Raw genomic sequence first — 45,242 nt, 5'->3', positions numbered from 1 at the left:
GAGGCCCCCTTTTCCTTTGTCGCGGTGGGGGGGCTTTGCTCTTCGTGTCCTCCGGTGGGGCAATTTAACTGGTACCGGGTGGTTCCCTGGGTTGGGGGGGGGTTTTTGGGTTCCCACCCAAAACCCCCACCCACGACCACCGCGCCCCACTACGCACCGCTCCCTTCCCTCACACAGGAGGAAACATGCTGCAGGGAGCGCTGGCAGGCTTGGCCTCCGGCGGACTGTACGCGGTGTTGGCGGTGTGCCTGACGCTGATGTCGCGCCTGGTGCGGGTGGTGAACTTCGCCCAGTCGGCCACCGGGATGTTCGGCTGCTACGTGGCGGTGTTCCTGTCCGTCCACGCGGGACTGCCGACGTGGCCGGCCACGGTGGCGGGAATCCTGCTCGGCGGGTTGCTGAGCGCGCTGCTCGGCTGGATCGTGTCCACCTGGCTCGCCGAGGCGGACACCGGCACCCGATCGGCGGTCACCGTGGCGGTGCTGCTCCTGCTGATCTCGTTGTCGTTCATCCTGTTCGGCAACAAGCCACAGCCGTTCCACCCGATCCTGGACGGTCCGGCGGTCACCGTCGGCGGCGTGGTGATCAGCCAGGTCACCGTGGTGACGGTCGCGCTGGCCGTCCTCGTGGCGGTGGCCAGCCGGATCGTGCTGAGCCGGACCCCGGCGGGGGTCCAGCTCAGGGCGCTGTCCGAACGCCCGACCACGGCGGAGCTGCTGGGCATCCCGGCGAAACGGCTCAGTGTCGCGGTATGGGCGGTCACCGGGGTGGTCAGCACGCTGGTGATCTCGATCGTGGCGCCGTCGCAGTCCAACGACGCGACGTCGCTGGCGATGCTCGTGGTCCCCGCGGCCGCGGCCGCCCTGCTCGGCGGATTCCGCCGTCTCGACCTCGCGGTCGCGGGCGGGCTGGGCCTCGGCCTGATCCAGGGCGCGGCCGCGCAGGTCGACGGCCTTTCGGTGGTGCGGTACTTCCTGCCGTTCGCGGTCATCGTCGCGCTGCTGCTCTGGTCACAGCGCAAGGAGGTGTGGGATGCGGCTCGCTGAACGCGGGATTCCGTTCGCGGTCGCCATCGTGGCGATCGCCGTGGGGTACGGCCTGAGCGTCGGGCTCGACGGGTACTTCGTCTACCTCGGCATGAGCGCCGTCGTCGCCGGGATCTCCCTGCTCGGGCTCGGCGTGGTCACCGGCAGCGCGGGCATGATCTCCCTGTGCCAGCTGACCTTCGGTGCCGTCGGCGCCTGGACGGTGTCGGCGCTGAACGAGGCGCAGGCTCCGGGCGGGTTCCTCACCTGGCTGGTGCTCGGCGGTCTCGCCGCCGGGGTGGTCGGGGTGCTCGTCGGGCTGCCGGCGCTGCGGCTGCGTGGAATCAACCTCGCCGTCGTGACGCTGGGGCTCGCCGCGGCGGCCGACCTCGCGCTGGTCCAGCTCCAGTTCCCCGGCGTCTCCGGCGGGATCTCGGTCGAACGGCCGGACGCCTTCTCCGACGACCGGGCCTACTTCCAGTTCGCCGTCGTGGTACTGGTGCTCTGCTGCCTCGCCGTGTACTTCCTGCGCCGCGGGCGCTGGGGCAGCGCCTGGCAGGCGGTGGCGTTCTCCGAACGCGGCACGGCCGCCGCCGGGACGAGCGTGCGGACGTCGAAGCTGACCGCGTTCGCGGTGAGCGCCACCCTCGGCGGGATCAGCGGCGGCCTGCTCACCGGGCAGGTCGGGCTCGCCTTCCCGGCCAGTTTCACCGCGATCCAGTCGCTGGCGCTGTACGTGCTGGCGATCATGTCGGGCGCGCACCTGATCGACATGGCCGTGTTCGGCGCGGTGCTGTGGGTCGGAGTTCCTGAACTGCTGAAACGCTGGGGAATCCCGCAGGACTGGGGTTTCGTGGTGTTCGGCGTGCTCGGGGTCCAGGCGCTGGCCGGCGGCGGGAACCTGGGCACCACGGTGCGCCAGGTGTGGTATCGGCGCGCCAGGAAGGAACCGGCGAAACTCGATCTCGCCGCCGGGACGAGCACGGTGGAACCGGTCTCACCTGGTCCACCGGTGCTCACCGTACGCGGGCTGAGCGTGAACTTCGGCCACGTGGCCGCACTATCCTCAGTGGACATATCGGTCCCGGAACACGGGGTACTCGGCGTCATCGGGCCGAACGGTGCGGGGAAGTCGACGCTGGTCGACGCGATCAGCGGCTTCCTGCCGAACGCCGAGGGCCAGGTGGAACTCGGCGGCAGCCCGCTGACCGGGTCGCCGTCGAACCGGGCCCGCGCCGGGTTGCGCCGGACGTTCCAGCAGGATCGCGTCCCGCCGGGGCTGACGGTCGGGGCGTACCTCAAGTTCCTCGCCAGGCGGCGGCTCACCGCCGACGAAATCGGCGATGCGCTGGACTTCTTCGGCTGCCCGGCCGCCCGCACTCCGCTGTCGCAAGTGGACGTCGGCGCGCGCAGGCTGGTCGAGGTCGTCGGGCATCTGCTGGCGCGGCCGCGTGTCCTGCTGCTCGACGAGCCCGCCGCGGGGCTTCCGCACGAGGAACACGTCGCCTTCGGGGAACGGCTGCGGCAGGTCCCCGCGCGGTTCGGGGTGTCGGTGCTGCTCATCGAGCACGACCTCGACCTGGTGCGCTCGGTCTGCGACACGATCACCGTCCTGGACTTCGGCCGCGTGCTGGCCTCCGGCCCGCAGGCCGAAGTGCTCGCCGATCCGGCCGTACTCAAGGCATACATGGGTGAAACGGAGCTGTTGTGAACGCTTTGCGGATAGCGGGGCTGACCGTCACCCGCGGCGCCGGGCCGGTGATCCGGGACGTCGACCTGACCCTGGAGCCGGGCCGGATCACCGCGCTCGTCGGCCCGAACGGCGCCGGCAAGACCAGCCTGCTGGAGGCCGTCTCCGGCGTGGTCCCCGCCTCGGCCGGAACCGTCCACATCGGAGCCGACGAGATCACGAAGCAGTCGCGGGTCTCCCGTGCGCGGCGGGGTCTGGCGCATATCGAGCAGGGGCGCGCGGTGTTCGGCGGCCTGACCGTGCTGGAGAACCTGATGCTGACCGCGCGCACCCGCGCGCGGGCCGACGAACTGTTCGAGCTGTTCCCGGAACTGGAGAAGCGCCGCGATTCACCGGCCGCGCTGCTCAGCGGCGGCGAACAGCAGATGGTGGTGCTGGCCCGCGCGTTCGCCGCGCGACCGTCGTTCCTGCTGATCGACGAGATGTCGCTGGGCCTGGCGCCCGTGGTGTTCACGCGGCTGCTGCCGATGGTGACCCGGTTCGCCGAGGAGGGCGCGGCGATCCTGTTGGTCGAGCAGTTCACGCATCTGGCCCTCGGGGTGGCGAGCGACGCGCTGGTGGTCTCTTCGGGGCGGGTCACCTATGCGGGTTCCGCGCAGGGCCTGCTGGACTCGCCCGGCACCCTGCACGCGGCCTACCTCGGCGAATCCTGACCGTTCGGAAGTCCGTGAAGGCCTCCTTCCCTACTCTCAAGGTAGGGAAGGAGGCCTTCACGGAGCCCGCACCCGTCTAAGAACCCATCCCCGCCCGTTCGAAGGCCAAGGTCGGGAGATCGACGGCGTGCGCGCCGCCGTCCGCCACGATCACCGCACCGGTGATGTACGAAGACTCCGAAGACCCCAGGAACCGCACGATCGACGCGATCTCCTCCGGTTCGGCGGGACGGCGCAGCGGGACCTCGGCGGTGACGCGCCGGTAGCCCTCGTCGTGGCCGCCGTCGAAGCCCGCCGCCTCGGCGAACTGGTCCATTTCGCCGTCCGCCATCGGGGTCCGCACCCAGCCGGGGCAGACCGCGTTCGCGCGCACGCCCTTCGGCCCGTAATCGCGGGCGATCGAGCGCGTCAGGCCGATCAGCGCGTGCTTCGCGACGGTGTAGCCGGCGACGTTCGGCCCGGCGAACAACCCCGCCAGCGAAGACACGATGACCACCTGACCGCCGGTTTCGACCAGCGAGGGCAGCGTGGCCCGGCAGAACACGAAGGCGCTGGACAGGTTCGAGCGCAGGGCCAGTTCCCATTCCTCGTCACCGGTGTCGGTCACCGAGGACAGGCCGTGCCCACCGGCGTTGGCCACCACGACGTCCAGCCTGCCGAACTTGCCGACGGTCTCCGCCGCGGCGTTCTCGGCGGCTTCGCGGTCGCTGGCGTCGCAGGCGATGACGTGCGCGCCGGTTTCGGCGGCCACCTTCTCCAGCGGTTCGAGCCGCCGTCCGAGCACCACCACCTGGGCGCCTTCGTCGGCGTACCGGCGGGCCACCGCGGCGCCGATACCGGTACCGCCACCCGTGATCGCGACAACCTTCTTCACTTGCGGAGTCCTTTCTAAGCGGGAAAACCGGAACGGGCCGAGACGCCGAAGTCGGCGAGCACGGCCTGGCCGTTGACCGCCCGCGAACGCGCGGACGCGAGGTGGAGCACCTGCCAGGCGACCTCTTCGGGAGCCTGCACCGGGAAAGCGGGATCGTCGAGTACGTCGCCGAGATCGCCGCGCGCCATCGGGGTGTCGACCACCGACGGGCAGACGCAGTTCACCCGGACACCGGGAAGATCGACGGCGAGAGCCCTGGTCATCGCGACCACGGCGCCCTTCGAAGCGCAGTACGGGACCATGCCGGGCGCGCTGGTGAACGCCGAGTCGCTGGCCAGCAGCACGACCGAGCCACCCGACGCGGTGAGCCACGGCGCGGCGTGTTTGACCAGCAGGAACTGGCCGGTGACGTTGATCGCCAGGAGCGCGGCGAAATCCGCCGCCGAGGTTTCGGTGACCGGTGTGCCCACCGGTCCGGAGATCCCCGCGCAACCCACCACGACGTCGAGTCCGCCGAACCGGCTCGCCACGGCATCGACAGCGGCAGCCATCGACGGCTCGTCGGTCACGTCGGCGTTGATCGCCAGGAGACCGTCGGCCAGTGTGGGGACGGGTGCCCGGTCGAGGGCGCCGACCCGTGCGCCCTCGGCGAGGAAGGCCTGGACGCAGGCAAGGCCGATACCGGATGCCGCGCCGGTCACCAGCACGGCCTTGCCCGCGAGATCCAGACCCATGCCGCCATCCTCCGGTCCGGACCTTTCACGGAGGTTGGCCGTCAGTGCACCCTTCTTGTCGGCAGCCGCATGACGGCCTTTTCAGGGAGAGGTGGACCGGCAAGACTGCGAACCATGACCAGGCCGCATCCACTCGACCCGCTGACCGCCGACGAACTCACCGCAGGCCGCGAGATCCTGGCCGCCGAAGGCCTGCTCGCCGCGACCACGCGGTTCCCGGCCGTGCTGCCGGTGGAGCCCGAGAAAGGCGACGCCGCCCCCGACCGCCGTGTCCAGTACACGCTGCTGGACACCGCGACCGGCGAGGCGCGCGACGTGGTCGTCTCGCTGGCTAAGCGCGAAGTGGTTTCCAACGAGGACTGCGGCGCAGGTCAGCCCGCGTACCTGTTCGAGGAGTACGACCTCGCCGCGTCGATCACCAAGGCGTCACCGGAATGGCAGACCGCGATGGAGCGGCGCGGGCTCGGCGACCGGATCGAGCACGCCTTCTGCGCTCCTCTGGCCCCCGGCTTCTTCGGCAGGTCCGACGAGACCGGCCGAGTCATCCGCTCGCTGACGTTCCTGCGCGACGACGCGTCCGACAGCCCGTGGGCGCATCCGGTCGAGGGCCTGATCGTGCACATCGACCTGACCGGGCAGCGCGTCATCCGGGTGGAGGACGAGGGCGACGTGCCCGTACCGCCGGAGCACGGCCGCTACGGCGACGTCCCGGCCCGAACCACGCTCAAGCCGATCGAGATCACCCAGCCGGAGGGCCCGAGCTTCACCGTCGACGGCAACGAGGTCACCTGGGAGGGTTGGAACCTCCGGGTCGGCTTCAACGCCCGCGAAGGCCTGACGCTGCACCGGATCAGCTTCCAGGACCGGTCGGTGCTGCACCGCGCGTCGGTACCGGAGATGGTGGTGCCCTACGGCGACACCGCGCCCGGCCGGTTCTGGATCAGCTACTTCGACGCGGGCGAGTACCTGCTCGGCAAGAACGGCAACGATCTGCGGCTGGGCTGCGACTGCCTCGGCGTCATCCACTACTTCCCCGCGTTCGTCGCCGACGACCACGGCCATCCGGTCGAGATCCCCCGCGCGATCTGCATGCACGAGGAGGACTACGGGATCCTCTGGAAGCACACGGATCTCGACGGCCGCGCCGAGGTCCGCCGCTCGCGACGGCTGGTGATCTCGTCGATCTCCACCATCGGCAACTACGACTACGGCTTCTTCTGGTACTTCTACCTCGACGGCACCGTGGAACTGGAGGCGAAGGCCACCGGCATCGTGTTCGCCGGCGCCGCGCACCCCGGCACGGACCACCCGCACGCCAACGAGATCGCGCCCGGCCTGTTCGCACCGGTGCACCAGCACCTGTTCTGCGCGCGGCTGGACGTGGCGATCGACGGCGAACGCAACTCGCTCGTCGAGGTCGACGTCGAACGGATCCCCATGGGCGCGCGGAACCCGTACGGGAACGCGTTCACCTGGAAGGAGACCCCGCTGCGCACCGAACAGGAGGCGCGGCGGTTCGCGGATCCGGCCAAGGCGCGTGTCTGGGAGATCCGCAGCGCGGAGCGGACCAACCGGCTCGGCTCGCCGACGGCCTACCAGCTGGTCCCCCGGCCGTCCGCGACCCTGATGGCGCAGCCGGAATCGACCGTCCACCAGCGGGCGACGTTCGCCACCCGTCACCTGTGGGCGACGCCGTACCGCGCGGACGAACGGTTCCCGGCGGGCGACCGCCCGAACGCGCATCCGGGCGGGGCGGGCCTGCCCGCCTGGACCGCCGCCGACCGCGACCTCGTCGACACCGATCTCGTGCTGTGGCACGTGTTCGGCCCGACCCACATCCCGCGTCCGGAGGACTGGCCGGTCATGCCGGTCGACTACTCCGGCTTCTCCCTGCGCCCCTATGGCTTCCTGGACCGAAACCCGGCCCTCGACCTGCCTTCCGGCGCCGCCGGCGATCACTGTTCCGCCCACGAGCACTAAAGGCCTGTCGGCGGAGCTGAAGACACCCCCGAAACGACCACCAGGTGAAACCGCCCGGCCGACGGCCCCGCTGTCGCGGTGGCAGGGCGCCTTGTCCGCCGGCTGGAGACGGACATCAGACCGCGCCCTGCCGACGTCGATCGCGGAGGCGGGTTCACCACCAGACACTAGGACTCATCGATGCCCGAACTGACCCTGTCCGACACGTCCACCTGGCTGCCGCTCGACGGTCTGGCCCCCGGTTTCGACGCGAACAAGGCGCCCACGGTCGGCGACCTGCACGGCCGCTCGTTCGAACTCGCCTGCGAAGACGGCACCACGTTCACCGCGGCCTTCTCCGGTACCCGGATCGAATGGACCTACCACGGCACGGGCACCGACCGCTGCGAGACGTTCCTGGTCGACGACGACCTGTACTACGTCCAGTTCCATCCGCAGGCCCGGCAGGACGAGGCGTTCACCCTGTTGCTGGACCTGCGCCGCGGCCGCGCCCTCCTGGTACTGAGCAAGATCGGCGACACCTCGCCCCGCGTCACACAATCCTTCGTGGCCGCCACGATCGGCGGCATCGAGCCGACCGGGGAATCGCTCGCCCCGACCACGTCGCTGGTCGGGCGCCGGGTGCTGTGGGTGTACAGCACCGAACACGCCTACGAGCACGTGTACCTCAGCCCGCACTGGTACACGTGGCAGTGCCTTGCCGGTCCAGAGCGGGGGCTCGCGGACACCGATGAGAACTCGGTCTACGAGCTGCGGCCGGGTATCTACGTCTTCGCCTGGCGGGAGAAGGTGATCCCGTGCGCCTCGGTGACCGTCGCCGACCACCGTGACGCGAAGCGGCTGCGCTCGCACGGTGTCCTTTTCGGACTCGACGCCACCGGGAGCACACCGACCCACTTCACCTTCGGCGCGCACGGCAGGCTGCTGAGCACCACCGTGCACCCCGAGGCCTACGACCCGGCCGGGAGCTGAGCCTTGACCGCCGACATCGTCCTCACCAACGCCACCGTGTACACAGTGGACAGTGGCAGGCCCTGGGCATCGTCGCTGGCGATCAAGGACGGCAAGGTGCTGTCCCTGGAGGATATCGAACGCGGGCCGAACACCGAGGTCGTCGACCTCGAAGGCGCGTTCGTGATGCCCGGCCTGGTCGACGTGCACAACCACCACGCCCTCGCCGGGCGCGCGGCCCTCTTCGAGCTGAACTTCGGCCTCGACGCCGGACTGGCCGACATCCTCGCGGCCGTCCGCGCGAGGGCCGCCGGACTCGGGCCGGACGAGTGGGTGGTCGGCGGCGCCTGGGCGTCCACTTTGGTCAGCACCCTTTCGCGGACTTCGGCCCGGCACGCCCTCGACGAAGCCGCCGGCGGACGTCCGGTCATGCTGTCGGACGACAGCAGGCACAACCGCTGGGTGAGCAGCCGGGCGCTGGAGCTGGCGGGCGTCACCGCCTCGACGCCCGATCCCGCGGGCGGGGAGATCGTCCGCGATCCCTCGACCGGGGAGCCGGTCGGCGTCTTGCTCGAAGCGGCGGGCGTCGCCGTCGAGCGGGCGCTCAGCGAGACACGGACGCTCACCGCGGAGCAGCACGTCGCGGCGTCGCGGCACGCGATCGGCACGCTGCACTCGTACGGGGTCACCGCGTTCCAGGACGCCGGTGTCTCCGCCGACATCCTGCGGGCGCTGAAGTCGCTCGACGACGCGGGCGAACTGCGCGCCTGGGTCGTTTCGTCGCTGCTGATCAACGACCCGATCTTCGGTTTCGACCCGATCGGGGAACCGTTGCTGGAGGTCGCCAGGCAGTACCGGAGCGAGCATCACCGGCCGGACTTCGTGAAGATCTTCCTCGACGGTGTCCCGCCGACGCGCACCGCCGCCTTCCTGGAGCCGTACCTGCCGGACGCCGCGCACGGAGCCTGCCATCACGGCGCCACGACCATGCCGGGCGAAGAACTCGTCGGCTGGTTGCGCACAGCGGCCACGGCGGGGCTCTCGGCCAAGGTCCACTGCACCGGGGACGCGTCGGTGCGCGCGACGCTCGACGCCGTCGAGAAGGTGCGCGCCGAGGGCTTCACCGAAGCACGGTTCCAGGTCGCGCACGGCCAGTTCGTGCACCCCGACGACCTCCCCCGCTTCGCCGCGCTGGGCGTCGCCGCGGACATCTCGCCGTTCTTGTGGGTCCCCGGCGTCATCCCGGCGGCCATCGCCGAGGTCCTGCCCGGCGAGCGGGCAAGGCGGATGCAGCCGAACCGGTCGCTGCTGGACGAGGGCGCGCTGGTCGCGGGCGGTTCGGACTGGCCGGTCAGCGAGTCGCCGAACGCGTGGGAAGGCATCCACGGCCTCGTCACCCGCCAGGATCCGACCGGCACCTTCCCCGGCGCGCTATGGCCGGAGCAGGCGATCACCCTGGCCGAGGCGATCGAGGTCTTCACCCTGGCCGCCGCCCGCGCGATGGGACTGGGAGACGTCACCGGCTCGCTGACCCCCGGGAAGTCGGCGGATCTCGTCGTCCTGGACCGCGATCCGTTCAAAACCGACCCGTCGGCGCTCGTCAAGACAAAGGTGACGCAAACGTGGTTCGCCGGGCACCGCGTGTATCACCGCGTCTGATCTCCTACACTGGTAGAAGAACCAGTGCGGGAGGTCTGCCGATGCCGAAGATCATCGACCACGACGAGCGGCGTAGCCATATCGTCGACGTCACCTGGGATTTGATCACCCAGGGCGGGATCGAGGCCGCCACCATGCGCGAGATCGCGGCGGCCGCCGGCTTCGCCAACGGTGCGCTCAAGTTGTACTTCCCGAGCAAGGAAGACATCATCCAGGCCACCTACGAACGCGCGCTCGGCATGATGCGCGAGTACGTGGAGCTGGACGAGTTGCGCGGGCTGACCGCGCTCCGCGAGCTGTGCGTCTCGTCGATGCCCATCGACGAGGACCGCATCGCCGCGGGGCGCGTCCTGCTCACCTTCTGGCAGCTGTCGCTGACCAACCCGAAACTGCAGGACAAGTACCTCGAACACATCCGCTCGTGGCGGGGCCTGCTGCACCGGTATCTCACCGAAGGCAGGGAAGACGGCGACATCGTCACCGAAACGCCCGACGAGCAGCTGGTCGACGAGGTCGTGCTGATCAACGCCGGGGCGAACGTGATGAGCCTGGTCGCCGGGGAGTTCTCGACGATCGCCTTGCAGCGGCAGCACCTCGAGTCGTTCTTCGAGCGCCTCACCCGCCCCTGACGCTACGTACTACCGCATTTCGTCCTCTGAATGCGGTAGTACGTAGCGCCAACTACCGCATTCAGAGGACGAAATGCGGTGGGTCGAAGACCCGGGTCAGGAAGCTCGCCACGTGCCGGTGGGAGCGCGGCGAGGCCGGGAGATCCGTGTGGAGCCCATAGAACCCATGGATCTGCCCCGAGTACCGCGTCATTTCGACGTGGGTGCCTGCGTCGGTCAGCCGCCGCGCGAACTCCTCCCCTTCGTCCCGCAATACGTCGTACTCGGCCGTGAGCACCAGCGCCGGCGGCAGACCGGTCAGGTCGTCGGCGCGCAGCGGCAGCAGGTACGGGTCGTTCAGCTGCGCCGGATCCGACACGTACTGCTCGAAGAAGAACCGCATCGCCCCGGCGGTCATGCCGAAGCCCTCGGCGAAGTCCACATAGGACCGGAACCCGTCGTCCGGATGGCCGTACACCGGGCAGATCAGCACCTGCGCGGCCAACGGCGGGCCACCACGGTCACGGGACATCATCGAGACGACCGTCGACAGGTTTCCGCCGGCGCTTTCCCCACCGACCGCGATCCGCAACCCGTCGACCGCAGGTCCGGCGCCGCCCGCGGCGAGCCATTCGACGACGGCGTAGCAGTCGTCCGGGGCCGCCGGGTACGGATGCTCGGGCGCGAGCCGGTAGTCGACCGCGACGACGGCGACCTTCGCCGCGTTGCACACCGCCCGCGACGCGACCTCGTTCTCGTCGATCGAGCCGATCGTCCACCCGCCGCCGTGGATCCAGACGAACGCGGGCACCGGCGCGGCGACATCCGGCAGGTAGACCCGCACCCGCACACCGGACGGCAGGACGTGGTCGGTCACCGAGGCGACCTCTTCGACCGACTCGGGGCGCCGCCACGAAGCGGCGAAGGCGGCACGCAACTCTGGAGCCGTCAGTGGCCCGGCCGGTGCCTCCGACGGGGCACTGCGGGCGAGCAGTTCCTTGACCGCGGGATCGAGGGTCACGGTCACACCGCTTCCGCGACCAGCACCCGCGGGCTGCCCGGCAGCGCGAGCCGGTCGGTGACCCGCCAGCCCGCGCCGCTCAGCCACTCGCGGACCTCGGCCTCCGGGTAGACGACCGTCCCGTCGATCACCAGGTACTCCCCCGCGTGCAGCGCGTCGATCGGCCGCTGGACCGCGTCGTCGTCGAGGAAGAAGTCGAGCAGCAGCAGCGTCGCTCCCGGCGCGGCGGCGGCACGGGCGTTGCGCAGGATCTCCGCGTTCTGCTTCGCGTCGAACCGGTGGACGACGTGGTTGACCATCACCAGGTCGAACTCGCCTTCGGCCCGCGCGGTCGGTGTCTCCGCCCCGACGACGGTCGTGCGGTCCGCGAGCCCCGCCTCGGCGGCCGCGGTGGTGACCGACTCGGTGAAACCCGGGTCGAAGACGAACGTGGTGTGCAGTTCGTCGTTGGCCTTCATGGCTTCGACAGCGAACGCGCTGGAGAGCCCGCCAAGGTCCAGCGCCTTCCGGTGGGTGCCGAAATCGTAAGCGCCGGCCAGCATCTTGGCGTGCAGGGCGTTATACGTCATGACGCCCGCCATGAACGTGCCCCAGCGCGCGTCGTCCATCTCCAGCTTGCCCGGCTCGCCGCTGTCGGCCGTGTGACCGAATTGCAGCCAATGCGGGTAGCTGATCGAGTCCAGGAACGTCAGGAACGGCGCCAGATCGAGGTCTCCGCCGCCGAGGTACTCGGCCGCGTCGGCGGCCAACTCGTACCGTCCGTCCACACGGGACAGCAGACCGAGTGATGACATGGCGTCACCGAGGATGCGGGTGATCTTCTCCGGTTTGCCGGTCTTCTCCGCCAGTTCCGCGGCCGCCAGCGGCCCGTCGGCGAGCGCGGTGAACAGGCCGATCCGGCTCGCCGCGAAGAGTTGCTTGGCCGCCATGTAGCCCACGGCGATGTCCACGATCCGCTCGGGACCGGCAGTCTTGGTCGACCCGCTCACGGGTGCCCTCCTTAGCTCGTTTCCGCCGAGAGTCTACAGACGTAGACAAAAGAATCCAGTGCGAGTTTTCGCCCACTGCCAGGGAAAACCCGCCGGATATCAACTTCCTACATTCGTAGAATATACCCATTGACAGCGCACCCGCCCAGTGTCAACATGCGTAGAACTACCCCCGCCGGAGGCCCGTTCCCCGGCAGTGCGGTCCGCTTCGGGCGGGCTCGGGAAAGGGGATTCATGACCCTGCTCGAATTACGAGAACTCACCGTCGGCGTCATCGCCGACGAAACCGAACGCGAACTGGTGCGCGAACTTTCGTTCGACCTCGACCAAGGCCGGACACTCTGCGTGGTCGGTGAATCCGGCAGCGGTAAAACGGTGACGGCCTTGTCGATCATCCGGTTGCTGGAATTCGTCGCGCCGGTGTTCACCCGCGGTGAGATCGCCGTCGACGGCGTGGACGTCACGCGGCTCTCCGCCGACGAGATGCGCGCGTACCGCGGCCCGCGGATCGGCATGATCTTCCAGGAGGCACTGGATTCACTCAACCCGAGTCAGCGCGTCGGCAAGCAGCTGATCGAGGCCTATCGGAAGCCAGGCTCCCTTCCGCGCCAAGCCGCGCGCAAGGGTACGCCGTTGCACCGCGAGGCCGAGGCGAAGGCTCGCGGCCTGCTGAAAGAGGTCGGCCTCGCCGACACCGACCGGGTGCTTTCCCTGTACCCGCACCAGATGTCGGGCGGCATGCAGCAACGCGTGATGATCGCGCTGGCGCTGATGGCCGATCCGAGCCTGCTGATCGCCGACGAGCCGACCACCGCGCTGGACGTCACCACGCAGGCGGAGATCCTCACCCTGTTCGACCGGGTCCGCCGCGACCACGGCACGGCGTGCGTCTTCATCACGCACGACATGGGCGTGGCCGCGCAGGTGGCGGACCGGATCGCGGTGATGTACCGCGGCGAGCTCGTCGAACTCGGGTCCACCGAGGACATTCTGCATTCGCCGAAGCATCCCTACACCAAGGCGTTGCTCGACTGCGTTCCGCAACTCGGGGTCAGCAGGCGCGACGGCTTCCCCACCATCTCCGAAGCCCTGCTCGAAGCCGCGATGAACGGCGAATCAGCGGTCGCGACCGAAACCAGGTCGTTGAGCCGCGCGAAAACCGGAGACACCGGCGAGGGCACCGCGCTCGTCATCGATTCGGTGTCCAAAGTGTACGGACGGCGCGGCCGGTTCTCGCTGAGCCGCGAACCCGAGGTGCACGCGGTCAAGGACGTCTCGCTGGAGATCGCGGCCGGCGAGTTCTTCGGCCTGGTCGGGGAATCCGGTTCGGGAAAGACCACGCTCGGCCGTCTGGTGAGCGCGCTGGAGCCACCGACGTCGGGCGCCATCGCCTTCGGAGAGCACCGATGCACGCCGTCCGGGCTCGACGGCGACGAGCGCGCGTTCCGCCGCCGTGCGCAGCTCATCTTCCAGGACCCGCAGAGCTCGCTCGATCCCCGGCACACCGCCGCCCGGATCATCGCCGAACCACTGCGGGAACTCACCGGACTCCGCGGTGCCGAACTCGACCGCCGCGTCACGGAACTGATCGACGAGGTCGGTCTCCCCTCCGGCACCGCGAAGAAGCTGCCCTCGCAGCTCTCCGGCGGGCAGCGGCAGCGCGTCTCCATCGCGCGCGCGATCGCGGCCGAACCCGACCTCATCGTCGCCGACGAGCCCACCTCCGCGCTCGACGTCTCGGTGCAGGGCCAGGTGATGAACCTGCTACTGGAACTGGGGCGCACCCGCGCGCTCAGCTTCCTGTTCATCACGCACAACCTCAGCCTGGTGCTGTCGGTCGCCGACCGCGTCGGCGTGATGTACCGGGGCGAACTGATCGAAATCGGCGAACCGGACGAGATCCGGCTCCACGCCCGGCACGAGTACACCCGCCGTCTCCTCGCGGCGAATCCCGAACTGCCCGCCCACCCCCACACTGGAGTGCGGAACCCATGAGACGAACCCTGACCAAGGCCACGCTCGGCCTGGCGACCGTCCTGCTGCTCAGCTCGTGCATGGGAAGCCAGGCGGGTGGTGGGGCCGCCGACGGGCCGCCGAAGCCCGGCGGCAACCTGAACGTCGCCGTGCCCACCGATCCGCAGTCCCTCGACATGGTCGCGAATCCCGGCCAGGTGACCGCGCATATCGGCAACATGATGTACGAGAAGCTGTTCGAGGTGGACAAGGGCTTCACCGCCCGGCCCATGCTGGTCGAGGACTACACCACCAGCCCGGACCGGCTCACCTACACCTTCAAACTGCGCCAGGGCGTCACCTTCCACGACGGCAACCCGCTGACGTCCGAGGATGTCGTGGCGAGCCTGAAGCGGTGGCAGCAGGTGCACCGCACCGGCCAGCTGGTCACGCCGGACATCGAAGCGATCACGCCGACCGATCCGGCGACGGTGACCATCAAGCTCAAGAAGCCGCGTTACCCGCTGATCAACGAACTCGCCGGCGCGGGCACGGAGATCTACGAGGCGAAAAACCTCACCGGTGTCGCACCGACCGGTTTCGCCCAGGACAAGGCGATCGGGACCGGGCCGTACAAGCTGAAGAGCTGGGACATCGGCCGCGAACTGGTGCTGGAGCGCTACTCCGGCTACAAGTCCCGGTCCGAAGAGGACTGGGGTGGGCAGGCGGGCGCCAAGCACGCGTACCTGGACACCGTGACCTACAAGGTGGTCTCCGACCAGGACGCGCTGATCAACGGCCTCCAGACCGGCCAGTGGGACCACATCATGCCCACGAACGACCAATACGAGCCGCTGCGCAACAACCCTGCCGTTGTCGTGCACAACCTGCCCGGCGGCAACGACAACGTCGTGATCCCGAACTTCAACACCGGTTCGAAGTTCGCCGATCCCCGCGCCCGCGAGGCGCTGAACCTGCTGCTCGACAAGCCCGCGATCAACGCGGCCACCGGCGGCAGCAAGGACCTCACCATCGAGACCGGCGCCTTCGCCTCGCCGGACAACAAGCAGTTCTACTCCACCGCGGGTGAAGAGGTCTACAAGGCCCACGACCCGGAGAAGGCAAAGCGGCTGCTGGCCGAGGTCGGCATCACCGCCGGCGCCACGATCCGGATCGTCACCACCAACTCGTATCCGGAGTTCGGCAAGTGGGCCGTGCTGATCCAGGACAGCCTGTCGAAGATCGGCATCAACACCAAGATCGACACCTTCGACTTCGCCACCATGCTCGGCACGCTGACGAAGGAACCGGGTGGCTGGGACATCACCACGCTGTTCTTCGACTCGGCACTGACCTCGCCCGCGCAGATGCCCGCGCTCACCCTGGGCACGCTGAACGGTTCGTCTTCGCCCGAACTGGACGGCCTCATGGCCGAGTTCAACGCCTCGACGACACCCGAGCAGGCGAAAGCGGTGGTGGACAAGCTTCAGGCGTTCACCTGGAAGCAACTGTCGGTGATCACCCTGAGCCAGTCGAAGCTGTACGCGGCCTACTCCCCCAAGCTCAAGGGCTACGGCGACTTCTACCGGGTCTTCTGGAACACCTGGCTGGCGTCATGACCGGTCTGCTGCTGCGCAGGCTGCGCGATCTGGTGATCATCCTGGTGATCGTCGGGACGATGATGTTCTTCGTCATCCGGTTGATCCCCGGTGACCCGGCGCAGGCCATCCTCGGCCCGACCGCGCGACCGTCCGATGTGGACGCCCTGCGGGAGAGCATGGGGCTGAACGGGACACTCTGGGAGCAGTACTTCAGCTGGGCCGGGAACGTGCTGCACGGCGACTTCGGCACGTCGATCACCTACCACGCGCCGGTGCTCGGCGTGGTCGCCGACCACATCCTGCCGACGCTGACTCTGGCCGTGTTGTCGACGGTGATCAGCTTCTTCCTCTCGGTCGCGATCACCTCGTGGCAGGCGGTGTCGCCGCGCAATCCGGTGGCACGGGCGCTGGACCGGCTCTCCGCGCTCGGGATGGCGATGCCGGACTTCTGGATCTCGCTGATGCTCGTGCTCGTGTTCTCGGTGACGCTGCGCTGGTTCCCCTCCAGCGGCTACGAGAACCTGTTCACCGACCCGGCGACGGCCGTGCCGGCACTGGTGCTGCCGCTGACCGTGCTGGTCATCGGTCAGACCGCGTTGTTCGTGCTCACCCTGCGCGAAAGCCTGCTCGGGGAGCTGCCACTGGCGTATCTGCGCACCGCTCGGGTGAAGGGGCTGTCGGAGCGGCAGGTCATGACCAAGCACGTCCTGCCGAACGCGCTGATGCCGCTGATCACCCAGCTGGGCAGCAACTTCGCCATGCTGGTCGGCGGGATCGTGATCATCGAGTCCATCTTCGTCGTGCCGGGGCTGGGCCATCTGCTGATGGGCGCGGTGTCGACCCGCGACTTCCCGCTGATCCAGGGTGTGACGCTGTTCGTCGCGGTGCTGTTCGTGCTGGTCAACCTGCTGGTGGACCTCTCGTACGCGCTGCTCGACCCGAAGGTGCGTGTCTCGTGAGCGTGGCTCTTGTGGAAAAGACGTCGCCGGTGCGCGAGAAGCCGTCGCCCGGCCGAGCGGCCAAGGTGTTCCGGCGCAACCGGATGCTGGTGATCACCACGGCGGTGCTGGCGGTGATCGTGCTGACCGTGATCGTGCTGCCGTTCTTCCTGCCGAGCGTCAGCGCGACCGACCCGGTCAACCGGCTGCTGCCGCCGTCGGCCGCGCATCCGCTCGGCACGGACTCGTTCGGCCGTGACGTGCTCGCCCGGCTGGTCTCCGGCGGCCGTGCGTCGCTCGGGCTGTCCGCCCTGATCACCCTGTGCGCGGCCTTCACCGGCCTGGTGATCGGGCTGATCAGCGGGTTCTTCCGCGCCGTCGACGCGGTGCTGATGCGAGTGATGGACGCCTGGATGTCGTTCCCGGCGATCATCCTCGCGATGGCGCTGGCGATCTCGCTCGGCGCGAGCATCTGGACCGAGCTCATCGCGCTGACCGTGATCTTCACGCCGTTCACCGCCAGGGTCATCCGCAGCCGGGTGCTCGGCATCGCCGGTCGCGCCTACATCGGCGCCGCCCGGGTTTCGGGGATGAGCCGGTGGAAGATCCTCGTCGTGCACGTGTTCCCGAACGTGCTGCCGCTCGCGCTGGTCCAGGTCGTGATCCTGTCCGCGGCGGCCATGCTCGTGGACGGGGCGATGAGTTTCCTCGGTCTCGGTATCGCTCCCCCGACCCCGACCTGGGGCAACATGATCGCCGAAGGGCGGTCGTACCTGGTGCAGGCGCCCTGGCTGGTGATCGTCCCCGGCGTGACGATCATGGTGTGCGTGTTCCTGCTGAACCTCATCGGCTCGTCGCTGCGGATCGCCGTCGACGCCCGGGCGCGGACGTTGAGCGAAATGCAGCGCCTGCGCACCCGCCGCCCCTCCGGCAGCTGAGAAAGGATCCCGTTGTCTGCCACTACTTCCCTGGCCGTGCGCCGATTCGCTCCCGAAATCGTCTCGGGACCGCCTGTGCTGCTGGTGCACGGATTCGCCTCCGACGGGCACACCGACTGGATCACCACCGGGTGGCCGGCCGCGCTCACCGCCGCGGGACACGAGGTGCTCATACCCGACCTTCCCGCGCACGGCTCCAGCCCGGCCCCCTCGGGATCGCTGGGTGCCGTCGCGATCACTTCGGAACTCACCCGGCTGCTCGCAGGACTGTCCGAAGTGGACGTTGTCGGCTATTCACTGGGCGCGCGGCTGGCCTGGGAACTGCCCGCACAGGCTCCCGTCCGGCGGCTCGTGTTAGCCGGCGTGAGCCCTTTCGAGCCCTTCGGCGCCGTCGATGTCGCGGCCGCGCTGGCTTTCGCCGGTGGTGGCAAGGCTCCGTCGGATCCGCTGACGGGGATGATCGCTCAGATGATCACCGCGCCGGGGCGGAATCCGGCCGCGCTCGCGCGGTGCGTCGAAGACCTGCGGGCGGAGCCTTTCGCGCCGGTTTCCGGTGCTGTCTCCGTGCCTACCCGCTTTGTGGCGGGCGTGGAGGATCCGGTGAGCCAAGGCATCGAGACGTTGGTGGAGCTGGTGCCGGGGGCGGATCTCGTGCGGGTGCCCGGGGACCACGGTGGGGCGCTGAGGAGCCCGGAGTTCAAGGCGGCCGTGCTGGAATTCCTGGGCTGAGGTCTCCCGCTCTCCGCGTGTGTCAGGAAAACGGCTCGGGAAGCGTTGCGGAACCCACCTTCGCAACGCTTCCCGAGGCTCGACCGACGCCATGAAAGGTCCTTTCCTTGCAAATTTTGCAAGGAAAGGACCTTTCATGGCGCTCTCGCCCGGCTCACGCCACCGAGGTTCGGGTCCGGTGCTCTCACTGCTGCGATGAAGGACGCTTTCATAGCAAATTTTGCCATGAAAGCGTCCTTCATCGCAGCCGCGATAGGCGTTCAGAAGGTCCCATCGGCGGCGACCGAGCGGTCCAGCCAGAGATCCTCCAGGGCCGCCCGCACCTCAGCACCCCGGGAAGCAGCCAGCGCGACAGCGCCCAGGTTGTCCTCCAGCTGAGCCATCCGGCTCACGCCGAACAGCACGTTCGCCACCGGCGTGTACGCGAGGCAGAACGCGAGAGCCAGCTGCGAAGGACTCACCCCGAAGTCCCCGGCAACAGCGGCGACGCGCGTGGCGGCGGCACGGATCGACTCGCGGATCCCGCCCGGGTCGGCGCCGATCTTCCGCGACGGAGTCTTGCCGAGCAGCACGCCACCCTCGAACACGTCGGACGCCTGCAACGTCAACCGTCCCGCCTCGAAATGCGCGCCGTAGAAAGGACCTTCCGCCATCGAACGCCGCACGACGCTGTACTTCAGCTGAGCGAACCGCGGTGCCGGAAGCCCTTCGCGGGAAGCGAAGTCCAGTGCCCGGTCGAGGTCCGCGGCCTGCCAGTTGTTCACGCCCCAGACGTCGAAGCGGCCGAGCCGGATCTGTTCGGCCACCTCGGTGACGATCCGCGGGATGTCCGGGCGCTCGAAATAGTCGCCGACCACGACGGCCTCCGCACGCTCGACGCCGACACGGTCGAACGAGGTCGCGAGCTGCTCGGCGAAACCGGTGTTCGGGTAGTCCCAGAGCCAGAGTTTCCCGCACAGCTGATACTCGTCGCGCTTGATACCGGCGGCACGGACGGCCTCGCCGAAGAGGAGGTCCGTGCGCGATTGCTCGGAATGCGGCCCCATGTTGTAGTGAGCCACGTCGAAGAGCGTGATCCCGGAGTCGATCGCGTACCGGAGCAGGCGCACCGCGTCGTCGAAATCCATGCGGTCCCAGGTGTTCCAGGATCCCAGGCTCAGCGCCGAAGTGGCGAAGCCGAGTCCGTTCTGCTTCTCGTCCACGAGATTTCCTTTCGCTGGTAACGGAAACCAGTTTTAGTCTACGATTGTAGAATGAACAAGAGACTTGTTGTGGTGACCGGCGGTGCCAGTGGCATCGGCCGCGGAGTCGCCGAAGCCTTCCAGTCCGCGGGTGACCGCGTGGTCATCGCCGACGTCGATGTCCGCGCCGCGCACGACCTGGCCGGAGAACTCGGCGCGGAGCACGTCGAACTCGACATCTCCGACCCCGGATCGGTCGACGCCGCGCTGGCGCTGGTCACCGATCGGTTCGGCCCGGTGGAGGTCCTGGTCAACAACGCCGGCCTCGCCGGGGGCGGCGGGCCGTTGGTGGGCTTGGACATCGGCGTCTTCGACCTCTGCATGCGGGTGAACTTCCGCGGCACCTTCCTGATGACGCGCGCGGTCGGCGCGCACATGCTGGAAGCGGGTACCCGGGGCGCCATCGTGAACATCACCTCCATCGGCGCCCGGCAGCCGACCCCGGGACTCGGCCACTACGAGGCCACCAAGGCAGCCGTCGAGGCCCTCACCCGCTCGGCCGCGCTCGAACTGGCACCGCACGGCATCCGCGTCAACGCCGTCGCGCCCGGCCCGGTACTCACTCCGATGACCGCCGGGTTCGCTTCGGACACCGCTGCCCGCGCGGCATGGGAAGCGAGGATTCCCCTGGGAACCATCGCTTCCGTCGCCGACGTGGTGCCGTCAGTCCTGTTCCTCGCCTCCGCCGACGCCGGCCATCTCACCGGGGTGAGCCTCCAGGTCGACGGCGGGCAGCTGCTCACCTGAGTACACGACGCGGCCGCCGGACACGGTGAGTTCGACACCGACGTCCGGCAGGTCCGCGAATCCGACCTCAAGCGGGTTCGCCTCCAGCACACAGAAGTCCGCGACGCGGCCCACGGTCAGCGATCCCTTCCAATCCGCCGCACCGTCCTGCTCGGCGGCCGCGACCGTGTAGCAGCGCAGTAACCGGGCCATCAGCCCGGCGTCCACTTCGGACGCTTCCAGCATCCGGGCGGCCGCCGCGATGTGCACCCGCCAATCGGGGGTCACCACCGGCGCGTCGCTGCTCAAGGTCAGCGGGACCCCCGAGGCCAGCATTTCCGCCAATGGCCAGGCACGAGCACCGACCTCGGCACCGAGTGCGTCCGTCAGCATTCCCCGCATGGCCACCGCGATAGCGGGCTGCGTGGTCAGGCCGACGCCCGCCGAAGCCATTCGCGCGAGCTGATCCACCGTCACCAGATCGCCGTGCACCAGGTGGTCGCCACGGCGAAGCGAGCCGAGCGCGGCCTCGATGCTGCGGTCCCCCGTGGCGTGCACGGCCACCGTCATCCCGGCGTCGTGGGCGAGACGGATCATCGCGGTCAGATTGCCCGCACGGCCAGGATCGTCGTCGCCGTCGACGAGCAGCGCTCCGTGTGAACCGTCGGCGTAGCAGTGGCGCGTCCACGCGGAGCGCATCGGCGGAATTCCGTCGGCGAAGATCTTCACGCCGGGCACGTTGAGCCACAACGGATTCGCGGCCGGCGCCGGAACCGCCAGCCCGCGCCGGAAGTTCGCCAGCGAACTGGCGCCGTCGAGCAGTCCGAACAACCTCAGCGCGGTCACCCTCGCGCGCAGGAGCCCGTCATCGGCCAGCGTCGCGTACTCCTCCAGCACCTCGGCGCTGAAACACCCGGTCTCGCCGGGCCCCAGGCCGGGTTCGGTGTAGCTCGTGATGCCCAGCGACGCGCACAGGTCACCCGCACGCAGGATGGCGGCTCGCCGTTCGACCGCGGAACGCACCGTTTTCTCTTCTCCACCAGCGAATCCGGCGCCGCCGATGAGCGTGTCCGGCCACCGCGCACCGAGCCAGGTCGCATGCAGATGGGAATCGTTGATACCGGGGAGGACCGTTCTCCCCGCCAGGTCGATCACCTCGGTCTCCGGGCCGATGTGGTCCAGCGCGACATCGCCGAGGGCGACGATCCGGTCGTCACGCACGGCCATCGCCCGCACGACGGTGCCGGCCGGGTCGAAGGTGAGCACAGGACCGCCGCGAACCACGAGTGAAGCGGGACGAATACGGTGCGACGGCATGGTTTCCTCCAGGATCTGGACTTTTTCCCCTACGACTGTAGACTAAAAAGATGGTCAACAGAACCGAAGCGGCGGTGCTCACCGAACACGGCTCCGCGCTCACCTTGCGGGAACTACCGCTGCCCGGGGAGCCGGAACCGGGCGCCGCGCTGGTCCGGATCACCTGCACCACCCTGTGCGGCACCGACGTGCACCTCTGGTCCGGCCAGATGACCTTCCCCGGCATGCTCCCGATGGTGCTGGGCCACGAAATGGTCGGCGAGGTGGTGGCCGTCGGACCGGGGACCACCGACACGCTCGGCCGCGAGATCACCGAGGGCGACCGCATCGGCTGGTCCGAGTCGACCTGTGGAAAGTGTTACGGCTGCACGATCTTGCGTGAACCGGTCGCGTGCGATAGACGCGGATACGGGTTCCTCCAGCGTTCCGACGTCTTCCCGTACGCCACCGGCGGGCTCGTGCGGTACTGCTACGTGACTCCCGGCGCGGCGAAGCTTCTCCTGCCCGGCGACGTCAAGGACACTTGGGCCTCGATGTCGGGCTGCGCGGGCAAAACCGTGCTGCGAGCCGTCTCGCGATCGGGCGGGATCCGTCCGGGGGCGACCGTCGTGGTCCAGGGCGCGGGCGCACTGGGCGTGTTCGCCACCGCGGTCGCGCGGATCTCCGGCGCGGGCGACGTGATCACCATCGGCGGTCCCGCCGATCGGCTGAAGATCGCCGAGCGTTTCGGGGCCACAGCGACGATCCCGGTCGACGGCAGCGCCGAAGACCGCGTCGAGCGAGTCAAGGAACTCACCGGCGGCCGGGGCGCCGACCACGTCTTCGACTTCGCCGGCGGGCCGACCATCGGCGAAGAGGCCGTCGCCTTCGCCGCCCAGCGCGGGACCATCGCGATCGTCGGCTCCACCGGTCCCGCGCCCTCTCCCGTGGCGCTGGGCACTGTGATGGGCAAAGAACTCACGGTCGTCGGGTCGCTCAACGGCGACATCGCCGACTACCACGGCTCGGTGGACTTCTTCCGCACGTTCGCCGATCGGCTGCCGTGGGACGAACTCTTCAGCGCGCCCGTCGGTCTTTCCCAAGCTTCGCAGAGTGTCGAGTCGATGTCGCGGCTCGGTGAACTCAAAGCCGTCATCGACCCCCGCCTGCCGTGATTTCCGCCCGTGAACCCGCGACCGCGATCGACGTCGGCAGGGCGGGGCCTTCGGCCGGGGCGGGTTCACGCGTACGCCGGTTTCCCGAACACACCCCAGCTCCGCCACCCCAGCCCTAGGAGAACCCATGTCCGTCATCCCCCAGCGCCGGATCGGCCGCGACGGCCCGCTCACCGGCGTGCTCTCGCTCGGTTCCTGGCACACCTACGACCGGATGGACTTTCGCGAGGCGGTCAACCTGGTCCGCACCGCGGTCGATTCCGGGATCACGCTCTTCGACGTCGGTGTCTACGGTTTCCCCGGCGCCGCACCGGTTTTCACCGACGTGCTGTTCTCCGCCATGGTCCGCGCGGCCGGGATCCGCCGGGAGGACTACCTGTTCTCGGCCAAGCTCTGGCTGGAGGGCTATCCGGAGCACAACCTCCGTGGCCAGCTGGACAACGCGCTGTTCCGCGCGGGCGTCGAGCACGCCGATCTGGTGGTGCTGGGCGATCTCCGTCGCGACGACACCGATCTGCACCGGTTGGTGCTGGATCTGAACGAGCTCCGCGAGGCCGGGCTCATCCGGCAGTGGGGCGTCAACAACTGGTCCGCCGGCACGATCCAGGCCCTGCACGATTTCGCCGCGGCCGAGAACGTGCCCGGTCCCGCGATCGCGCAGCTGAAGTACAGCGTCGCACGACGGTCCATTCCGGACGGTGATCCCTTCAAGAAGGTCTTCGGCGAAATCGGGGTCACGCTCCAGTCGTCGGATATCTTCGAAGGCGGGATCCTGCTGGGCAAGAACAGCGGAGCGCGCCAGGTCGGCCGCGACCCCGGCGACATCCGCGAGCGCATCGCCGCCTCCGCCCCGGAACTGGCGAAGATCGCGGCCGGGCTGGACGCGACACCCGCTCAGCTGTGTCTCGCGTTCACCCTCACCCATCCGGCCAACACGACCACGCTCTTCGGCGCGACGAGCACCCAGCAGCTCAAGGACAACCTGGGCGCCGTCGACCTCGTCGAGCGCGTGGGCGCGGAGCAGCTCCGCGAACTCGTCGAGCCGTATTGGGCCGACCGGGGCGTCGTCGATCCGGAGGGACCGTGACGGCCTTCGATCCCGAACTCGCCGAAGCCCTGAGCGGGCTGCCTTCCGGACCGCCACTGGGCGCCGAATCGCTGGCGGAGATCCGGCGGGTGATGGCCGACGGGAACCTGAGTTGCGCCGAGGCGATCGGCGACCGGGATCTCGTCTGGGAGGACCGGCGGGTCCCCGGCACCGCCGTGGTCGTCACGGTCGTCAAGCCGAGGGACGCCAAGGACGCGCCGGGGTTCTACAACATCCACGGCGGCGGGATGGTGCTGGACGACCGGTTCGCCGACCTGCCCAGAATGGTCTCGCTGGTCGAGGAGTTCGGCTTCGTCGCGGTGACCGTGGACTACCGGCTCGCTCCCGAACATCCGCATCCGGCGCCGATCGAAGACTGCTACGCGGGCTTGACGTGGATGGTCGAGCACGCGGGCGAACTCGGCTTCGACCCGGGACGGCTGATCGTGGGCGGCGGCAGCGCCGGAGGCGGGCTCAGCGCGGGTATCGCCTTGCTCGCCAGGGATCGCGGTGGACCTGCGCTCGCCGGTCAGCTCCTGCTGTGCCCGATGATCGACAGCCGCAACGATTCGGCGTCCACAGTGGAATTCGCCGAACGCGGGGTGTGGGGCCGGGCGGCCAACGAGTTCGGCTGGCGATCCCTCCTGAATGGACAGACGTCGCCATACGCCGTTCCGGCCACGGCGACCGATCTCACCGGTCTCCCGCCCGCCTTCATCGAGGTCGGCGCGGCCGAGATCTTCCGCGACGAGGACGTCGGGTACGCGCGGCGGCTCTGGCAGGCGGGCGTGCCCACCGAACTGCATGTCTGGGCGGGCGCGTACCACGGCTTCGACCGGATCGCCCCGGACAGCGAGGTGACCCGGGCCGCGCTAGCCGCCCGGGCCTCCTGGCTGCGCCGCACTATCGGCCGAGCATGAACCGGGCGGCCTGCTCGCCGACCAGCACCGCCGGCGCGTTGGTGTTGCCCGTGGTCACCCGGGGCAGCACCGACGCGTCGGCGATCCGGAGCCCGCGGATCCCGTGCACGGCGAGCTCCGGGTCGACCACGGAGTCGGCGTCGGTGCCCATCCGGCAGGTCCCGACCTGGTGGTGGTAGGTGATCGCGGTCCGCCGGACGTACTCGCGGACATCGGTGTCCGGCCCCGGGTACAGCTCGCGGGCGCCCCAGTCGTCGGCCAGCGCGGACGCGTGGCCGATCTCCCGGCACTGCTCGACCGACGCGACCAGGCTCTCGAAGTCGGCCGGATCCTCCAGCGCGGCCAGGTCGATCAGCGGCTCGTCGAGCGGGCTCGGCCCCGAAAGCCGGAGACTGCCCCGGCTGCGTGGCGTGACCATGCCCGCCATCAGCGAGAACCCGGTCTCCGGACCGGTCATCCACGACTCGTACATCGGCACGCTGAAGTGGATCGGCTGGGTGTCGGGCACCTCCAGACCAGGGCGGCTGCGCCAGAACAGATGGGTCTGCGTGACCGAGCGGCCGGGCGCGGGCGGATCGACCTGACGGCGATCGGTCGCGAAGATGACCGGCGAGAGCAGATGGTCGTGCAGGTTCTTCCCGACGCCCGGCAGGTCCGCGACGACGTCGATACCGTGCACCTCCAGCTCGTCGACCGGGCCGATCCCACTGCGCAGCAGGATCGCCGGGGACGCCAGCGCGCCGGCGGCGAGCACGACCTCGTCGGCGAAGACCTTGCGCAGTTCGCCGTCGACCTCGGCGAGCACGCCGGTCACCTTGTCGCCCTCGATGAGCAACCGGTGCACGAGCGCTCCCGTGTGGACGGTCATCCGCTCGGCCGCGGGCCGGCCGTAGGCGAGCCAGGTGTTGAGCCGTTCGCCATCGCGCGTGGTGACGCGTTGCACCGACACGCCGTCGAGCTCGTCGCCGTTGTAATCCGGATTGAACGGCAGGCCGACCTGCACCGCCGCGTCCACAATGGACTGCTGGATCGGATGCAACGGCTCGTTCGGTACGACGTCGAGCAGATCCTTCTCGATCCGCTCGAACACCGGGCGCACGTCGTCCCACCGCCAGCCCGGCAGGTCCCAGCCGTCGTAGTCGGCCGGGGCGCCGCGCACCCAGATCATCGCGTTGAGCGAATGCGACCCGCCGAGCACCTTGCCGCGTGGCAGGTGCAGCCGCCGGTTCGCCGCGTGCGGCTGCGGGACGGTGTAGTAGTCCCAGTCCTCCGGGCCGTGCCACAGCTCTCCGGCCCGCGAAGGGTCGTGAATGGCCGGATTGGTGTCCGGCCCGCCCGCTTCGAGCAGGGTGACCCACGCCCCGGAATCGGCCAGTCTCCTGGCGACCACCGAACCGGCCGAACCCGCTCCCACCACGATGACGTCCATGTCCCCACCCTCGCAAGGCGCGACGACGTCCGGCGGATTCGTTTCGCTGGCAGACAATCGGCATGCCCTGGCGGGCAAGACCGGAGACCTCGTGGCGCCCGATACTCGATCACACACCGGTCGAGGAGGAGCTAGCCATGGCCACACGCCTGTTCATCGACGGACAGTGGACCGCCGCGGGAGGCGGGTCGCTGCCGACGTACGATCCGGCCACCGGCCAGGTGATCGAGGAGGTCGGCACCGCGTCGGCCGCCGACGTCGACGCCGCCGTCGGTGCCGCACGGAAGGCATTGAACGACCCCGCATGGGCGGGACTGCTGCCGGTTCAACGCGCGGCGCTGCTGTTCAAGCTGGCGTCGCTGGTCGACGAGCACCACGAGGAGCTGGCCGCGCTCGAGACACGCGACCAGGGCCAGCCGATCGGCATCTCACGCCAGGTCAGCGTCACCGGCGCGGCGGAGCACCTCAGGTACTTCGCGGGCTGGGTGACCAAGATCCAGGGCACCACCAACCCGGTGTCCTTCCCGGACACGCTGCACTACACCCGCCGCGAGCCGGTCGGGGTGAACGCGCTGATCACGCCGTGGAACTTCCCGCTGATGATCCTGGTGTGGAAGCTCGCGCCCGCACTGGCCACCGGCAACACCGTGGTGATCAAGCCCAGTGAGGTCACCCCGCTGACCAGCATCCGCCTGGTGGAGCTCGTGCACGAGGCCGGGTTCCCGCCGGGGGTGGTCAACCTGGTCACCGGTGACGGCGCGGTGGGCGCGCTCCTGAGCAGGCACGACGACGTCGACCACCTGTCCTACACCGGGTCCACCGCGGTCGGGAAACTGATCACGGCGGCGAGCGCGGAGTCGAACCTCAAGCGCCTCACCCTCGAACTCGGCGGCAAGGCACCCAGCATCATCGCCGACGACGCGGACATCGACGCCGCCGTCGCGGGCAACCTCGCGGGCGCGACGCTGAACAGCGGGCAGGTCTGCGCCGCGTACACCCGGTTCTTCGTGGACCGCAAACGCGAACAGGAGTTCGTCACGAAGCTGGCCGCCGGGCTCGAAGACCTCAAGATCGGTCCGGGGCTGGACGAATCCACCCAGCTCGGCCCGCTCGTGTCCGCGAAGCACCGTGAGCATGTGGACTTCCTCGTCTCGACCGGGAACGAGCAGGGTGCGGAACTGGTCACCGGCGGCAAGCCCGTCGACCGCGACGGCTACTTCTACTCTCCCACGTTGTTCGCCGGTGTCGCCGACGACATGACGATCATGCGTGAGGAGATCTTCGGCCCGGTCCTCGCCGTCACCGCCTACGACGATCCGGACGAACTGCTCGCACGGGCGAACGACACCGAATACGGGCTCGCGGCGACCGTGTGGACCCGCGATCTGGGCGTCGCGCAGCGGTTCGCCAACGGTATCCGGGCGGGCGCCGTGTTCGTCAACATGCCGTCGATCCCCGACATGGCGGCACCTTGGGGCGGCTACAAGGCTTCCGGCTGGGGCCGCGAGATGGGGCCGTGGGCGATCGACGCGTACACCGAGATCAAATCCGTCTGGCTGCACTACTCGTGACCACGGGCGACGCGGTCAACTCGACCACGATGAGCAAGTCGCAGATCGCCTACCACTGGATCAAGGCGAGGATCGACGACGGCACCTTCTCCCCCGGTTACCGCCTCGTGTTCGGGCAGATCGCGCAGGAACTCGGGGTCAGCACCGTGCCCGTGCGCGAGGCTGTCCGGCGGCTGGAGGCCGAGGGCCTGGTGACCTACGAGCACAACGTCGGCGCGCAGGTCGCGATGGCGGACGAGAGCGACTACCAGCACACCATGCAGACGCTCGCGCTGGTCGAGGGCTACGCCGCCGCGCTCGCGGCGCCGTCCTTGCCCGGCGAGGCGCTCGACGAGGCCAAGGCACTCAACGCGGAACTGACCGCCTGCCTGGACAACTTCGAGCCGTCACGATTCACGGCGCTGAACCGCGACTTCCACCGCGTCCTGTTCGGCACCTGCCCCAATCCGCAGGTACTCGATCTGGTGAACCGCGGCTGGAACCGGTTGGCCGGGCTGCGCACGTCGACGTTCAGCTTCGTCCCCGGCCGCGCGCACGAATCCGTGCAGGAGCACCGGAAGATCCTCGACCTGTTCGATCGGAACGCGCCGGCCGGGGAGATCGAACTGGCCGTGCGCGAACACCGGTTGACCACCCTGGAGACGTTCCTGGCCTGGCGGCACCCTTAGCTTGCGTGGGTCGTGAGTGGCTGCGGAAAAGCGTAGAAGCGCACGGAAAGTTCCTTCTCCCCCTCCACCGGACGACGACGGCGTAGGCAGTACCGCGTGATCAGTTCGCGGTACTCCGCGTCCAGCTCACGGAACTCCTCCTCGGTCAGCCTCGTCGAGGTCCGTTGGGCCGTCGCCCAGGGGCCGAACTCCTCGCGATGCGCCGCGGCCCAGGACAGCAGGGCGACCTCGTTCGCGTACTTCGCGTCGAGGAAGGCCGCGACCCGTTCCCTATCCGCGCCGTCGTAGTCCTCCGGCTTCGGCTCTCGTAGGTCTTGCGGGATCGCGATCCAGTTCCCTTTCCGGTGACGGCGGACGAAACCGTTGTCCCGCAGAGTGTTCAGGCATTCGGTGACTTCGGCGCGCTCCAGCCCCGTCCGGCGCGCGACCGTCCGCGTGTCGCCGGGAAGCTCACGCGTCACCCGCTGGTATCGCGGGTCCTCCCGCATCGCGATGTCCCGCAAGGTGACCGATCGCCGCGGCAGCGCGTCGCTCAACAACCGGCGCGCGGTGAAGGCCAGCACCACGGCGACCGGGATCTCGACGAAGACGGCGAGCGCGACACTGGTCCACCGTTCGGCCGACGTCCAGCCGAGCATGACGTCGAACCACGCGTCGCAGCACAACATCGCGGCCGTGGCCGACAGCAGTGGCACGGCCGCCCGGCGGCGGCGCGTCCCCAGCCACGCGCCGGCCGCGAAGCAGAGCAGAAGTGCGACGTCGAATCCGACCCAGGCCGCGCGCCACTGGCCGGTGTCGTACCGGTCGGGCAGGGTTTGCGCGAGGTAGACGGTCCAAGGCACGAGCAAGACCGCCGCGCCGGCGAGCACCGTCAGGAGTATCCGTCGGATCATGATCACGACGCTAGAAGCGGGCGGCGGTCCCGGCATCCGGGATTCTCCCTGGTCCGGGCTCCGGGTCCGCCGACCTCGAATCCCGCGGGAACTCGACCGGCAGGGAGCCGCCGGCGGTGCCGCGCGGGCAGGCCGCCCCGATCGACGTTGCTGTGGCTTTCGCGACACGCCGTGTTTGCCTCATCCCCTCGTGAGCCGTCCTGGCCGCCCACGAGGACTTGAGTCTCCACCCACTGGAGCCTTTACCGTCGCTCCCATGACGATCACCGTTCTCGACACCTACCCCGCGATGCGAGCGATCCTGCGCGCGCCGCGGGCGGACCGCGCCGCGATGCTCAAGGCGATGGTCGAGCCCGCCGCCGGGATGTACCGCTACTTCCCCGGCGACGTGGATCTCGTCGCGATGCACGCGATGGGTTCCGGGTTCCCGCTCGACCGCGACGAGGAACGCTGCCTGGAGGCACTCGAAGCACTCCACGAGGCGGACGCCTGGAACCGGATCCAGCGGGCGCTCGACGACGCCGTCACCGCTCAGCTCGCCGCGACGCCCGGACTGACGGTCCCCGACGTCACCGTCCTCACCGTGCTGGGTGATCCCGGCGACGAGCACTTCATGGGCCCGAATCTGGGGATGACGGCGAACGGGAGTGTGCCCGGCTACATCCACCTCAACTTCTGGCCGTATCCGGAGAACCTGGCGCGGCTGGAAGCCACGGCCGTCCACGAGTTGAACCACAACCTGCGCTACAGCCCCGGCGGGGTGATCTGGGACCCGGCGACGGTCACCGTCGGCGAGCAGATCGTGTCCGAAGGCCTGGCCGACGCGTTCGCCCGCCAGCTGTACGGCGACGAACTCGGCTACGCCCGCATCGGTGTGCCGCATCTGCACGACGACGCCGTGTTCGCGAAGGTCGTCTCCGGGCTGGAGATCACCGGCATGCGGAACTTCACGGCGTGGGTGCACGGCGACGAGACCGCCGCCCGTTACGGCGCCACACCCGTCGGCCTGCCGACCGGCGCCGGGTACGCGGCCGGCAACCGGCTCGTCGACGCCTATCTGGCCGCGACGGGCCGGACCGCCGCGGAGGCCCTGCTGGCGGACCGCCGCGACGTCATCGACACCGCCCTCGGCTAGGACTCGCGGCGCCTCGACCGGATCGTGAGTGCCACCAGCGCGCCACCGACGAGCAGCAGGAACAGGCCGGAGACCAGCAGGCCCCGGACCTCGCTGCCGGTCGAGGCCAGCGGGCCGCCGTCGGATGGCCCGCCGCCCGGCGCGGTCCCGCCCGGCTGCCCGGGCGTGGTGGTCAGCGTGACGCCGGGGCCCGGGGTCGTGGTCGAAGTGCTGGTGGTGGTGGTCGGCGCGGTGCTGCTCAAGCTCGACGACGGCCTGGAGCTGCTGCTCGTCGGGCTCGACGACGTCGCGCTGCTGGAGGAACTGCTCGATGTCGAGCTGGTGCTCGTCGGGCTCGACGACGTGGTCGTGGTCGAGGTCGGCGTCGTCGAGGTGGGCGCCGTCGACGTCGAAGTCACCGAAGTCGGGCTGGTCGACGTGGCGCTCGTCGGTGTCGAGCTGGTCGGTGTCGAGCTGGTCGGTGTCGAGCTACTGGTCGTGGTGGTGCTGCTGCTCGTGGTGGTCGAGCTGCTGCTCGTCGGCGAACTGCTCGACGACGAAGAAGAAGACGTGGAGGTGCTGGGCGTCGTGGTCGGCGTGCTGCCGCATTCGGGCAGGTCGCCGTTGAACGGGTAGGCGTGGAACTCCTGCCCGCCACCGCCGGTCGCCTCGGAGGTGTGCACCAGCGAGCCCGTGGTGAAGAAACGGCCGTTCATCCCGGAGGCGGTGACGGTCGCGGTGCTCCCCGGCTCACCGATCAGCACACTCCCCTGAAACTGGGCGCCTCCGGCGATCTTCACTCCGGTCGCGTCCGGGAAGTTCCACAGCAGCCGCTCGCGCAGCTTGTTCAGCGGATCCTGGTCGTTGAGGTCGCCGGTGTAGGTGTTGATCGTCCGGGCGGCTCCCACCATGTTGACCAGAATCGTCGCCCCGGCCGGGATGCCCTCGAACTCGATCCCCTGCATGCCACCGGTGGCGCCGGTCAGGTCGAAGTCCACGGTGAACACCTGCAGCGCGGATTTCCCGTCCCCGGTGAACAGGGTGCGGTATCCCTGGTTGACCGCCGTGCCCGTGGCCGGACGCGGCGTGGTGCCTTCCCGTGCGTAGCACTTGCTCGCCACTCGGAGTTCCTCGCGCAGGCCCAGATAGGGTTTCGCCGCGTCGGGGTCCTTTTCGAGCTTGCCGGTCACCGTCCCGGTGACGGTTCCCGCGTGCCGGACGACGCCGCCGTCGGCGAGCAGCCGCTGGTCCGCCGCGACACTGACGTTCCCGCCGGTGGTCAGGAAGTCGGCGCCGTCCGATGGCGGGACACGCGAACCGACACCGGCGATGCCGACGTTGTAGACGGAGGACGCGCCCGCTCGTTTCGCCATGTCGAAATCACCGAGGACGACGACCCGCCCTTCGGCTTCCGCGGCGGCTTCCCGTACCTGGAATTCGCCGCCGACATAGACATTGATGCCGTCGTCCCGGCCCGCGTAATCCTCGTTGTTCACCGGTGGGTACACATCGGGACAGGCCGGCCCGACGCACGGTCCCAGACCGCCCGGTAAAGGGGCGGCGACCGCGCCGTCGGTGACCACGAGCGCCGCCACGCACACCGCGGCGGCGGCACCGGCAGAAAGAGAGGCGAATCGCCTTGCACGCATGCGGCGATTCTTGTGCCCATCGACCGTGCGAACACAATCGGAATGCGGAAATACCCCCGACCGGGCGAGGCGGGTAACCCACCCATTCGTGGACGTCCAGCGTTGTCCAGACAAGGGAATTCCAGGTGGAACGCGAAATCCCTAGAGTCTTGCCGGACGATGGGAGGTTCGCCACATGACGGACACCGGAGTGGGCAGGCGCGCCGGTTCGGTGGAAGTGCTCGCGGGCCTTCTCGTTCTCGTCCTGCTGGTCCGAGGCCCGCTCGACGACGTCCTCGGCACGCCGATCGTGCAGACCTGGACGACGGTCTTCGTTTCGATCGTGCTCCAGGCTGTTCCTTTCCTCGTCTTCGGGGTGACCCTTTCCGCCGCGATCGCGGTCTTCGTGCCGCGGGAATTCTTCGCGAAAGCCCTTCCGAAACGTCCGGTTCTCGCGGTTCCGGCGGCCGCGGCGACCGGAATGGTGCTGCCGGGTTGCGAATGCGGTTCGGTCCCGGTCGCCGGCGCCTTGGTGCGCAAGGGGGTCACCCCGGCGGCGGCGCTGGCGTTCCTGCTCGCCGCCCCCGCCCTCAATCCGGTCGTGCTGGCCGCCACGGCGATCGCGTTCCCGGATGAGCCGTCGATGGTCTTCGCCAGGGCGGCGGCCGGGCTCGCCGCCTCGGTCGTGATGGGCTGGCTGTGGCTCGGCCTCGGCCGGACGGAGTGGATCAAGCTGCCCGCGCACGCCCACGACGGCCCGCGCTGGCCGGCGTTCGCCGGCGCGGCAGGCCACGACCTGGTGCATGCGGGCGGATTCCTGGTCATCGGTGCCATGGCGGCCGCGACGCTCAACGTCCTGATCCCCGGCCGCTGGCTCCAGACCGTCGCGGACCATCCGGTGCTCGGTGTCCTCGCGCTGTCCCTGCTGGCGGTCCTGTTGTCGATCTGCAGCGAAGCGGACGCCTTCGTCGCCGCCTCGCTGAGCCAGTTCTCCCTCACCGCCCGCCTGGCGTTCCTCGTGGTCGGGCCGATGGTCGACCTGAAGCTGTTCGCCATGCAGGCCGGCACCTTCGGCAGGCGGTTCGCCGCCCGGTTCGCGCCCGCCACGTTCGTGGTCGCGCTCGGTTGCGGGGTCGTGACCGGGACGGTGCTCTGGTGAACCGGACCGCCGCGACCGTCGTGCTGCTCCTGCTGGGCGCGGCCGTGGTCAAGGTCTGCTTGACCGGCCAATACCTGCGTTATGTCAAGGAAGGGCTGTGGCCGTTCCTGCTCGCGTCCGGTCTCCTGGTCCTGGTGCTGGCGGCGACGAACCGCCATCGTCATCCGAAAGTGGCCTGGCTGCTCCCTCTTCCGGTTCTCGCGTTGCTGTTGGTCGCCCCGCAGCCGCTCGGCAGCTACGCGGCGGGCAACGCGGGCACTGCGCTGAGCCGATCCGACGAATATCCGGCACTGCCCGACGGCGACCCGGTGAAGGTGACCGTCCTGGACTACGCCTCCCGCGCGGTGTTCGACGAGGGCCGGTCCCTCGGTGCGAGAAGGGTCGTGCTCACCGGTTTCACCGCCACCGGCCCGGACGGCGCGTCACTGCTCGTCCGGATGATCCTGACGTGCTGCGCAGCGGACGGCCGCCCGGTGAAGGTCGTGCTGGACGGCCAGGTCCCGAGCGCGCCCGACACCTGGATCGAGGTCACCGGCACGTTCCGGCCGGGATCCGTGGTGGACGCCGTCAACGGCGAACGCATCCCGTTCCTGACGGTCGAAAACGTCGTACCGGTGGCCGCGCCCGAACGTCCTTACGAATAGTCAGGCCCAGCTCCATTGGATCCCGTACTGGCCGGGGAGCGGGTCGAGGGTGATGAACTGGAAAGTACTGGTCGCCCTGTCGAATCTCGCCTCGCCGCGCTCCTCGCGTGGCAGCCCGCTGCGAGGCTGGAAGAACGCGGTGCAGCGTTTCGGCAGCCGTCCGGGGTCGAACGCGAGCTGCACGACGATGTCCCGCGCGGGCCGGTAGAGCGCGATCTGCGCGTGCCGGTTGGTCTGTCCCGGCGGAAACCGGACCCCGAACTCCACAGAGGCCAGTTCGCCCGCGGCCAAGGCCCGGTCGAGCGCGAATTCGAAGACGCAGGTGGACGACGGGACGTCCGCGCGGAACCGCGCCGGACGGCAGCCTTCGGTGAACAGCACCACGGGCGGCTGCGTGATACTGGAACACCGGCTCACGAACACGAACCGCGAGGTGCCGTCGTGATCGGCGCGGACGAGCCGCCGGACCCGGATCGATTCCTGGTGCCCGTGCCCGTCGACGCGGTAGCACACGTTCTGCGAAATCCGGTGCGGTGTATCGAGTTCGTCCGGCGTCGCGTCCATTTTGGCCAGTGCGCGCACCACTTCCTCCGGCCGCCGCCACACCTGGTCGTAGGGCAGGGCGTCGCCGGTGCGGCTCGTCCCGCGGCCGCGGGGGCGCCGCGGGCCGAGCAACCCGGTCAGCGTTTCCGGCGGTTGGCCGAGAATGGTCTCCAGCGCGGTCACCGCGGCGAGGGAACTGGCCCGTTCCGGCCGGTTTTCGCCATTCTGCCAATAGCTCAGCGCACTGATGCTGACCGGCGTGTCCTGCGCGCGCAATCGGCGGCTGATCTCGCTGAGGCTCAGCCCGCTGCGTTCGATCGCGGTGCGCAGTGCGGCACCGAATTCCGCCGGAGCGAGACTCGTCATGAAGGCGCAGCGTACCGTCCGGAACGCCCGACTTTCGTCGGGTGAACCGGGCCCGTTCAGAGTTATCCAGCGTCCCGGCGACTTTTCGTTGACCCTCCTCCGGCCGTGATTAGGGTCGGAATCGTCGGAAGAATCCCCGAATCGCCGACGACTCGCACGTCCTCCCGCCGATGATCGAAGAGGATGATTTCCCATGCGCTCAAGCACAAGACGATGGCGCCGCCGTACGCTGGCCGTCGCAACCGCCACGCTGGCGGCCGGGGCCTTCCTGGTCGCCGCGCAACCCCAAGCGGGCGGAGCCGCGCCACCCGCCGCGCCCGAAGTGGCCGATCAGGTTCCACAACTGACCGAGGCCGGGGTCACCGCCGGCGCCGCTTCGGTCTCCGGTGCCGGCGCGTCCACCATGGCCACCCGGTCCGTCTGCACACCCGGCGCGCAGTGGCTGCGAGTCCGGTTCACGGAACTTTCGCTGCGCGGCGAGGACTCGGTGACGCTCACCGGCAGCCGCGCGGGCGCGTTCACGCTCACCGCGCGGAACTGGCCTGGCAAGGCGTTCCACACCCGCGCGTTCGAAGGCGACTGTGTGCGAGTCGCGGCGGCGCTGTCCGACCCCGCCAGCCGCTTCGCCATCGACGCCTACCAAGCCGGAGACCGGCCTCTCGCCTCGGCGACCACGACCGTCGCGGCGGTCGGCGACGTCTGCGGGTCTTCGTGCAACCAGACCGCCCCGCTGATCAAGAACATGAACCCGCAGGCGCTCATTCTGGCCGGGGACAACGCGTACAACTCGGGCACGCTGTCCGAATACAAGAACACTTATGACCCCTACTACGGACAGTTCAAATCCATCACCTATCCGACGCCGGGCAACCACGAGTACAACACCTCCGGCGCCTCGGGCTACTTCGACTATTTCGGCACGCGCGCCGGTGAAAGAGGCAAGGGCTACTACAGCTTCGACGTCGGCGATTGGCATTTCGTCGCGCTCAACTCCAACATCACCCGGAGCACCGGCTCCGCGCAGGAGACCTGGCTGAAGAACGATCTGGCGGCGAGCACCAAACCGTGCACGGCCGCGTTCTTCCACCATCCGCGGTTCAGCCGCGGCTCCCACGGGGACGACACGTCGGTGAGGCCGTTCTTCCAGGCGCTCTACAACGCGAAGGCGGACCTGATCGTCGTCGGCCACGACCACAACTACCAGCGGTACGCGCCCTCGCGGCCGGACGGTACCCGCGACGACGTGAACGGCGTCCGCGAGTTGCTGATCGGTACCGGCGGCCGAGGTTACTACAACTTCGACCAGTCGTCCGCCGCCGTGCAGGAAGCGGGCAACACCAACACCTTCGGCGTCGGGAAGCTGACGCTGAGCGCGACGGACTACCGCAGCGACTTCGTGCCGGTATCGGGCCGCACCTTCACCGACACCGCGACCGGCAAATGCAAGAAGGGCGTCTCCTCCCCCGCCTTCTCCGTCGGCACCAGCCCGTCGTCGGTGTCGGTGGAACCGGGCGGGACGGCCTCGGTGACGGTGAACGTCGGCAGCACCGGAGGCTTCAGCTCCGCGACCGTGCTTTCGGTTTCGGGCCTGCCCTCGGGAGTGACCGGCACGATCTCGCCGTCGTCGGTCACCCCGCCCGCCAACGGCAGCGCGACGGCGACGCTGACCTTGACCGCGTCGGATACCGCGACCGGCTCGGCGACCGCCACGGTCACCGGGTCATCGGGCTCCACGACCCAGACCGCGAAGGTCTCGGTGAGCGTCGGTCCGGCAGGCGGTGAGGCGTTCGCGGACGACTTCGAGACCGACAAGGGCTGGCAGCTCAACGCGGCCGGCGCGGACACCGCCACCTCGGGCAAGTGGGAACGGGGCGATCCGGAGCAGACCACGTCGACGTACAGCAACCAGATCAAGCAGCGCGGCGACACGACCAGCGGCGCGAACTGCCTGGTCACCGGGCGGCTGGCCGGATCGGCGTACGGCGCCAACGACCTCGACGGCGGCGGTTCGTCGATGGCCTCGCCGTCGTTCACCGTGCCGGCGGGCGGGAAGCTGACGTTCTCCTACACCTTCGCGCACGGCGACAACGCCACCTCCGCCGACTATCTGCGCATCCGCGTGCTCGACGGCACCACGCCGACGACGGTGTTCGAGAAACTCGGCTCCGCGACCGAAGTCGCGGGCGTGTGGCAGACCGCGACGGCCGACCTGTCGTCCTTCGCCGGGCGCAGTGTGCGCCTGCTGGTCGAGGCGGCCGACGCGAGTACCGCGTCGCTGTGGGAGTCCGCGGTCGACGACGTGCGCGTCACCGCGTAGCCCGGGAAGGCGGACATGTACCTCTCCACGATCCGCTCCGCTGACCCGGCCCGGCCGGGAGGCCGCGCCAAGCACGCGGTGTCGGGCACCGTCATCGGTCTGGGCGTGGTCAGCCTGATCACGGACGTGTCCGCCGAAATGGTCACCGCCGTGCTGCCGCTCTATCTCGTGTACGGGCTCGGCGTCGGTTACCTGCAGCTGGGTGCGATCGACGGGCTCTACACAGGCGCGACGGCGCTCCTGCGGCTTGCGGGCGGCTTCGTCGCCGACCGCCTCGGCCGTCCGAAGGCCGTGGCCCTGGTGGGCTACGGCCTTTCGGCGGCGACCAAACTCGCCTTCCCCGCGGCCGGGTCCTCGCTCGGCGCGATCGGCCTGGTGATCGGGGCCGATCGCGCGGGCAAGGGCATCCGCACCGCGCCGCGGGACGCGATGATCACCCTCGCCTCCCCCGCGGACGGCCTTGGCCGCGCGTTCGGCGTCCATCGGGCGATGGACACGGCGGGCGCGCTGCTCGGGCCGATCGTCGCGTTCGGCCTGCTGACCGTGCTCGTCGGCGACTACCCGGCGGTGTTCGGGGTGAGCTTCTGCCTCGCCGTGATCGCGGTGATCGTGCTGGCCGTGTTCGTCCGTGCCCCCGCCGGGACGGTCGAACGGTCGCGCGTACGGCTGCGAGCGGGTTTCGCCCTGCTGCGGCAGCCAGGGCTCCGCGGCACCTGCCTGGCCGCGGCGCTTCTCGGGGTCTGCACGGTCGGCGACATGTTCCTGTTCGTCGGCGTGCAGCGATCCGCCGGACTGCCACCCGGGGCGCTTCCCTTGCTGCCCTTGGCGACGGCGTTGACCTTCATGACCTTGGCGTCCCCGGTCGGACGGCTCGCGGACCGGCTCGGCCGCTGGAAGGTGTTCCTCGCCGGCCACGTCGTCCTGCTCGCCGCGTACGTCGTCCTGGCCGCTTCGGCGAGCGGATGGCTCGTCGCGGCGGTCGTCCTGGCGGCACACGGCGTGTTCTACGCGTGCACGGACGGCGTCCTGATGGCGCACGCGGCACCGCTGGTACCGGAGCCTTTGCGGGCCACCGGTCTCGCGATCGTCCAAACAGGACAAGCACTGGCCAGGGCGACGGGGGCGGTCCTGTTCGGCGCGCTCGCGGCCGGAACGGCGCTGCGGCCCGCGTTCGCGGTGTTCGCCGTGGTGCTGCTGGTGTCGGTAGTGGCCGGAACGAGGATCAAATGAAGCGGACCTGGGTGGGCGTCGCGGCGGTCGTGCTGATCGTGGTGGCCGGGGCGGTCTTCGTCGGGCTTCGCACCGGCGACGCGGCGGCGGAGCAGCAGCTGGACCTCGCGCGCGGCGGCCTGCTGTACGTGGACGAGTCGGGCCGGGTCCGGCAGGACGACCGTGTCGGCCCCTCCTGTCAGCGGGTGGACGTCGCCGCGGGGACCATGGCGTGCCTGCGCGCGACGGCGCTACCGGACCAGGCCGAGCTGGTCGTCACGAAACCCGGAGCCGAACACCGGCTGATCTCGGAATGGGGACTGCCGTCCCGAGTCCGGGTCTCCCCCTCCGGGCGGCTGGTGGGCTGGACGGTGTTCCGCTCCGGTGACTCCTATCTGGGCGGGGTGGGCACGTTCTCCACCACCGCCGGGATCTTCGACCTGGCGACAGGGAACCACTACGGCTCACTGGAGGACTTCGCGCTCACCGTGGACGGAAAGCCGTACCCGGCCGCGGACCTGAACTACTGGGGTGTGACCTTCGCCAGAGACGATCTGACGTTCTACGCCACCGCCAGGTCCGCGGGTGGCACCTGGCTGGTTCGCGGCGACCTGCGTACCAGGACACTGACTTCCTTGCGGCGCAATGTCGAATGCCCGTCGCTCTCCCCGGACGGCACCCGCGTCGCCTACAAGTTCCGTGACGGCGACCGGTGGCGGCTGCACGTGCTCGGCCTCGCCGACGGCCGCGATGTCCCGCTCGCCGACCCCGCGCATCTGGACGACCAGCCGCAGTGGCTCGACGACCGGACCGTCGCCTACGGCCGGGACAAGGCGATCTACGCGGTACCCGCCGACGGCACCGGAGCGCCCGCGCTCCTCCGCGCCGGTGCTTCCTCCCCCGCGGTGGTGCGGTGATCCCGCGCGACTGCACCCTCACGGGTCTGGCACTCGCCGCGCTGGCGGCCGTCGTCGTGGTGGTCCTGCCCGGGCCCGCTCCCGAGGCCGAGGTTCCCGCCGTCCCCGCGCTCACCGACGTCTGGCCGGACGCCCGGATCACCGCGAACGCCGTCACCGGTGCTCCCTACACCCCGCTGGCGTTCCTCGATTCCGGCATCTCCGCCGGGGTGACGCGGGCGAACGACGTCGTCCGGCTCATGGTGGGAGATCGCGTGCTCCGCGAAGTCCCGCCGTCGGGCTCGCCCCGGTTCGTCCTCGCCGTGTCCCCGGAGGCTCTGGTGTGGCTGGAACTGTCCGACATCACCGGGACGGGGACGCTGTGGCGGGCCGGGCCACACGGTGAGGACCCGGTTCCCGTCACCGCCGACACCGGGCGGGTCGTGCTCCTGGACTCCCAGTACGACCTCGTCGTGCACGACGGCAAGGCCGGCTGGGCGGCCGTGCGGGGCGACGCCACCGAGGTGCGGACGGTGGCGTTGTCCGGCGGTCCGGTGACCCGGGCTCCGCTGCCCGGCCGGTACTCGCTCACCGCATGGCCCTTCGCGACGGCGGCGGCGGTCGAGCAGGCGGGACCGTCGGAACTCGTGGACCTCCGCGACGGCCGCGTCACGAAGGTCGACGGGCAGAGCGTCGAACTGGTCGACTGCACACCGTCCTGGTGCCGGGTCCAGGTACTGCGCCAGAGCGGGACCGCGCGGCTCGACCTCATGAGACCCGACGGGTCCGAGCGAAGACGGGTCGGCGGGAAGGGGATCCGGCCCGCGTTCGGCGACGTCGTCGTGCTCGACCGGTACGCGGTGGTGGTCGACGACGACCGCGGCGTGCTCGCCCTCTACGACACCGCCACCGGCCGGATGGCCGACCTGGCGGCGGAGTTCGGCACGGTCCTGGCGCGAGGGCCGTTCGTCTGGTGGTCGGAGGGCGGGAACGAATCCCTGACCTGGCAGGTACTGGACCTGCGCACGCTCAAGGCATCTGCTTGACTGCTGCCGTGCCGTCCGATCGTGAGACCTCCGTCGAAGCGGAGTTCTCGCGGGTGGTCGGCCGGTTCGCCGGGCCGGCCAGGGGCGCCGGGCTGCTGGTGATCAGTGTTTTCGGGGCACTCGCCACGCCGTCCGGGGCGCTCCCGCTCGCCTTCGGCCTGCTCGCGCTGGCCATGGTCACCGCCGTGGCCGAGCACCTCGTGGGGAAGACGGGCCGGGGCAGGCCGGTGGCGTTCGCGCTGACGCTGGTGCGCGCCGCGGCGATCTGCGGCACCCAGTTCCTGACCGCGCCCGAAGCGGCCGAGCTGAACCAGTGGGCGCTCAACGTCCTCACCATCACCGCGATCACCCTCCAGTGGGAATGGCCGCCGAAGGTCACCGTGCCCGCCATCGCCTGCCTGCTGGCGATCGAAGTGGTGCCTCTCGGCTTCGAGGACGGCCTGTCGGTGGTGGTGCGAGTGCTGATCGAGGCCACCCTCGCCAGGGTCGCCTTCCTCCTGCTGTCGCGGACCACCCGCCGGATCGACGATCTGCGCGAGCGCCAGGCCCGGCTGACCCGGGAGGAATCCCTTGCCGTGCAACGACGGCTGCAGGAACGCGAGTATCTGGCCGTCCTGCACGACACGGCCGCGGCCACCTTTCTCACGGTGGCCCAGCGCGGCGAAACGACGGAGCCGTCCGAGGTCGCCGGATACGCCCGCCGCGATCTCGCGATCCTCACCGGCGAATCCGGGCCCGGCAGCGTCGTCGACCTCGAAACCTCGTTGCGCGGTGTGCTCGCGCAAAGCCCGGTGAAGGTCGAGACGCGCTGGTCTCCGGTCGCGCCGATCCCGGCGTCGGCGGCGCTCGCGCTGGTCCGTGCCGTGCGCGAGGCGCTGGCGAACGTCGAGCGCCACGCCGGTGTCGGCGAGGCCCGCCTCACGGTGGAAGACGGGGTGCGCGTGACCATCCGGGACGAAGGCCGCGGTTTCGACCCGGCGAAGACCCCGGCCCAGCGGCGAGGCGTCCGGGGCTCGCTCGTCGAACGCATGGCCACGGCGGGTGGCCGGGCCGAGGTGACCTCCTCGCCCGGGGCCGGGACCACGGTGGAACTGGTGTGGCCGCATGAATGAGACCGCGGACCGGGTGCTCGGCGGCTGCCGGATCGCGGTACTGCTCGCGACGGCGGCGATCCAGCTCGGGCTCAGCCTGACCCGGCTGGACGACACCCCTGGCCGGGTCGCGTTCGCCGCGCTCGCCGGCGTACTCGTCGTCGCGGCGTGGTGGGTGCTGCGCTGGAAGCCGGTCCCCTTGCCGGTCGCGCTCGCGGGGGCGATCGTGGTCCTCGCCGCCTCAGCGGTCGCCATCTGGACCCTGCCCCCAGACCGGCTCCTCGGTGACGAGGACTGGGCGTCCGGTCTCGCGGGCTGGCATCTGCTGGTGCTGCTGCTGGACCGCCCCGCGGTCGCGATGACCGCGCTCGTCCTCCAGATGACGCTCACCTTCGTCCGGCAGATCGGCGCCGCGCCCACCGATCGTGGCGAGATCGGCAGTGTCGTGATCGCCGGGCTCAGCGTGCTCGCCTTCCAGGCCGCGACGCTGGCGCTGATCAGGGTCGTCAACCGGCGGGCTGGCGAAGCCGCGGAGGCTTCGGCCGAACGCGACCGGCAGGCCCACCGCAAAGCGCTCGCGGAGGAACGCGAGGCTGACCAGCGGAGCCGGTTCGCCGGGCAGCTCGGCGCCACCCTGCCGCTGCTGGCCGGACTGGCCGACCGCACCCTGGACCCGCGTGACGACGCGGTCCGGCGGCGTTGCGCGCTCGCCGCCACGCAACTGCGGCGGCTGTTCGCGGAGAGCGACGACGTGCCCGACCCGCTGCTGCACGAGGTCTCGGCCTGCGTCGATCTCGCCGAGCGGCGGGGCTTGACCGTGACGCTGGCGGTCAGCGGCGAAGCGGCGCCTGTCCCGACCTCGATCCGCCGCGATCTGACCGGTCCGCTGATGACCGCGCTGGCCGCCGCCCGGACGCGGGCCAGGGTCAGCGTCCTGCGCACCGACGACGAAATCCGCGTCGCCGCGATCACGGACGGTGAATCCGGCCCGATGGCGAACGGATCGGGCCCCGTCGACGTCGAATGGCACGCACTGGGAGAACGATCGTGGATGGAGGCGAAATGGCGTTCGCGACCGAACTGACCGCGGTGGTCGTCGACGATCATCCGGCCGTGCGGGCCGGGGTCGTGCACTGGCTGTCCTGCGGTACCCCACCGGTCACCGTGGTGGCCGAGGGCGAAGACGTACGGGCCGCGTGGATCGGCGAGGGCGCGAAGGCCGACGTCGTCATCCTCGACCTGCACCTGAACAGCACCACCCCGGCGATGGGCGATCTGCGGCGGCTCACCGAGGCGGGCCGTCGCGTCGTCGTCTACTCGATGCGGGCCGACGACGAGACGGTCTTGCAGTGTCTCGAACTCGGCGCGCTCAGCTATCTCACCAAGTCCGAAGGCGCGGAACACATCGTCGAAGCCGTGCGCGCGGCGGCGGCCGACCGGACGTACACGCCGCCGTCGCTGGCGGGCGCGATGGCCGGCGACCGCTCGGAGCGGCGTCCCGCCCTCTCCGCGCGCGAGACAGAGGTGCTCATCGAGTGGTTCCAGTCCGAGTCGAAGGATTTCGTCGCGCACCGGCTGGGGATCTCGCCGAACACGGTCAACTCGCATCTCGAGCGGATCCGGGTCAAGTACGCCCAGATCGGCAGGGAGGCCCCGACCAAGGCAGCGCTCGTCGCGCGGGCGATCCAAGACGGGTTGATCGGCGTAAGCGATTTGTGATCGGTCGTGGTGCGAACGGACCACAGGCACCGCCTCCGGTTGCGGCTACGGTGCGTGACGAGCACGCCGGTACAGGTTCGGCGGGAGTCCGAGGAGAACCATGAAGTCCGCCCGTACCGCCTTGATCGCCACCGGCTGCGCCGCCGCGCTGCTGCTTTCCGCCTGCGGCGAGGAGGGCGGGAAGACCGTCAGGGCCGACGGCACCATGGCGCCCGGCAGCGAGCTCAAGGTCGGCGAACGCGCCGTCGTCTCGTTCAGCGACGCGGGCAAGTCGGGCACGATCGCGATCACCGTCAAGTCGGTCGAGATCGGCCCCAAGGAGGATCTCGCCAAGTTCGAGGACAAGGGCGAGGGATCGCTTCCGGTGTACGTCCGGATGGTGATCGAGAACGTCGGCGGCACGGACCTCGCCGACACTTCGGTGTCGGTGCGCGCGGTCGACGCGAACGGCAAGGGCACCAAGGTGATCATGGCCGGCGGCACCGCGGCCTGCAACGGCGAGACGGCGCCGGCGACGTTCACCACGCCGGGCGCGATCTACGAGACCTGCGACACCGAAGGCGTCAAGGACGGGGGCGAGGTCGGCGGCGTGTCGTTCGTCGACGGCGACGGCTACAAGGACGACCCCGTCACCTGGAAGAAGTGAACACCTCCCCATTGAGCCGAACAGCGTAACCGATTCGTGATCATTCGTGGTGCGAATGGCCCACACCGACTTACTCCCTCATCGACTACGGTGCGTGGCGAGAACGCCGGAGCAGGATTTCGGCGGGGAGTCCGAGGAGATCCATGAAGTTCGACCGTATCGCCCTGTCCGCCGCCGGCTGCGCCGCCGCGCTGCTGCTTTCCGCCTGCGGCGGCAAAGAGGAGGGGGGCAGCCCCGCTCCCGCCCCGTCGCCCGCGCCGACGTCGGCCGCGGCGTCCTCGCCCGCGACCAGCGGCACGGTCCCGGTCTCGAACGCGGACGCCACCGCGCCCGGCAGCGAACTCAAGGTCGGCGAGCGCGCCGTCGTCCCGTTCAAGTACGGCAACGACAAGTCCGGCACCATCGCGATCACCGTCAAGGCGATCGAGCTTGGCCCGAAGGAAGACCTCGCCTCCTACGGTGAGAAGGCCAAGGGCATGACGCCGGTGTACATCCGGATGTCGGTGGAGAACGTCGGCGGCACGGACCTCACCTACAGCACGGTGCGCCTGCGCGCGGTCGGGCCGAACAACAAGAGCACCGGCGTGATCATCACCGGCGAGACCCCGAACTGCCAGTCCGAGTCGGCGAAGAAGGACTTCAAGACCGCCGGCGCGACCTACGAGACCTGTGAGCTCCAGGCCATCAGGGACGGCGGAGAGGTCGGCGGCGCGGAGTTCAACGATGGTGACGGGTACAAGGACGACCCGATCGTCTGGAAGAAGTAAGCCCATCAGCGCGTGAAGGCCCCTTTCCCTCGGGGGACGGGGGCCTTCACGCGCAGCCACGCTGCGGGTCCAGGTTCTCCTGCGTACCGTTGTCGTGATGGTCCACGTGCACCGGACGATCACCGTCCGAACCCCCGCCCAGACCGTCGTCGGCTACCTGCGGGACTTCGCGCACGCCGAGTCGTGGGACCCCGGCACCGTGTCCTGCACCCGTATCGACACCGGCCCGATCGCCGTCGGAGCGCAATGGCACAACGTGTCCGAGTTCCGCGGCAAGAAGACCGAGCTGACCTATCGCCTCGAGCGGCTGGAGCCGGACCGGATCGTGTTCGTCGGCAGCAACAAGACCGCGACGTCCACCGACGATCTGACGATCTCCGAGGAAGACGGCGCGACGACCGTCAGCTACCACGCCACCATCGAGTTCCACGGCCTGGCCAAACTCGCGGACCCGTTCCTCAAGCGGGAGTTCGAAAGGATGGGCGACGAGTTGGTGCCGGCGATGAAGGCGACGCTCGAAGCGCTTCCGGCCTCGTGAGTGGCGGTTCGGGTCAGGGCCGAGAGCGTCTTGGATACCTACTGGATCTGGCTGCGGCTGATCATGTGTCCGTGAAGGCCTCCTTGCCTACCCTGAGGGTAGTGAAGGAGGCCTTCACGGACCTTCAGGGTCGCCGCTCTCGTCCCAGGT

General features: G+C 69.6%; 41 protein-coding genes. 31 read left to right on the top strand and 10 right to left on the bottom strand.

The genetic code is table 11. The features are described from left to right. Positions 1–185 precede the first annotated feature (185 nt). The 3 genes from AC0685_RS40920 to AC0685_RS40910 are packed head-to-tail and all read left to right on the top strand — an operon-like array spanning position 186 to position 3,428. A complete protein-coding gene (locus AC0685_RS40920; protein ID WP_478230417.1) occupies positions 186–1,046 on the top strand; it encodes a branched-chain amino acid ABC transporter permease in 861 nt (286 codons plus the stop codon). After that, positions 1,033–2,736 (top strand): branched-chain amino acid ABC transporter ATP-binding protein/permease, encoded by a 1,704-nt coding sequence (locus tag AC0685_RS40915; protein WP_478230416.1) that lies wholly within the window; start codon positions 1,033–1,035, stop codon positions 2,734–2,736. The genes AC0685_RS40920 and AC0685_RS40915 overlap by 14 nt, the downstream gene beginning before the upstream one ends. Further along, complete coding sequence (locus AC0685_RS40910) at positions 2,733–3,428, top strand: ABC transporter ATP-binding protein (protein WP_478230415.1); 696 nt, start codon at positions 2,733–2,735, stop codon at positions 3,426–3,428. The genes AC0685_RS40915 and AC0685_RS40910 overlap by 4 nt, the downstream gene beginning before the upstream one ends. 76 nt (positions 3,429–3,504) lie before the next feature. Here AC0685_RS40910 and AC0685_RS40905 read toward each other — a convergent pair whose 3' ends face one another. Next, positions 3,505–4,302 carry an SDR family NAD(P)-dependent oxidoreductase gene (locus tag AC0685_RS40905; protein ID WP_478230414.1) on the bottom strand — a complete coding sequence of 266 codons (798 nt, stop codon included), beginning with the start codon at positions 4,300–4,302 and terminating at the stop codon, positions 3,505–3,507. 14 nt (positions 4,303–4,316) lie between these two features. After that, the gene (locus AC0685_RS40900) at positions 4,317–5,036 is read right to left on the bottom strand and encodes an SDR family NAD(P)-dependent oxidoreductase (protein ID WP_478230413.1); all 720 of its coding nucleotides are present in this window, start codon (positions 5,034–5,036) and stop codon (positions 4,317–4,319) included. A gap of 114 nt (positions 5,037–5,150) precedes the next feature. Between AC0685_RS40900 and AC0685_RS40895 the strand changes: the two genes are divergently transcribed. The 4 genes from AC0685_RS40895 to AC0685_RS40880 all read left to right on the top strand — a co-directional run bounded on the left by AC0685_RS40895 (position 5,151) and on the right by AC0685_RS40880 (position 10,255). Beyond that, entirely contained in the window at positions 5,151–7,016 is a 1,866-nt protein-coding gene (locus AC0685_RS40895; RefSeq protein WP_478230412.1) for a primary-amine oxidase, read from the top strand. A gap of 180 nt (positions 7,017–7,196) precedes the next feature. Beyond that, positions 7,197–7,988: a molybdenum cofactor biosynthesis F family protein gene (locus tag AC0685_RS40890; RefSeq protein ID WP_478230411.1), complete on the top strand. Its 792-nt coding sequence runs from the start codon at positions 7,197–7,199 to the stop codon at positions 7,986–7,988. A gap of 3 nt (positions 7,989–7,991) precedes the next feature. Then, positions 7,992–9,626 (top strand): amidohydrolase, encoded by a 1,635-nt coding sequence (locus AC0685_RS40885; protein WP_478230410.1) that lies wholly within the window; start codon positions 7,992–7,994, stop codon positions 9,624–9,626. A 41-nt stretch (positions 9,627–9,667) separates the two neighbouring features. Next, positions 9,668–10,255 (top strand): TetR/AcrR family transcriptional regulator, encoded by a 588-nt coding sequence (locus AC0685_RS40880; protein WP_034306161.1) that lies wholly within the window; start codon positions 9,668–9,670, stop codon positions 10,253–10,255. Between the two features lie 61 nt (positions 10,256–10,316). Here the strand turns inward: AC0685_RS40880 and AC0685_RS40875 are convergent, their stop codons facing one another. Further along, on the bottom strand, positions 10,317–11,261 hold the full coding sequence (locus AC0685_RS40875) for an alpha/beta hydrolase (protein ID WP_478230409.1): 945 nt from the start codon (positions 11,259–11,261) through the stop codon (positions 10,317–10,319). Continuing rightward, complete coding sequence (locus AC0685_RS40870) at positions 11,258–12,244, bottom strand: methyltransferase family protein (protein WP_478230408.1); 987 nt, start codon at positions 12,242–12,244, stop codon at positions 11,258–11,260. Before AC0685_RS40870 ends, AC0685_RS40875 begins: the two co-directional genes overlap by 4 nt. 234 nt (positions 12,245–12,478) lie before the next feature. Between AC0685_RS40870 and AC0685_RS40865 the strand changes: the two genes are divergently transcribed. From AC0685_RS40865 to AC0685_RS40845, 5 genes are all read left to right on the top strand, one after another. Further along, complete coding sequence (locus AC0685_RS40865) at positions 12,479–14,239, top strand: dipeptide ABC transporter ATP-binding protein (RefSeq protein ID WP_478230407.1); 1,761 nt, start codon at positions 12,479–12,481, stop codon at positions 14,237–14,239. Next, a complete protein-coding gene (locus AC0685_RS40860; protein WP_478230406.1) occupies positions 14,236–15,816 on the top strand; it encodes an ABC transporter substrate-binding protein in 1,581 nt (526 codons plus the stop codon). Before AC0685_RS40865 ends, AC0685_RS40860 begins: the two co-directional genes overlap by 4 nt. Next, complete coding sequence (locus tag AC0685_RS40855; protein ID WP_073842625.1) at positions 15,813–16,757, top strand: ABC transporter permease; 945 nt, start codon at positions 15,813–15,815, stop codon at positions 16,755–16,757. Before AC0685_RS40860 ends, AC0685_RS40855 begins: the two co-directional genes overlap by 4 nt. Then, positions 16,754–17,674, top strand: a complete 921-nt coding sequence (locus AC0685_RS40850; protein WP_478230405.1) for an ABC transporter permease — start codon at positions 16,754–16,756, stop codon at positions 17,672–17,674. Before AC0685_RS40855 ends, AC0685_RS40850 begins: the two co-directional genes overlap by 4 nt. Before the next feature lie 75 nt (positions 17,675–17,749). Continuing rightward, complete coding sequence (locus AC0685_RS40845) at positions 17,750–18,403, top strand: alpha/beta fold hydrolase (protein ID WP_478230418.1); 654 nt, start codon at positions 17,750–17,752, stop codon at positions 18,401–18,403. Positions 18,404–18,663: 260 nt separating this feature from the next. Here the strand turns inward: AC0685_RS40845 and AC0685_RS40840 are convergent, their stop codons facing one another. Further along, complete coding sequence (locus AC0685_RS40840; RefSeq protein ID WP_478230404.1) at positions 18,664–19,605, bottom strand: aldo/keto reductase; 942 nt, start codon at positions 19,603–19,605, stop codon at positions 18,664–18,666. Between the two features lie 69 nt (positions 19,606–19,674). Here AC0685_RS40840 and AC0685_RS40835 point away from each other — a divergent pair, with 69 nt between their 5' ends. After that, positions 19,675–20,391 (top strand): SDR family NAD(P)-dependent oxidoreductase, encoded by a 717-nt coding sequence (locus tag AC0685_RS40835; RefSeq protein ID WP_125678827.1) that lies wholly within the window; start codon positions 19,675–19,677, stop codon positions 20,389–20,391. Here AC0685_RS40835 and AC0685_RS40830 read toward each other — a convergent pair. Next, positions 20,308–21,687: an amidohydrolase gene (locus tag AC0685_RS40830; protein ID WP_478230403.1), complete on the bottom strand. Its 1,380-nt coding sequence runs from the start codon at positions 21,685–21,687 to the stop codon at positions 20,308–20,310. The genes AC0685_RS40835 and AC0685_RS40830 overlap by 84 nt on opposite strands. Positions 21,688–21,737: 50 nt before the next feature. On the opposite strand from AC0685_RS40830, the gene AC0685_RS40825 reads away from it, so the two are divergent. The 3 genes from AC0685_RS40825 (at position 21,738) to AC0685_RS40815 (ending at position 24,848) form a co-directional block, all read left to right on the top strand. Further along, positions 21,738–22,841 carry a zinc-binding dehydrogenase gene (locus AC0685_RS40825; RefSeq protein WP_478230402.1) on the top strand — a complete coding sequence of 368 codons (1,104 nt, stop codon included), beginning with the start codon at positions 21,738–21,740 and terminating at the stop codon, positions 22,839–22,841. A 127-nt stretch (positions 22,842–22,968) separates the two neighbouring features. Continuing rightward, positions 22,969–23,928 carry an aldo/keto reductase gene (locus AC0685_RS40820; RefSeq protein WP_478230401.1) on the top strand — a complete coding sequence of 320 codons (960 nt, stop codon included), beginning with the start codon at positions 22,969–22,971 and terminating at the stop codon, positions 23,926–23,928. Beyond that, the gene (locus AC0685_RS40815; protein WP_478230400.1) at positions 23,925–24,848 is read left to right on the top strand and encodes an alpha/beta hydrolase; all 924 of its coding nucleotides are present in this window, start codon (positions 23,925–23,927) and stop codon (positions 24,846–24,848) included. Before AC0685_RS40820 ends, AC0685_RS40815 begins: the two co-directional genes overlap by 4 nt. Here the strand turns inward: AC0685_RS40815 and AC0685_RS40810 are convergent. Next, positions 24,832–26,277: a GMC family oxidoreductase gene (locus AC0685_RS40810; protein ID WP_478230399.1), complete on the bottom strand. Its 1,446-nt coding sequence runs from the start codon at positions 26,275–26,277 to the stop codon at positions 24,832–24,834. The genes AC0685_RS40815 and AC0685_RS40810 overlap by 17 nt on opposite strands. A gap of 137 nt (positions 26,278–26,414) precedes the next feature. Here AC0685_RS40810 and AC0685_RS40805 point away from each other — a divergent pair, with 137 nt between their 5' ends. Beyond that, on the top strand, positions 26,415–27,848 hold the full coding sequence (locus tag AC0685_RS40805; RefSeq protein ID WP_478230398.1) for an aldehyde dehydrogenase family protein: 1,434 nt from the start codon (positions 26,415–26,417) through the stop codon (positions 27,846–27,848). After that, positions 27,845–28,516 carry a GntR family transcriptional regulator gene (locus AC0685_RS40800; protein WP_478230397.1) on the top strand — a complete coding sequence of 224 codons (672 nt, stop codon included), beginning with the start codon at positions 27,845–27,847 and terminating at the stop codon, positions 28,514–28,516. The genes AC0685_RS40805 and AC0685_RS40800 overlap by 4 nt, the downstream gene beginning before the upstream one ends. Here the strand turns inward: AC0685_RS40800 and AC0685_RS40795 are convergent. Beyond that, on the bottom strand, positions 28,513–29,409 hold the full coding sequence (locus AC0685_RS40795) for a hypothetical protein (RefSeq protein ID WP_478230396.1): 897 nt from the start codon (positions 29,407–29,409) through the stop codon (positions 28,513–28,515). The genes AC0685_RS40800 and AC0685_RS40795 overlap by 4 nt on opposite strands. Before the next feature lie 256 nt (positions 29,410–29,665). Here AC0685_RS40795 and AC0685_RS40790 point away from each other — a divergent pair, with 256 nt between their 5' ends. Beyond that, entirely contained in the window at positions 29,666–30,544 is an 879-nt protein-coding gene (locus AC0685_RS40790) for a DUF2268 domain-containing putative Zn-dependent protease (protein ID WP_478230395.1), read from the top strand. On the opposite strand, the gene AC0685_RS40785 is transcribed toward AC0685_RS40790, so the two are convergent. Further along, positions 30,541–32,172: a choice-of-anchor A family protein gene (locus tag AC0685_RS40785; RefSeq protein ID WP_478230394.1), complete on the bottom strand. Its 1,632-nt coding sequence runs from the start codon at positions 32,170–32,172 to the stop codon at positions 30,541–30,543. The two genes, AC0685_RS40790 and AC0685_RS40785, sit on opposite strands and share 4 nt — an antisense overlap. Positions 32,173–32,347: 175 nt before the next feature. Between AC0685_RS40785 and AC0685_RS40780 the strand changes: the two genes are divergently transcribed. Further along, entirely contained in the window at positions 32,348–33,310 is a 963-nt protein-coding gene (locus tag AC0685_RS40780; protein ID WP_478230393.1) for a permease, read from the top strand. Further along, positions 33,307–33,954, top strand: a complete 648-nt coding sequence (locus tag AC0685_RS40775; RefSeq protein ID WP_478230392.1) for a TIGR03943 family putative permease subunit — start codon at positions 33,307–33,309, stop codon at positions 33,952–33,954. The genes AC0685_RS40780 and AC0685_RS40775 overlap by 4 nt, the downstream gene beginning before the upstream one ends. On the opposite strand, the gene AC0685_RS40770 is transcribed toward AC0685_RS40775, so the two are convergent. Further along, on the bottom strand, positions 33,955–34,863 hold the full coding sequence (locus AC0685_RS40770; RefSeq protein ID WP_478230391.1) for a helix-turn-helix domain-containing protein: 909 nt from the start codon (positions 34,861–34,863) through the stop codon (positions 33,955–33,957). It abuts the gene before it with no gap. A 193-nt stretch (positions 34,864–35,056) separates the two neighbouring features. Between AC0685_RS40770 and AC0685_RS40765 the strand changes: the two genes are divergently transcribed. The 10 genes from AC0685_RS40765 to AC0685_RS40720 all read left to right on the top strand — a co-directional run bounded on the left by AC0685_RS40765 (position 35,057) and on the right by AC0685_RS40720 (position 45,092). Then, entirely contained in the window at positions 35,057–37,180 is a 2,124-nt protein-coding gene (locus tag AC0685_RS40765) for a metallophosphoesterase (RefSeq protein ID WP_478230390.1), read from the top strand. A 15-nt stretch (positions 37,181–37,195) separates the two neighbouring features. After that, the gene (locus tag AC0685_RS40760; protein ID WP_478230389.1) at positions 37,196–38,410 is read left to right on the top strand and encodes an MFS transporter; all 1,215 of its coding nucleotides are present in this window, start codon (positions 37,196–37,198) and stop codon (positions 38,408–38,410) included. Next, the gene (locus AC0685_RS40755) at positions 38,407–39,306 is read left to right on the top strand and encodes a TolB family protein (protein WP_478230388.1); all 900 of its coding nucleotides are present in this window, start codon (positions 38,407–38,409) and stop codon (positions 39,304–39,306) included. Before AC0685_RS40760 ends, AC0685_RS40755 begins: the two co-directional genes overlap by 4 nt. Then, positions 39,303–40,331 (top strand): hypothetical protein, encoded by a 1,029-nt coding sequence (locus AC0685_RS40750; RefSeq protein ID WP_478230387.1) that lies wholly within the window; start codon positions 39,303–39,305, stop codon positions 40,329–40,331. The genes AC0685_RS40755 and AC0685_RS40750 overlap by 4 nt, the downstream gene beginning before the upstream one ends. Before the next feature lie 8 nt (positions 40,332–40,339). Further along, entirely contained in the window at positions 40,340–41,443 is a 1,104-nt protein-coding gene (locus AC0685_RS40745) for a sensor histidine kinase (RefSeq protein ID WP_478230386.1), read from the top strand. Beyond that, positions 41,436–42,506, top strand: a complete 1,071-nt coding sequence (locus tag AC0685_RS40740) for a histidine kinase (RefSeq protein WP_478230385.1) — start codon at positions 41,436–41,438, stop codon at positions 42,504–42,506. The genes AC0685_RS40745 and AC0685_RS40740 overlap by 8 nt, the downstream gene beginning before the upstream one ends. Next, positions 42,485–43,141 carry a response regulator gene (locus AC0685_RS40735; protein ID WP_478230384.1) on the top strand — a complete coding sequence of 219 codons (657 nt, stop codon included), beginning with the start codon at positions 42,485–42,487 and terminating at the stop codon, positions 43,139–43,141. The genes AC0685_RS40740 and AC0685_RS40735 overlap by 22 nt, the downstream gene beginning before the upstream one ends. A 100-nt stretch (positions 43,142–43,241) precedes the next feature. Then, positions 43,242–43,787, top strand: a complete 546-nt coding sequence (locus AC0685_RS40730) for a hypothetical protein (protein WP_478230383.1) — start codon at positions 43,242–43,244, stop codon at positions 43,785–43,787. A gap of 143 nt (positions 43,788–43,930) precedes the next feature. After that, entirely contained in the window at positions 43,931–44,554 is a 624-nt protein-coding gene (locus tag AC0685_RS40725) for a hypothetical protein (protein ID WP_478230382.1), read from the top strand. Between the two features lie 97 nt (positions 44,555–44,651). After that, on the top strand, positions 44,652–45,092 hold the full coding sequence (locus AC0685_RS40720; protein ID WP_478230381.1) for an SRPBCC family protein: 441 nt from the start codon (positions 44,652–44,654) through the stop codon (positions 45,090–45,092). Positions 45,093–45,242 lie beyond the last annotated feature (150 nt).

The organism is Amycolatopsis sp. NPDC043889 (genome assembly GCF_056435645.1).
Note: the sequence above shows the minus strand (reverse complement) of the source record. Positions and strands in the feature narration are given on the sequence as shown.

Excerpts from the sequence above, each read along its gene's own strand:
- AC0685_RS40920 (WP_478230417.1), top strand. The coding sequence starts at position 186 with ATGCTGCAGGGAGCGCTGGCAGGCTTGGCCTCCGGCGGACTGTACGCG.
- AC0685_RS40915 (WP_478230416.1), top strand. The coding sequence starts at position 1,033 with ATGCGGCTCGCTGAACGCGGGATTCCGTTCGCGGTCGCCATCGTGGCG.
- AC0685_RS40900 (WP_478230413.1), bottom strand. The coding sequence starts at position 5,036 with ATGGGTCTGGATCTCGCGGGCAAGGCCGTGCTGGTGACCGGCGCGGCA.
- AC0685_RS40895 (WP_478230412.1), top strand. The coding sequence starts at position 5,151 with ATGACCAGGCCGCATCCACTCGACCCGCTGACCGCCGACGAACTCACC.
- AC0685_RS40890 (WP_478230411.1), top strand. The coding sequence starts at position 7,197 with ATGCCCGAACTGACCCTGTCCGACACGTCCACCTGGCTGCCGCTCGAC.
- AC0685_RS40880 (WP_034306161.1), top strand. The coding sequence starts at position 9,668 with ATGCCGAAGATCATCGACCACGACGAGCGGCGTAGCCATATCGTCGAC.
- AC0685_RS40865 (WP_478230407.1), top strand. The coding sequence starts at position 12,479 with ATGACCCTGCTCGAATTACGAGAACTCACCGTCGGCGTCATCGCCGAC.
- AC0685_RS40860 (WP_478230406.1), top strand. The coding sequence starts at position 14,236 with ATGAGACGAACCCTGACCAAGGCCACGCTCGGCCTGGCGACCGTCCTG.
- AC0685_RS40855 (WP_073842625.1), top strand. The coding sequence starts at position 15,813 with ATGACCGGTCTGCTGCTGCGCAGGCTGCGCGATCTGGTGATCATCCTG.
- AC0685_RS40830 (WP_478230403.1), bottom strand. The coding sequence starts at position 21,687 with ATGCCGTCGCACCGTATTCGTCCCGCTTCACTCGTGGTTCGCGGCGGT.
- AC0685_RS40825 (WP_478230402.1), top strand. The coding sequence starts at position 21,738 with ATGGTCAACAGAACCGAAGCGGCGGTGCTCACCGAACACGGCTCCGCG.
- AC0685_RS40820 (WP_478230401.1), top strand. The coding sequence starts at position 22,969 with ATGTCCGTCATCCCCCAGCGCCGGATCGGCCGCGACGGCCCGCTCACC.
- AC0685_RS40810 (WP_478230399.1), bottom strand. The coding sequence starts at position 26,277 with ATGGACGTCATCGTGGTGGGAGCGGGTTCGGCCGGTTCGGTGGTCGCC.
- AC0685_RS40805 (WP_478230398.1), top strand. The coding sequence starts at position 26,415 with ATGGCCACACGCCTGTTCATCGACGGACAGTGGACCGCCGCGGGAGGC.
- AC0685_RS40795 (WP_478230396.1), bottom strand. The coding sequence starts at position 29,409 with ATGATCCGACGGATACTCCTGACGGTGCTCGCCGGCGCGGCGGTCTTG.
- AC0685_RS40790 (WP_478230395.1), top strand. The coding sequence starts at position 29,666 with ATGACGATCACCGTTCTCGACACCTACCCCGCGATGCGAGCGATCCTG.
- AC0685_RS40785 (WP_478230394.1), bottom strand. The coding sequence starts at position 32,172 with ATGCGTGCAAGGCGATTCGCCTCTCTTTCTGCCGGTGCCGCCGCCGCG.
- AC0685_RS40780 (WP_478230393.1), top strand. The coding sequence starts at position 32,348 with ATGACGGACACCGGAGTGGGCAGGCGCGCCGGTTCGGTGGAAGTGCTC.
- AC0685_RS40770 (WP_478230391.1), bottom strand. The coding sequence starts at position 34,863 with ATGACGAGTCTCGCTCCGGCGGAATTCGGTGCCGCACTGCGCACCGCG.
- AC0685_RS40765 (WP_478230390.1), top strand. The coding sequence starts at position 35,057 with ATGCGCTCAAGCACAAGACGATGGCGCCGCCGTACGCTGGCCGTCGCA.
- AC0685_RS40760 (WP_478230389.1), top strand. The coding sequence starts at position 37,196 with ATGTACCTCTCCACGATCCGCTCCGCTGACCCGGCCCGGCCGGGAGGC.
- AC0685_RS40755 (WP_478230388.1), top strand. The coding sequence starts at position 38,407 with ATGAAGCGGACCTGGGTGGGCGTCGCGGCGGTCGTGCTGATCGTGGTG.
- AC0685_RS40740 (WP_478230385.1), top strand. The coding sequence starts at position 41,436 with ATGAATGAGACCGCGGACCGGGTGCTCGGCGGCTGCCGGATCGCGGTA.
- AC0685_RS40735 (WP_478230384.1), top strand. The coding sequence starts at position 42,485 with ATGGCGTTCGCGACCGAACTGACCGCGGTGGTCGTCGACGATCATCCG.
- AC0685_RS40730 (WP_478230383.1), top strand. The coding sequence starts at position 43,242 with ATGAAGTCCGCCCGTACCGCCTTGATCGCCACCGGCTGCGCCGCCGCG.
- AC0685_RS40725 (WP_478230382.1), top strand. The coding sequence starts at position 43,931 with ATGAAGTTCGACCGTATCGCCCTGTCCGCCGCCGGCTGCGCCGCCGCG.
- AC0685_RS40720 (WP_478230381.1), top strand. The coding sequence starts at position 44,652 with ATGGTCCACGTGCACCGGACGATCACCGTCCGAACCCCCGCCCAGACC.